60 protein-coding genes and 5 pseudogenes (2 of these 65 cut by a window edge) are annotated in these 57671 nt (G+C 37.5%); 29 read left to right on the plus strand and 36 right to left on the minus strand.

The window, feature by feature from the left end:
- The 4 genes and pseudogenes from L0B53_RS18515 to L0B53_RS18530 form a co-directional block, all read right to left on the minus strand.
- Positions 1-156, minus strand: partial view of an IS30 family transposase gene (locus L0B53_RS18515; protein WP_235062433.1) — the beginning only. It extends 534 nt beyond the left edge of the window; the window shows 156 of its 690 coding nt (coding positions 1-156); it begins with the start codon at positions 154-156; its stop codon lies off the left edge, out of view.
- A gap of 103 nt (positions 157-259) precedes the next feature.
- Positions 260-585: pseudogene (locus L0B53_RS18520) on the minus strand (IS1 family transposase); the annotation flags it as partial.
- Positions 586-865: 280 nt separating this feature from the next.
- Positions 866-1075, minus strand: a complete 210-nt coding sequence (locus L0B53_RS18525) for a hypothetical protein (RefSeq protein ID WP_235062434.1) — start codon at positions 1073-1075, stop codon at positions 866-868.
- A 54-nt stretch (positions 1076-1129) separates the two neighbouring features.
- A complete protein-coding gene (locus L0B53_RS18530) occupies positions 1130-1459 on the minus strand; it encodes a hypothetical protein (protein WP_235062435.1) in 330 nt (109 codons plus the stop codon).
- 194 nt (positions 1460-1653) lie between these two features.
- On the opposite strand from L0B53_RS18530, the gene L0B53_RS19490 reads away from it, so the two are divergent.
- Entirely contained in the window at positions 1654-1779 is a 126-nt protein-coding gene (locus tag L0B53_RS19490) for a hypothetical protein (RefSeq protein ID WP_260115601.1), read from the plus strand.
- Positions 1780-1989: 210 nt separating this feature from the next.
- Complete coding sequence (locus L0B53_RS18535; RefSeq protein ID WP_235062436.1) at positions 1990-2316, plus strand: hypothetical protein; 327 nt, start codon at positions 1990-1992, stop codon at positions 2314-2316.
- On the opposite strand, the gene L0B53_RS18540 is transcribed toward L0B53_RS18535, so the two are convergent.
- Positions 2303-2566: a hypothetical protein gene (locus L0B53_RS18540; RefSeq protein WP_235062437.1), complete on the minus strand. Its 264-nt coding sequence runs from the start codon at positions 2564-2566 to the stop codon at positions 2303-2305. The two genes, L0B53_RS18535 and L0B53_RS18540, sit on opposite strands and share 14 nt — an antisense overlap.
- Positions 2567-2786: 220 nt before the next feature.
- Here L0B53_RS18540 and L0B53_RS18545 point away from each other — a divergent pair, with 220 nt between their 5' ends.
- Both L0B53_RS18545 and L0B53_RS18550 read left to right on the plus strand, forming a co-directional pair.
- The gene (locus L0B53_RS18545) at positions 2787-3074 is read left to right on the plus strand and encodes a hypothetical protein (RefSeq protein ID WP_235062438.1); all 288 of its coding nucleotides are present in this window, start codon (positions 2787-2789) and stop codon (positions 3072-3074) included.
- A gap of 315 nt (positions 3075-3389) precedes the next feature.
- On the plus strand, positions 3390-4136 hold the full coding sequence (locus L0B53_RS18550) for a site-specific integrase (protein WP_235062439.1): 747 nt from the start codon (positions 3390-3392) through the stop codon (positions 4134-4136).
- Between the two features lie 45 nt (positions 4137-4181).
- Here the strand turns inward: L0B53_RS18550 and L0B53_RS18555 are convergent, their stop codons facing one another.
- The gene (locus L0B53_RS18555; RefSeq protein WP_235062440.1) at positions 4182-4361 is read right to left on the minus strand and encodes a hypothetical protein; all 180 of its coding nucleotides are present in this window, start codon (positions 4359-4361) and stop codon (positions 4182-4184) included.
- Between the two features lie 600 nt (positions 4362-4961).
- Here L0B53_RS18555 and L0B53_RS18560 point away from each other — a divergent pair.
- A complete protein-coding gene (locus tag L0B53_RS18560; RefSeq protein WP_235062441.1) occupies positions 4962-5900 on the plus strand; it encodes a membrane lipoprotein lipid attachment site-containing protein in 939 nt (312 codons plus the stop codon).
- A 40-nt stretch (positions 5901-5940) separates the two neighbouring features.
- Here L0B53_RS18560 and traN read toward each other — a convergent pair whose 3' ends face one another.
- On the minus strand, positions 5941-9066 hold the full coding sequence (traN, locus tag L0B53_RS18565; protein ID WP_235062442.1) for a conjugal transfer protein TraN: 3126 nt from the start codon (positions 9064-9066) through the stop codon (positions 5941-5943).
- A gap of 158 nt (positions 9067-9224) precedes the next feature.
- Here traN and L0B53_RS18570 point away from each other — a divergent pair, with 158 nt between their 5' ends.
- The 3 genes from L0B53_RS18570 to L0B53_RS18580 are packed head-to-tail and all read left to right on the plus strand — an operon-like array spanning position 9225 to position 10982.
- Positions 9225-9929, plus strand: a complete 705-nt coding sequence (locus L0B53_RS18570; RefSeq protein WP_235062443.1) for a hypothetical protein — start codon at positions 9225-9227, stop codon at positions 9927-9929.
- A 2-nt stretch (positions 9930-9931) separates the two neighbouring features.
- Positions 9932-10408 (plus strand): lytic transglycosylase domain-containing protein, encoded by a 477-nt coding sequence (locus L0B53_RS18575; RefSeq protein WP_235062444.1) that lies wholly within the window; start codon positions 9932-9934, stop codon positions 10406-10408.
- A gap of 31 nt (positions 10409-10439) precedes the next feature.
- Positions 10440-10982 carry a hypothetical protein gene (locus L0B53_RS18580; protein ID WP_235062445.1) on the plus strand — a complete coding sequence of 181 codons (543 nt, stop codon included), beginning with the start codon at positions 10440-10442 and terminating at the stop codon, positions 10980-10982.
- Positions 10983-10985: 3 nt separating this feature from the next.
- Here L0B53_RS18580 and L0B53_RS18585 read toward each other — a convergent pair whose 3' ends face one another.
- From L0B53_RS18585 to L0B53_RS18595, 3 genes and pseudogenes are all read right to left on the minus strand, one after another.
- The gene (locus L0B53_RS18585) at positions 10986-11429 is read right to left on the minus strand and encodes an RES family NAD+ phosphorylase (RefSeq protein WP_235062446.1); all 444 of its coding nucleotides are present in this window, start codon (positions 11427-11429) and stop codon (positions 10986-10988) included.
- A 1-nt stretch (position 11430) separates the two neighbouring features.
- Positions 11431-11856: an antitoxin Xre/MbcA/ParS toxin-binding domain-containing protein gene (locus L0B53_RS18590; RefSeq protein ID WP_235062447.1), complete on the minus strand. Its 426-nt coding sequence runs from the start codon at positions 11854-11856 to the stop codon at positions 11431-11433.
- A 351-nt stretch (positions 11857-12207) separates the two neighbouring features.
- Positions 12208-12324 (minus strand): annotated as a pseudogene (locus L0B53_RS18595) (IS5/IS1182 family transposase); the annotation flags it as partial.
- 358 nt (positions 12325-12682) lie between these two features.
- On the opposite strand from L0B53_RS18595, the pseudogene L0B53_RS18600 reads away from it, so the two are divergent.
- A pseudogene (locus L0B53_RS18600) lies at positions 12683-14037 on the plus strand (type II toxin-antitoxin system HipA family toxin).
- Positions 14030-14503 (plus strand): helix-turn-helix transcriptional regulator, encoded by a 474-nt coding sequence (locus L0B53_RS18605; RefSeq protein WP_235062448.1) that lies wholly within the window; start codon positions 14030-14032, stop codon positions 14501-14503. Before L0B53_RS18600 ends, L0B53_RS18605 begins: the two are co-directional and overlap by 8 nt.
- Before the next feature lie 98 nt (positions 14504-14601).
- Here L0B53_RS18605 and L0B53_RS18610 read toward each other — a convergent pair whose 3' ends face one another.
- From L0B53_RS18610 to L0B53_RS18635, 6 genes are all read right to left on the minus strand, one after another.
- Positions 14602-15057: a hypothetical protein gene (locus tag L0B53_RS18610; protein ID WP_235062449.1), complete on the minus strand. Its 456-nt coding sequence runs from the start codon at positions 15055-15057 to the stop codon at positions 14602-14604.
- 17 nt (positions 15058-15074) lie between these two features.
- Positions 15075-15470, minus strand: a complete 396-nt coding sequence (locus tag L0B53_RS18615; protein WP_235062450.1) for a hypothetical protein — start codon at positions 15468-15470, stop codon at positions 15075-15077.
- Positions 15471-15495: 25 nt separating this feature from the next.
- Positions 15496-18204 (minus strand): TraC family protein, encoded by a 2709-nt coding sequence (locus L0B53_RS18620; protein ID WP_235062451.1) that lies wholly within the window; start codon positions 18202-18204, stop codon positions 15496-15498.
- A gap of 11 nt (positions 18205-18215) precedes the next feature.
- Positions 18216-18917, minus strand: a complete 702-nt coding sequence (locus L0B53_RS18625; RefSeq protein ID WP_235062452.1) for a TraV family lipoprotein — start codon at positions 18915-18917, stop codon at positions 18216-18218.
- Between the two features lie 3 nt (positions 18918-18920).
- Positions 18921-19682, minus strand: coding sequence for a thioredoxin fold domain-containing protein (locus L0B53_RS18630; protein WP_235062453.1), 762 nt, complete (start codon positions 19680-19682; stop codon positions 18921-18923).
- Positions 19683-19788: 106 nt separating this feature from the next.
- Positions 19789-20457, minus strand: coding sequence for a hypothetical protein (locus tag L0B53_RS18635; RefSeq protein WP_235062454.1), 669 nt, complete (start codon positions 20455-20457; stop codon positions 19789-19791).
- Between the two features lie 204 nt (positions 20458-20661).
- Here L0B53_RS18635 and L0B53_RS18640 point away from each other — a divergent pair, with 204 nt between their 5' ends.
- The 7 genes from L0B53_RS18640 to L0B53_RS18665 all read left to right on the plus strand — a co-directional run bounded on the left by L0B53_RS18640 (position 20662) and on the right by L0B53_RS18665 (position 25963).
- On the plus strand, positions 20662-21219 hold the full coding sequence (locus L0B53_RS18640; RefSeq protein ID WP_235062455.1) for a hypothetical protein: 558 nt from the start codon (positions 20662-20664) through the stop codon (positions 21217-21219).
- A gap of 258 nt (positions 21220-21477) precedes the next feature.
- Positions 21478-22047, plus strand: coding sequence for a hypothetical protein (locus tag L0B53_RS18645; protein WP_235062456.1), 570 nt, complete (start codon positions 21478-21480; stop codon positions 22045-22047).
- 122 nt (positions 22048-22169) lie between these two features.
- The gene (locus L0B53_RS18650) at positions 22170-23192 is read left to right on the plus strand and encodes a PD-(D/E)XK nuclease-like domain-containing protein (RefSeq protein ID WP_235062457.1); all 1023 of its coding nucleotides are present in this window, start codon (positions 22170-22172) and stop codon (positions 23190-23192) included.
- A gap of 26 nt (positions 23193-23218) precedes the next feature.
- On the plus strand, positions 23219-24295 hold the full coding sequence (locus L0B53_RS18655) for a recombinase RecT (RefSeq protein ID WP_235062458.1): 1077 nt from the start codon (positions 23219-23221) through the stop codon (positions 24293-24295).
- A gap of 7 nt (positions 24296-24302) precedes the next feature.
- Positions 24303-24437: a hypothetical protein gene (locus tag L0B53_RS19495; protein ID WP_260115603.1), complete on the plus strand. Its 135-nt coding sequence runs from the start codon at positions 24303-24305 to the stop codon at positions 24435-24437.
- A gap of 2 nt (positions 24438-24439) precedes the next feature.
- Positions 24440-24853 (plus strand): hypothetical protein, encoded by a 414-nt coding sequence (locus tag L0B53_RS18660; RefSeq protein ID WP_235062459.1) that lies wholly within the window; start codon positions 24440-24442, stop codon positions 24851-24853.
- 291 nt (positions 24854-25144) lie between these two features.
- A complete protein-coding gene (locus L0B53_RS18665) occupies positions 25145-25963 on the plus strand; it encodes an FTR1 family protein (RefSeq protein WP_095498562.1) in 819 nt (272 codons plus the stop codon).
- 92 nt (positions 25964-26055) lie between these two features.
- Here L0B53_RS18665 and L0B53_RS18670 read toward each other — a convergent pair whose 3' ends face one another.
- The gene (locus L0B53_RS18670; RefSeq protein WP_095498563.1) at positions 26056-26601 is read right to left on the minus strand and encodes a manganese efflux pump MntP family protein; all 546 of its coding nucleotides are present in this window, start codon (positions 26599-26601) and stop codon (positions 26056-26058) included.
- Positions 26602-27075: 474 nt separating this feature from the next.
- On the opposite strand from L0B53_RS18670, the pseudogene L0B53_RS18675 reads away from it, so the two are divergent.
- Positions 27076-27348 (plus strand): annotated as a pseudogene (locus tag L0B53_RS18675) (transposase).
- Positions 27349-27838: 490 nt separating this feature from the next.
- On the opposite strand, the gene L0B53_RS18680 reads toward L0B53_RS18675, so the two are convergent.
- The 7 genes from L0B53_RS18680 to traL are packed head-to-tail and all read right to left on the minus strand — an operon-like array spanning position 27839 to position 35886.
- On the minus strand, positions 27839-30295 hold the full coding sequence (locus L0B53_RS18680; RefSeq protein ID WP_235062460.1) for an Ig-like domain-containing protein: 2457 nt from the start codon (positions 30293-30295) through the stop codon (positions 27839-27841).
- A gap of 7 nt (positions 30296-30302) precedes the next feature.
- Positions 30303-31742: a Calx-beta domain-containing protein gene (locus L0B53_RS18685; RefSeq protein ID WP_235062461.1), complete on the minus strand. Its 1440-nt coding sequence runs from the start codon at positions 31740-31742 to the stop codon at positions 30303-30305.
- 2 nt (positions 31743-31744) lie between these two features.
- Positions 31745-32326, minus strand: coding sequence for a hypothetical protein (locus L0B53_RS18690; protein WP_235062462.1), 582 nt, complete (start codon positions 32324-32326; stop codon positions 31745-31747).
- Positions 32327-32328: 2 nt separating this feature from the next.
- Entirely contained in the window at positions 32329-33681 is a 1353-nt protein-coding gene (locus L0B53_RS18695) for a TraB/VirB10 family protein (RefSeq protein WP_235062463.1), read from the minus strand.
- 12 nt (positions 33682-33693) lie between these two features.
- The gene (locus L0B53_RS18700) at positions 33694-34887 is read right to left on the minus strand and encodes a hypothetical protein (RefSeq protein ID WP_235062464.1); all 1194 of its coding nucleotides are present in this window, start codon (positions 34885-34887) and stop codon (positions 33694-33696) included.
- A 10-nt stretch (positions 34888-34897) separates the two neighbouring features.
- Positions 34898-35542 carry a type IV conjugative transfer system protein TraE gene (locus tag L0B53_RS18705; protein ID WP_235062465.1) on the minus strand — a complete coding sequence of 215 codons (645 nt, stop codon included), beginning with the start codon at positions 35540-35542 and terminating at the stop codon, positions 34898-34900.
- A gap of 14 nt (positions 35543-35556) precedes the next feature.
- A complete protein-coding gene (gene traL, locus L0B53_RS18710) occupies positions 35557-35886 on the minus strand; it encodes a type IV conjugative transfer system protein TraL (RefSeq protein WP_235062466.1) in 330 nt (109 codons plus the stop codon).
- A gap of 321 nt (positions 35887-36207) precedes the next feature.
- On the opposite strand from traL, the gene L0B53_RS18715 reads away from it, so the two are divergent.
- Both L0B53_RS18715 and L0B53_RS18720 read left to right on the plus strand, forming a co-directional pair.
- Complete coding sequence (locus L0B53_RS18715) at positions 36208-36501, plus strand: DUF1778 domain-containing protein (protein ID WP_235062467.1); 294 nt, start codon at positions 36208-36210, stop codon at positions 36499-36501.
- Positions 36482-36994 (plus strand): GNAT family N-acetyltransferase, encoded by a 513-nt coding sequence (locus L0B53_RS18720; RefSeq protein WP_235062468.1) that lies wholly within the window; start codon positions 36482-36484, stop codon positions 36992-36994. The genes L0B53_RS18715 and L0B53_RS18720 overlap by 20 nt, the downstream gene beginning before the upstream one ends.
- Positions 36995-37095: 101 nt before the next feature.
- Here the strand turns inward: L0B53_RS18720 and L0B53_RS18725 are convergent, their stop codons facing one another.
- The gene (locus tag L0B53_RS18725) at positions 37096-37410 is read right to left on the minus strand and encodes a hypothetical protein (RefSeq protein ID WP_235062469.1); all 315 of its coding nucleotides are present in this window, start codon (positions 37408-37410) and stop codon (positions 37096-37098) included.
- A 353-nt stretch (positions 37411-37763) separates the two neighbouring features.
- Here L0B53_RS18725 and L0B53_RS18730 point away from each other — a divergent pair, with 353 nt between their 5' ends.
- Together L0B53_RS18730 and L0B53_RS18735 are read left to right on the plus strand one after the other, a co-directional pair.
- The gene (locus L0B53_RS18730) at positions 37764-37958 is read left to right on the plus strand and encodes a hypothetical protein (protein WP_235062470.1); all 195 of its coding nucleotides are present in this window, start codon (positions 37764-37766) and stop codon (positions 37956-37958) included.
- Positions 37916-38221, plus strand: coding sequence for a hypothetical protein (locus L0B53_RS18735; RefSeq protein WP_235062471.1), 306 nt, complete (start codon positions 37916-37918; stop codon positions 38219-38221). Before L0B53_RS18730 ends, L0B53_RS18735 begins: the two co-directional genes overlap by 43 nt.
- 392 nt (positions 38222-38613) lie before the next feature.
- Here the strand turns inward: L0B53_RS18735 and L0B53_RS18740 are convergent, their stop codons facing one another.
- Positions 38614-38856, minus strand: coding sequence for a hypothetical protein (locus L0B53_RS18740; RefSeq protein WP_235062472.1), 243 nt, complete (start codon positions 38854-38856; stop codon positions 38614-38616).
- Between the two features lie 161 nt (positions 38857-39017).
- Between L0B53_RS18740 and L0B53_RS18745 the strand changes: the two genes are divergently transcribed.
- Together L0B53_RS18745 and L0B53_RS18750 are read left to right on the plus strand one after the other, a co-directional pair.
- Entirely contained in the window at positions 39018-39761 is a 744-nt protein-coding gene (locus L0B53_RS18745; RefSeq protein WP_409202847.1) for a response regulator, read from the plus strand.
- A gap of 10 nt (positions 39762-39771) precedes the next feature.
- Entirely contained in the window at positions 39772-41214 is a 1443-nt protein-coding gene (locus tag L0B53_RS18750) for a cell wall metabolism sensor histidine kinase WalK (protein ID WP_235062474.1), read from the plus strand.
- Positions 41215-41262: 48 nt separating this feature from the next.
- Here the strand turns inward: L0B53_RS18750 and L0B53_RS18755 are convergent, their stop codons facing one another.
- From L0B53_RS18755 to L0B53_RS18790, 8 genes are all read right to left on the minus strand, one after another.
- A complete protein-coding gene (locus tag L0B53_RS18755; RefSeq protein WP_235062475.1) occupies positions 41263-41595 on the minus strand; it encodes a hypothetical protein in 333 nt (110 codons plus the stop codon).
- Positions 41596-41612: 17 nt separating this feature from the next.
- Positions 41613-44510 carry a heavy metal translocating P-type ATPase gene (locus L0B53_RS18760; RefSeq protein WP_235062476.1) on the minus strand — a complete coding sequence of 966 codons (2898 nt, stop codon included), beginning with the start codon at positions 44508-44510 and terminating at the stop codon, positions 41613-41615.
- Between the two features lie 215 nt (positions 44511-44725).
- The gene (locus L0B53_RS18765; protein ID WP_235062477.1) at positions 44726-45166 is read right to left on the minus strand and encodes a DUF411 domain-containing protein; all 441 of its coding nucleotides are present in this window, start codon (positions 45164-45166) and stop codon (positions 44726-44728) included.
- A 1-nt stretch (position 45167) separates the two neighbouring features.
- The gene (locus L0B53_RS18770; RefSeq protein ID WP_311197333.1) at positions 45168-48314 is read right to left on the minus strand and encodes an efflux RND transporter permease subunit; all 3147 of its coding nucleotides are present in this window, start codon (positions 48312-48314) and stop codon (positions 45168-45170) included.
- Between the two features lie 12 nt (positions 48315-48326).
- The gene (locus L0B53_RS18775) at positions 48327-48686 is read right to left on the minus strand and encodes a copper-binding protein (protein WP_235062478.1); all 360 of its coding nucleotides are present in this window, start codon (positions 48684-48686) and stop codon (positions 48327-48329) included.
- 3 nt (positions 48687-48689) lie between these two features.
- Entirely contained in the window at positions 48690-50396 is a 1707-nt protein-coding gene (locus tag L0B53_RS18780) for an efflux RND transporter periplasmic adaptor subunit (RefSeq protein WP_235062479.1), read from the minus strand.
- Complete coding sequence (locus tag L0B53_RS18785) at positions 50393-51667, minus strand: TolC family protein (RefSeq protein ID WP_235062480.1); 1275 nt, start codon at positions 51665-51667, stop codon at positions 50393-50395. Before L0B53_RS18785 ends, L0B53_RS18780 begins: the two co-directional genes overlap by 4 nt.
- 68 nt (positions 51668-51735) lie before the next feature.
- A complete protein-coding gene (locus tag L0B53_RS18790; protein ID WP_235062302.1) occupies positions 51736-52122 on the minus strand; it encodes a hypothetical protein in 387 nt (128 codons plus the stop codon).
- A gap of 235 nt (positions 52123-52357) precedes the next feature.
- Between L0B53_RS18790 and L0B53_RS18795 the strand changes: the two are divergent.
- Positions 52358-53228 (plus strand): annotated as a pseudogene (locus tag L0B53_RS18795) (IS30 family transposase).
- A gap of 105 nt (positions 53229-53333) precedes the next feature.
- Here L0B53_RS18795 and L0B53_RS18800 read toward each other — a convergent pair.
- Positions 53334-53585, minus strand: a complete 252-nt coding sequence (locus tag L0B53_RS18800) for a hypothetical protein (RefSeq protein WP_235062303.1) — start codon at positions 53583-53585, stop codon at positions 53334-53336.
- A 326-nt stretch (positions 53586-53911) separates the two neighbouring features.
- Between L0B53_RS18800 and L0B53_RS18805 the strand changes: the two genes are divergently transcribed.
- The 4 genes from L0B53_RS18805 (at position 53912) to L0B53_RS18820 (ending at position 56862) form a co-directional block, all read left to right on the plus strand.
- The gene (locus tag L0B53_RS18805) at positions 53912-54289 is read left to right on the plus strand and encodes a DUF3316 domain-containing protein (protein WP_235062304.1); all 378 of its coding nucleotides are present in this window, start codon (positions 53912-53914) and stop codon (positions 54287-54289) included.
- A gap of 45 nt (positions 54290-54334) precedes the next feature.
- Complete coding sequence (locus L0B53_RS18810) at positions 54335-55018, plus strand: heavy metal response regulator transcription factor (RefSeq protein ID WP_235062305.1); 684 nt, start codon at positions 54335-54337, stop codon at positions 55016-55018.
- On the plus strand, positions 55015-56325 hold the full coding sequence (locus L0B53_RS18815) for a heavy metal sensor histidine kinase (protein WP_235062306.1): 1311 nt from the start codon (positions 55015-55017) through the stop codon (positions 56323-56325). The genes L0B53_RS18810 and L0B53_RS18815 overlap by 4 nt, the downstream gene beginning before the upstream one ends.
- A gap of 78 nt (positions 56326-56403) precedes the next feature.
- Positions 56404-56862, plus strand: coding sequence for a copper-binding protein (locus L0B53_RS18820; protein WP_235062307.1), 459 nt, complete (start codon positions 56404-56406; stop codon positions 56860-56862).
- A 114-nt stretch (positions 56863-56976) separates the two neighbouring features.
- Here L0B53_RS18820 and cueO read toward each other — a convergent pair whose 3' ends face one another.
- Positions 56977-57671, minus strand: the end of a protein-coding gene (gene cueO, locus L0B53_RS18825; RefSeq protein WP_235062308.1) for a multicopper oxidase CueO. 862 nt of this gene lie beyond the right edge of the window; only the last 695 of its 1557 coding nucleotides appear in the window; the start codon falls outside the window, past its right edge — the gene reads right to left on this strand; its stop codon occupies positions 56977-56979.

Consider the following 57671-nt stretch of genomic DNA (forward strand, 5'->3'; position numbering starts at 1 on the left):
GTTATATACTTGATTAACACTGTTCCTTTTAATCTCTCGATAAATCGTTGAACGATTCACTTCAAGCTTAATCGCAATTTTATTTTGGGAGTAACCCTCTGCAATGAGGAAAGAAATCTGGTATCTTTGTTTCTGGGTCAACTGTTGATAACTCATAGTAGTACTTGTTTTGATTTTGGCGATGAGAAGCATACTACAATCAGCAGTTGACCTTCTCACCTTTACTATGAGTGTTGCACTTATTATATGAATTCAGGAAGTATGGTGAGTATACGTTGAAGTTATCAGTACAATAACACTTGATTAAGTAAGGTGTTAATAACCTTTGTAAGTCTTCGAATGCTTCATGGTTGCGCTTGCCAAAGGCATGCGCAATAATTCGTTTATAACGAGGCTCCCAAGCATACCATAACCACCGCTGATTTCTTTTGTTTTGGACAAAAGACCACTGCTCATCAACTTCACAGATAAGCTCAATATTAGCAATATCAAAAGGGATGGTTGTTACTTGTCTCGGCGAGAGTTTTTTAAAGTGTTAAGTATAGTATTATAAGCAATACCTAATACTCTACCTGTATCTCTTAGCCTACGACCACATAAAAGCGCTCATATACAGTTTCCTACTCAACGTCTATTTGATCTCGTTTCAGCATTGTCCATATTTGATTGCCATGAAGTGAGGCTTTTGCACCTACCATTGACTTTCAGCTTAACGTCTGCCGAGTTTTCTTTTTACCCACCGATGGCTTTGTTCCACAATATTATTGAGATATTTAATATTTGATATCTAAATCAATGACAACAAATATCTCGATAGCCATAGCAGAATATTCATTTCACCAATCGCAGCATAATTGAATTGACTTTAAATAGATGTATTTAAATAAATTGACTTCTTAGTTTGCATTGACTCAGAACAGCCATGAATGGCAATGCGCCTATCAATGATGAGTTTAACAATAGCAGTATCTGAAAACTTTTCTCTATCAAGGTATTTCAAAAGGTCAAGTTCAGCTTCAGTAATGTTTGTCACATTATACTTGTTAAGCACTTGATTATAATTAAATTCAGCCATATCTATTCCAATTTTCAAATCATATATCAAAGATAGTAAACAAAAAGATATAAATCAAATTAAAGAATCTCTATTTTTAATCTTATCAATAATTAAATATATTAATATTAAAAAAAAGACAGACATTAATGCAAGGTTATAAGGGTTATTATTTAAGTTGAACTTAAACAATAAGTGTAATTCATAAGCAAGTTTTAATGTTAATGAGGCAATAGAGATTATAACAAGCTTGATCCTATTAGTAATGATGATAAATGTCATTAAGACCAATATAGCTAATATTTCAATGGTGAAATAAACTGGTTCTAACCGAATATCTCCAAAGTTACTCAATCCCCAAACAGCTACATTTATAGCTATTAATACTTTGCTATCCTTTTCCATGCTCACTCATTATTTATTAATCACTTTTTGACAATTATATGGCAAATGATAACTAATTGTATATGAAAAGATTCAGTTTTGAGACTTAGTTACTATAGTTACGTTGTGTTTTTGAGTATTCCGTCTATTCTTAAAGAAGAAGGAAAAAGGAGGATAGGAAATAACCGAATATGAATTAAATAATGTGAGTATATATGAAAAATATATTTCGAAAGTTACAAGGTTTATTTGGTCCGACATTAGCTCAAAAGAAGCGCAATGCCTTGTTAAATAAAATGCAATTTGCTATGACACAACAACAAGAGGAGTTTTATGAGTAAGCATATTTATGTAGAGCTTTTATTAGCCATTATAGCTTGGGTCGGTATTTTATATTGGCTAAATACATATCTGGAGCTGACTTAATTACTTTTACTCAATATGGTAGCTAGCCATCAATTAGTACTAATCAATGCAGAGGGAGCCTGCTATGAGTGAGCCCGCTCCATAAGATGTTCACTCAACATTTAACCAATATGAGATATTGAAAATTGATAAATTTAACTGAATTAAAAAAATATTTCTCTGATGAAGCAATACAAGAATTATTTCAAATCTATTTAGATAGTTATGGAGATATAGGAAAAGATTTTATTTATCTTTATGATGAAGGTGATGTCATTAAACTATCACAACTTTCTCATAAACTATATGGTGCATTAGTACAATTAGAAGAAGTTGATATTATTGATACACTAAAAGCATTATCAACATTTGATGTTGATTTGGAAACGAAATCCCTTTCTTATATGGAAGGTATTGATAAGCACTTAACTAGCATAAATGGTCAAATGAGTAGTTTTATTAACAAGAAATAACATCGTAAACGTCACGACATTCTTTTTCTAATATACTGACTCCTTCATTGAAGTTTGTTGTATTTAAAGAAATATTGATTGAAACACCAGAAACAATAATATTGGTGTACATATGTAAAAAATCATTAACACCATCAACGGTTAGATTAACAGCATCTAATTGAGGATAGTTCTTTATCTCCGTTTTAATTTTATTTAATAGAAGAATGTTCTCATATGTTAATGGATAATTCTTTATTTCTACATTCATTTGTTAACCCTTGTGGAAATGTTCAACTATTATTTTCATACTACTCTATAACAAATGAGTCTTTATTTCCTTAATGAAATAGCATTATTTTTGGATTCTAATATTACTACTTAATATAATTGGAAAAGTATATTCCGATTATAATCTTTAGAAACTCTTTTCAAAATAATATCAATCTTCTATTGTTGTGATTAGAAAACAAATACAATAGAGGTAATTCATGTTTAATATTCACTCTACAGATATTGAGTTTAGCCCTTCGCTTGAAAGGTTTATATATCGTCAATATGAACAGATATCAAAAAATAAAATAATAAATAATGCTTCAGCGTTAGATATATCCATTATTAAAGATAAATTTAAATATAAAGTAACACTGAAACTTTCTTTAGCCTCAAGTTGTTATTATTTCACTGAACTTTCTTCGAGTTTGAAGTTATCTATCGCAGATGTTTTTGATGAGTTATCAACCACCCTCAACTTATCATCAACAAGACAGCCAGCCTAATCAATCTTTACATCCCTCTGTCATATAAAAGATATGTGACAGGGTCACTTGATTTTTATTAAATACAAATTGAATAGAGGTTACGATGACAAACTTTAACGGTACCCTTTTCACACAACGATAAAGTGACATTGTCACATGATAATTATCGTGATATATCCCCTTGCATTTCTATTATAATTTTTTTAAAAATTGATAATTATACAAATCAATTTTCAATGAGTTGTGCTATAATAATAAAATCAATCACTTACGAGGTCATTAGTTAGTAATGGGTTGGGGTATACCTAATTGTTAATAAAATGTTAAACCAAGATGAGCTACATTAAAGTAAAAAATCCGGTACAACCGATAAAGACAGAATCTAAAGCACCCGATCGTATTGAGGATACATTGGTCATTCTTGATTGTGTCCGTAAACTCGACCCCTATGCAGCTGTTATGCTAGAAATGCAGTATGTAACTGGATTACGCTTTTCTGATGTTCGTACTTTAACGTTTAATGATTTTGAAGATAGGTTTGGTCCGAAGTCGTCATTTACTGTTATTCAGAACAAAATTTTTAATTCATCGATGACCCGCTTAAATACGGCTAATAAACGTCGAAGTGCGTCAGGGGAACCTGTTCTCTCAGAGAAGGCAATGGAAGCAAGAGCGGCTCGTAAAGCCAAGGTGGAAATAATTATTACACCTTACATGCGTGACATTGTAACGTATTGTGATAAATATCAGGGACTCAATCAGTATAGTGATGGTGTCTTACTGTTTGCTTCACCACATAAGCGTAGTCGTGGCGCGCCTTACCGCACAGAGTATGTGAATAAATTGCTCAAAAGTCCCGAACTTACCGAGTTATTGCGTAAAGCCAGTCCAAATCTGACAAACCGTAATCTTGGCACGCATAGTTTTCGCCGCGCTTTTGGTACTGAGCTTCTGCATAAAGGAGCGAATGTGAAGCTGATCATGGAGTTGCTTGGCCAATCATCGCTGGAATCAACAGCTAAATATCTGCAGAACAGCCAAGAGCAGAAGACGCACTTCTTAGAGCAAATTGGTCATTAATAGCGTGACATTTTATGGTGTTTTTTTCTAATACACCATAAAATGTCACTGCTTAACAAATGCTGATTCAGGCTTGAGTTGTATCTTATAGAACGGCTTCTTACTGTTATCATTTAGTTTGATTAATACAGAATATTCATCAATTTCTTCTAAAAATTGACCTATTTTTCTTCCACCAATAAATACCGCTTCGTTCTCTTTAAATGTATGAAAATCAATCATCATTAGCTCCTTTGTCTATATTGGTCACTATATATCGCTGCTCGCTATCCGTCACAGATAACCAAGCAAAAGTATTCTGACAAAACAATCGCTCTATTTTCATCTCCTCGCTTCGACAATATTGCAATAGAGTCAAAATGAAATGAGAACTTGGAATTACCCCATCTTGGCCTTTCTCAACTATATAAACCTCGATTATGAATATGTCCTCTTTTTTCAGGCTATTTTTATAATAACCTGGTTATAAGATGAAATTATAAATTTAAAAAATCAGAACGTTTTAGTCCTATTAGAATGCATTTGGGTATCATTTATTTGTCATAATTACTGTATTCATCCGTGAAATGACTCGCTCGGCCTTGCCGAAGGTCAATCTTCACAAACTGTTGTGGCTGCAGCTAACTGTCATCGAGACTAAATATCTCGCCATCCGTCGCACTGCGACACAAATTAGTGCTTTTGGCTCTAACTAACCGAACTCTACATGCTGGCTTCTCGCTGGTATTTAACGTTTTCTTTTTTAAAACCCAAAAACTCCTGCATTTTTAAAATATGCTTAATGGTATGTGTTTAAATTGTGGTCAGTTCAATGAGGATGCGATCATGAAAAAATCAATTTTTGTAATTTCACTAACACTGTTACTAACGGCTTGCTCTAGCACCAGTGACAAAAACACCATCACTGGTGATGAATCAATGGCAATGAAAGTCGCTAAGTCTGCGTTTGCTGCACATTGTTTCCAAGATGCTTCTGCACCTAAATCCACTGTTAACGATATCGGTGGTCTTGGTTATACCGCGAATATCGCATCAGGTGTCGCGTTCCTTAACAATGGTTGGCTACTTGGGCTTAATAATGCGCTATCGGCTGATGATAAGTGTGGAACGAAAACAGGTCTTCATGTGGCTTACCTAGATGCTGATGTATGGGCAGATAAGCCAAATGATGAAATTTCTCAATACCTATTTGATACGATGGTGGCATTAAATCCAGTTACGGATGAAATGAAGCAGCGTGCGAATAAAGAATTGGGTTATGAGTTTGTCTCTGATGAACTGAAATTTGTTGGTAATAAGAAGTGGGGATTAATTGAAGGGTATGAGGTTGTTGTACCTAAAAGTAATCCATTAAGGAATAAACGTGTCCCTGATATTTCATATTACAATGGAAAGACTTATTTTGTATATGATATGTTAATCTCTGCGACAGTAAAGAAACAATTAATTGTAAACACTGAGCTTAACTCTTTATTACAAATTAAGAATATTCTTCCAGTGCGTTTTCACTTTTCTTATAGTCTCTCTGGTACAAATACTAAAGAAAGACACCTTGATTTAAATTACCCCAAAAATATAGCTTATATAATGCCGTATCAATTTGCGTCCTTTAACGCATCGAGAGAGTACAAGTTATATTACCCAAAGGTTTCTTCTGTGCGCTTTATGGATGAGATCTATTTCTTTGTCAAACCCATTGACGGCAAAGAAGTAAAAGTACCGTATGATTCGCCTGAATTAGATAGGTATTACAAACCTAAATAAACCCCAAAAAAAGAGGCTTTTAAAAGCCTCTTTTTTTCACCTAATCTTCTATTAATCTCAATGGCGAACCACATATTGCAGGTCGCGGTACAACCGAGCAGTCTAAGTTATCCTCACGTTGTAGATGATTTTGACGATCATTAATGTGCGTTGGAATGTCTGCTTCTTGAAACCTTTCCTCTTGCAATTCGACTGGGTTAAGTGCCTCATCATTATTTGACATCCAAGGTTGATGTGAGAGTGTATCAAGATCTAAATCACTATGTTCAACGGCAAGACCACTGGCCATAATCATCTCCTCCCACTCACTGAAATCAATCTGTGACCAATCCAGTTCGGCTACATCTTCTATTGTCATACCATAACACTGACCGTTTTCAGGGTCGAGTTGATGTCCAAGAAGCTGTGCTGCTTGTTCCATCACAATCCTTCCAAGTGGTGATGGATAACAACAAAAATATTTTCTTTCCACCAAGCAACCAAACGGCGTGTCGATATGGCAAGACTTGGAATAATAGGTACATTTACCTTCATCAATGGTCATGCCCATACTCATTTCTTCATCTTCACAGGCTGAAATCATGGTTATCGCTAACTGTACAATTTGGTATGCAGCATAGATTGCGGCAATGACTTGGAACGCAGCCGTAATTGCGGGATTCAGTTGAATCACTTGGTTTCCTGCTTCATCAGTTATTAGGCGTCCGGCCTCATCTGTTGCATTTGTAAATAACTGTCCACCGATCCCATCAGGCCCACCGAGGAGTTGTTGAGCCCCTCGCATCATTTCCTGTTTAAAGCCATTAATCATGGATGAAATACCATCCATAAAGCTTTCTTCTGCGATTTCTGTTCCCGCGCCACCTGCAGCACCTCCCGTGCCACCAACTACTCCTGGTGTCATGGGTGTGCCAGTGCCAATTCCGCCTGCAATTGAAGCGTTGCCTGCTCCACCTGCAGCACCTCCACCGCCACCAAATGCATCCACAATCGAATCAGCAACTTTGGATACATTTCTGGCCACATAATCAACACCATCACTGAATTGTGTCGAAACATAGCTCACACCATCTGAAATTGGCGTTGGTACTTGTGATGCCCACCCTCCCCATGACATACCTGTATCACCGAGGGTTTCCATCGATTGCTCAAGTGTGTAGACACTATATGTCATCTTTAAATAGTCCAACACGGACGTTTGACCTGCTGATAATGTGCAACAGTTAAAGCCCATACCGGTTTTTTCAACGCCGCAATAGCGTGCTTCACCTTCAAAAATTCGGCAAGTGGTGACATCATTGAGGTCGGTACAGGTCATGTTTTGTTTGATGTCTTCCATCATTTTGAACATCGCCATCGCTTGTCCAAAATCGTCATTAAACTCCTCGTTATGGAAAGCACAGTCACCACCTACGCAGTGCATATCTCCAGTACATAGGTTCTCCTCCATCGTATAGGCATAGTTGGCATTTGAGTAAACGTTACATGAATATACCGATTCATTGATATAGACTTTGCCTGTTACGGGATCAACAAAGGTAGGTTCAGTGCTTACCAGTGAACAATCTGGATTTTCACGATATTGCGCACAGGTATCGGGTGCTGTCTGATTAAGGTTGGTATAGTCTGTGCAGACTGGATTGGTATCATCTGGCGCGTTAGGGTAGCTACATACTTGCATCCCGGGCACTGGATTACACAAATAACCAGAGGCGTTAATCTTTGTGCAGTGTTTTTCATCTTGCGTCACGCCAGAACTGATATCAGGAAAGCTGGAAACTAAGTCATAATAAGTATGCTCTGGAACATCTTCATCGGTACACTCCCAATGGTCAAAACTGCACACTTGACCAACTTGGCCATCACCGAAAGTTTGATCGTTGCCACATTGCGGATTGATATAGTCAGGATGACCAGGATATTTATATTCGTCACATGTGGACTGAGGCTGAACATAGCCTAGTTGTGTCGCACAGCCTGCAGGCACCTGCTCGATATACTCCTTTGGCATTACGTTGTTCTTTGTTTTGATGCGAGCAAAGGCATAGCCCTCCCCTAAATCCGCCACACCTAACTGAATGTAAAATCGAACTATTCCATTGTTCTCATCACGCGCCATGTTGAGTGTATTGGTAATATCTTGGTTAACTGTTTTGACAAAGGAAGTCGAGCGTTCACAGTAAAACTCATTCGAATAACTTGGCATGGCGAACGGGCCATAATCTTGATAAATGAAGGTATCATTAAGCTTTACATCAAATACATCATCGAATGCCACAGAGACAAGTGTTGCTGACTCTATCTCAACATCATCTCTGATTTTGAAATCAACATACCACTGATAAAGAGCGCATTGTGATCCGCCATACCGGTTATCTCTTGCATCACCAAGTGTTAATGTGAAAGTTCTATCTCCTTCAAAGTTCAGCTTCCCTGTACCACCGACTTTTCGGACTGGATAATCGACATAGCGTTTAATTTCACAACTGTCCAAATTGGTCCTATCTGGCTCTTGGCATTGATATTCAGTCGTACCGACGTATTCGCGCTTAACCTGAAACGTATTTTCTTGCGTTGTACATGCTGAGAAAAACTCACTATTTTCATCGGTTAATGAGTTAGCTAGGTCATTAAAAATCTGCTCAGTATCTTCAATCAGTGTATCGTCTGTATCAATGTATTGACGATTACCCATCGACCCTTTCAATGTATTCCATGCGGCAACATCATAATCAGTCTCAGCACCTTCGGTGTTGCTGTCTATCCGCATTCGCAGATTATTTTTATCTTGGTCTAGCTCGTATTCGTCTTGATAACTGTCGCCAGCTTCAAAATGATTATTGCTTTTTGCCTGACCATATCCGTCACCAAGCAACTCTCCTTCACCAAGTTCAATATCTGCAATATTGCCATCTTCATCTTTACCATAGAGTGTAACTCGACCTTGGCTGTCCATTGATGGCAGTGCAAATCCAGTCATCACGCCAGAGGTCACACTTCGAGCATCGGTATTAATATCTTGGTATTGAGCTTGAGTGAGTGCAGCTAACGCTTGCTGCGGCGCGACATAAGAATAAAGAACGAAGAACCACGCGTAATGAAATGTATGTGAAAGCATCGCTACGATAGAGGTGTGCGCTACAAGTTTTGTCCAATTTAGTCGCATGGCAGACTCCAAAATTAATTTCTTACTTTAATTTTGGCAGTTCGTTTTATAGCAAACCTCCGCTAACAGGACCAAATGACACCGATTAGACGAGATTTATATTTTTTTTCTCAATTGAGACTAATTTTGTACTTATTGATGATGGATAGGAGTCAAGAATGTTTATAAAAATGAGATTTCCAATTGATGCTCAAGAACTAAGTTGCTTATTGTACTCATGCCGACACGGTATTATTGATATGGAATTAGCTGAGAAATTAGAATGTGACTTAGCTTTTGGTACTAGACATGAAATCAATAAACGACGAGTTAAATATAAATTGCATCCAATCAGTCATATGAGAGATATGGATATGAGTAGTTTTAATTATTTTGAAGTTGGAGACTCCATTGTTTGCACGCTGCTATTACACCACCAATCAACAGAATCGGTTTCTTCATTTATTCACAGCAGGCGAAAATGTAAAACCCTCGATGTAATGATAACGGGTTATGGCCCAGAAAATAAGAAACTAGAGTTAACAACAACAAATAAAGTACTGAATGAATTACCTTTTGAGAAATCTTCTACTAATTTCAGGCATAAAGATACTCTGATAGAAAAGCTGAAGAAATTTGATAAGAATGTGAGTTATTGTTTTGGCGAACTGTTTAAATTTGTTGGCGGCAGTGTGGCCGCATTAGTGGTTTTTGCTTTCTTTTTTGTTCAGCTTATTGATCACATAGATGGTCAAACCATAGATGTTGCCACTCTTGATACTCCCTCCCAACTTGAGTCCCAAAGCCAAGATTCAAAACCGACAGGTGCTTTAGATGAAATGCTTGAAACAGTGATAAAAACACATGAACTGAAGGTCGAGTAATTATGTTTATCGATGTCCCTATTGAAGATACACCGCTAACGACTGTCGCACTTGGACATAAAGAAAGATGTGACATTGTGGCTCAGGTGGCCAAAGAGAAGTTCGTACCACAAGATTATTTAAACCTTTTGATTATTTCAGAAGGCGGTAAAAAGGGCTCAACAGTAAGAAACAGCAACGGCAGTTACGATCTTGGTGTCGCACAGGTTAATACGATTCATGCTAGTTTTATAGAGAAGAAATACCCTGGCTCAACTTGGCAAGATGTTGCATTGGATCCAAAGCTCAATATCTCAATATCGGCTGACATATTCCGTCGATGCTTAAACCACCCTTTAGTTAAAAACAACGTGTGGGAGGGCGTCGGGTGCTATAACTCCATGACGGTCAACGTTAGAACTCCCTATGTTTACCGGACCATGAAGGTGTGGGACAGGATCAATAAATCAGCAGAGTTGTCATGCCAAAAATATTGGTAGGCTCGATTTAACTTATAGTAATGAGGTTGTTATGAATGTAGTAGATAGAAAAAAGAGTGTTGTTTGTATAGAAACAAACGGAGAGCGACATTATTCGGTACACGCTATCAATGGCCCTCAGTTGATACCGATAGACGCCATCGTTTCACTTGCTGATGACATGAGTTGTGATGCAAACTTGTTAATCATTTCAGGCAGAGTTGCGATGGGTAAAACATCCTTGGTAACCGCATTGGCTATGAAGAATCGTGAAATGGTTCTTATTCCGAGCGACAAAGATGTGTTGAGATATGAGGGTGATTGTAATGCGCTTTGGGAAAGGTTAGATTTTCATTTAGGGATAACGTACATCATCGACGAATACCCATTAATGCCAAATCTGGTTAAACGCAAAGCGCAATCATTTTTAGCGCGTGGTGGAAAGCTAATTGTCGTAGCTCATCAATTAGCTGAAATTGAAAAGGATCTGATTGAAGCAGGTTCAGTTCTAAACTGTCCACAACACCTTAATTTACTTACTCGCCATGAAAGAGATGCAGAAATTATAATCAAATACTTCGGTTGTGGTCTTTAGCTATTATCGAATCAATCTCTTATCAAATGGAAAATTTATAATTTCGACAATTGATAAGAGATCCCTCTGTGGATGAAAGGGGTTCATTAGATAATTTGTTGAATAAGGTAGGATAACACTTGGCACCTCAAGTAATAGTGAACGCTCCTCCTTTAACCAACGGGAGCCAAGGTCTTGAGTTTTATTTTTATTGCTTAACCAATTGGTCGGTAATGCTGCTTTTTCAATTGATGGTTGTTCGCCTACTTTTACTTTCAGCAATTTATAGGTATCGGGAATTTCATCATGATCAAACTCATTATTTGCCATCACCTCTAATAAAGCTAAAGATGGAGAGCTTGATAAGTAGACTATAGGTTGGCCTACATGATGCCATCTCCCGTCAACAAACATGCCGCCTAACCCTTTTAAATCTTCATAGTTAGATATTCGCCATAAATAATCCATATTAGAAATACCCATGATCAATACGATTAAGCAACTGTGATACTATCTGCGCACCAAATTCATCATGTATCGCTTCTTTTGGTGATAAACCATCGAGTTGTTTCTTTGGTTTAGAAAACCAGCGCAGGGCTTTTTCTTCATTACCAAAGACAATCGTAGCCTCAGCCATAATTTTTGCAGTACGGATTACTTTTGAACTTTCATCTCTAGATAATTGTTCCTTCTTTTTTATGCGATGAGTCAACGTTCTTGGTGGAATGATCCACTCAAGCTCTTTCTTTGAAAACCCATGACCAATTAAGAAAGAAATACAATCGGGATTCACACCTTGTTTTGAGATTTTTGAAAAATCTAGGTCATTTTTGACATCCCAATTAAACCATTTTTTCAGTAATTCAAATTGACTTAACTTAATTACACCAGCCATAAAACACCTCGTATCGGCAATATGCCTTAACTATAGGGCATATTGCCAAATGTGGCAAATTTATATCAAAATGAAGTTAGCGTTAGCATCCAATACATATCGAAAAATGTATAAAGTTTTATCTCATCTATACACATTATATTATTGTGTATAAAAAACGAGTAAATTTATACATTGAAAAAATAATGGGGACTATTCATGAGTCACTACTTTATACAAGACTTACCATTTAAAGATATTGCACACATTGAAACAAGAGCTGTTCTAAAAAAGCGATGTCGGCACACAGGGTTTCTTGCAGAACTCAAAGGTATTGTTAAAACAATCTCGCCAAGGGCAGCCAACTCTTTAGCGATATAAAATACCTTCAAAAGTTTTCCTATGTTCTGGTTTGTTATAAACACGGTCTTCAAGCAAAATAGCTTTAAGCTTCGACCACATCTCATCAGTGAGCATTAATCGGGGCATAGTAGTCTCATATGTTACTTTTGGCGAAATAATTATATGAGATTGCGCTTCCTGCGCAAATTATAAACAAAGATCAACAGCCCCTAGTGTGCTAAGTTTATTTTTATGAAGCTCATCTTCGTTTGATTTTTGCACATACTGTGACAACTGAATCTAGATCTTCTATTAATGTGGTGGGTGCCTTTGTGAACTACCACGAAGCTAAAGAATCTTTCTAGTTCTCCTTAGCATATGATCCATATAAGTGACATAAAATTGATTTCTGCCTCTCAATGCTACATATACCACACACTATTTGAAGTTTTTTTATTTTATGAGTATTATATCTCACATTATGTTTTTTGATGTAGGTGCACTGATGGAAGAGGTTATTGTTCAAGCTTTTTTGCATAATGAATGGATTGATATTGCCACTATTACTCTGCCAAATAGCTCAGAAGGTGATTTCACAACCACCACTATTGAGTACACAAGAGACCATGCACTAACCTTTTTTGAGGCTGATAATAATCACGCTGCCTCTATAAATTACCCTGTTAGTTTTTTCTTTGATTATCGTGGGCTTGCGCCTGGCTGGTTAAAATTTTTAGATGATATCGTTCCGGCTGGTGCGAGCCGCCGTTACTGGATTAAGTATTTAGATCTTGCAGGATTAAGCTTTAGCCAACAGACATTTGTTTTACTTAAGCATGGAACAATGTCACCAATTGGTAACCTACGAATTAAAGATTCTCTTCCTCCAGTTAATCAGGTTGCTGAAAAAATGAAGTTTGCCATTTCAGATGTAGTTGAAAGAGATAGTGACTTTTTATCGTACGCTCAGAGTAAAGGTGCGGCAGCTGGCGGTGCAACAGGTGCTGGGGGGAAGCGCCTAAATTACTATTGCGATGCAATGAAAATGAGGAAATTTGGATAGATACATTTCAAGATGATACAGAATGCCGCGATCTACACTACCTTGTGAAGTTTCCGAGAGGCCAGCGTTCAAAAACCGACTGTAATATCTTAAGAGCTGAGTATTATTTCTATCATGAACTAACTGAAATGGGTTTTAGTACAATCCCTATAGATAATATGAGATTAGAAGAAGGTACGCGTTATCCATCCCTATGGTTACCAAGATTTGATATTAAGTTTCTTGAAGGCAACCAGATAAAAAGGTTTGCTATGGAATCTGTTTACTCGATGATGGATGCGGAACCAGGAACTACTCTTTATCATCAAGACTGCTTAGAAAAAATCATATCTATAATTAACAATAGCAATATGGTAGCTAATGGCTTTAGGTTTGATATTGAAGAATTTGTCATTGAATGGGTACGTAGAGACCTTCTGAATATTGTGTTTGGTAATAGCGATAACCATGGTCGAAACACTTCGTTTTTAAGGGATGAAAATGGTATTTGGCTTGCGCCAATTTACGATTTTGCTCCAATGAAAGCAGATGTAGAAGGCATTATAAGAACAACCAAATGGCGTGATTTTGAAGTCGGTGGCGAGTATGATTTTATTGGTATTTCAAGAGCTTTAAATCATCTAGTTCCACAGGAAAAGCTTCTCTCTGCATTATGTCAGACATCAAAACAATTGATTGGCTTAAGGCAAAGGCTCAAAGATAAAGGATTACCGAACCAGATTCTTGATATGCCAGCTATTGGCCTTAATTTTGTTGAAAAAAGGTTGGAAAAATGGGGGATATTAACTCATGAATGATCATTACTCAAAAAAGAGAAATCGTAATACAGATTACGTTGCTGTTGAAGATACCGTTAAAAGGCTGAAGATCTTAAATTTAAAAGATGAGCAGAAATCCATGTGTGTTAGTCAAACTCAACATAGCAATGACAATAAGATAAAGCTTGATACAATTCGGCGAGTTTCAAGTAGGTCTGAAGCACCAGACCGTAAAAACTTCAAAGTAAATATTCTTAGAATTTATGAGTTGTTAACGGATGGAGAAATTAGTCAGGGTCAAGCTCTTAAGCTATTAAGAACACACGTACTTAATATTAAGCAAACAGAGTTTGCTGACTTAGTTAAGGTATCTCGTAAAACCATTTCAGAACTCGAGAATGACAAGGGAAACTATACACCAGAGATAATCAATAAGGCATTTAAACCATTTGGATTAAAAATGGGGCTGGTGCTTGCTTCAAGCATAAATCACAATAAAAATTGAGTATCTGCATCTGCTGCTTTAACCTTATTGTTTAGCTGTCATTTACATGATATTTTTTCTAAATAGCCTGAATAGTTACTGTAAGATAAGACCTATTTCTAATTTGATAACCTTAACGCTTTCAACGCTTCTTTTTGACCATTCAGCGTCAAGAACATACCATCCAGATTATTAATGTTGGTCAGCAACGGTTGGCCATCTAAGAGACTCCACTGTGCTGACCAGACCATTGAGACTTCATCGTTATCGAATAAGGTCTGGAAACTAAAGTCACAAGTTGATTTGGTACAGTGCTTACTAATCATAGTGATTTTTTTGATTCCAGGGCCCTGGTCCAGCTTTGATTGAATACTCTCTAAATTGTCGGATTGCGACGGATGGTAGGCAAACTCCTTGCTTGGCGTAAAGATATTGTAAACATCTTTAATACAATGACTTATGACTTGCCGGTGCTGGTAATGCCCCAAAAAATGATAACCAAATACTAAAACCAGTCCAATCAAGACAATCGACAGGCTTATAAACACTTTATTTTGCGTAAAATTCGTCACCATAATCCCGGGCCTCTTAGTTAGTTCAGCGTCGTACCACCGCGTTGCATCTTGTCGATAGCATCGGCGTAGTCAACGATACCTTGGCTCCACGCAGTTAAATTGGCGCAATTAAGCGTATCTTTTGCATGGTTACTAAGAAGGTATGCTTGCGGGTGACCAACGGCATCAGCTATCGCCATATACTGCAATCCCATCATCTCAACCGAGTTAATGACAATGGAGTTGTAATCTCGCTGACATTTCTGACTGATGGTAGACGACCACTTTTCAATGGTGTTCACGCATTTATCACAAGCATCTTTGTAGCCTTGTAATACCGATTGAGCCTGCTGTACTGGAGTCGTTGGAGCTTGCGCATAAGCTGGCTTGACCAATTGCGACAAACCAACTGCAATTATACTGACAAGAAACACTGCTGCTACGACCATAAATATTGACTTAACCATTTGAAACCTCATCACATTCATAGTTATCAGAATCCATATCCTCGTATTGCTCAAAGATATTCTCTTTGTCTTCTAGACCATCATCTATGGTATAACCACGATCCTCCAAGACGGCGGCTACTGCTTTTTCAATGCTATATCCTTGGCCTGTATAGTAAGCAATATCACTTCTATCCTTTGGATCCGTTGAATACACAAGCAACAGTTCTTTAGGTGCATAGAAGCGTAAAATCTCACATATATCGTCACCCGCTTGGAAAAAGATTTCTGAGAACTTCCCTTTTCTGGTACGTACAGACTTCATTAACTCAAATTGCTGATCGCTTAACGAGAGAAGTTTTTCGTTCTTCACACTCTCTATCGTGTCTGATTTTTGATATAAGTAGAAACGGTATACCGAGTTAGCTGCAATACCGCGTCCAACTTCGGAGTCGGTCAAATCAGAAAGAAGCTGAGTACAAATCCAAGCCGATGCCTCCACTTTTCTAAATCGGCGGTATGCGCTAGATAGGAAGTTTGCCACAGGATTCACACCTTCATGGCTGTCATTGCCTGAAAGGAAACTAAAACACTCATCAACCACTAACATTTTGCGACGACGATTCGTTGGATCATCATCTGATAAGAAGAAATGACGATAGCAAATGTTGATAATTTGCATTAAGACAAGTAACTGTACTTCAGGAAGCGACTTTAACTGCTCCAATTCACACACGATCATCGGGTTATCAAGTGAAGGTGGTGCTTTTCTCGCGGTGAAAATATCGCCGTACATCCCGCCTTCGCAATAAGGTTCGATCATCAATGAAACCATTCTGACTTCTTCTAAGTCATGGCGTGAGCAATATTCTGCAAATATCGTGACAGACGAATCCGTGCCGTGGTCATCCCACATCGCCTGTAATAACGAGGCCATTTGCGTTTCTTGGATACGTGTCAATCGTCCAGCAGGGTCAGCCATCAGCTTAAATAAATCCAGTATCATCCCCGCCTGGCCATCACTTCCTTTCCAGTCAACGATAGAAGGGAAAGGGTTCAGAGAATATTCCATCTGAGAGCCAAACTCTAAATAAGTACCACCGAGCATGGTGCATAGGTTTTTGTAGGAATATCCAACATCTATAATAACGGCCATACCGCCATCACCTGATTTGCCAAACATATCGGGCAACTGATCTGAGAGTTGTTTCAGCTCTCGCTCGTCCATATTGTGCAATTTAGCGAGTAATGAGCGCGTCATTTTCTTGCCTGAACCTAATAAGCAAGTGACGATGTAGTTGATGAGTACCGATTTACCTGATCCCGATTCCGCCACAATGATGCCATTCATGGAACCATCTGTTTCGTAGGGATTAAATCCAAACATGGACATATCGCGTGTCACAAATGGAATGATTGGTGCGTGCGGGGCATTGCCTTTTGATGCTGAAATAATGGGTGTTAAAAATGCCGCAACATGACTTGGTACAAGCATGTAACGGTTGATGAAATTCATGGAAGTGGTATCTGGACCGAAAGGTAAACTATGTAGAAACAATGGTGATGTTAAATATCGGTCTTCTTCAAGTTCAAACCCTGCCGGTGATTTTGCTATTTTTTTAAATCGAGCAATCTCACGGGTCAACTGGTCTTCATTATCACCCCAAACTAGGAACTGCAGGTGTAAATTAACCAGCCTTGAGCCTTTGGATTCCATTGCATTAAACACCTCATTGTAATCACGGAGTTGCCATCTGACCGAATCTGACCAATTAGCCAGTTTGTTGTTTGACTGCAGCTCCATCCCTTTTCTTGTTTTACGAATGCTTTTTGCCTTTTTATCAAAGTCTGGGAAATGGACGTTGAGGATAATCGCAAAATTCGACCATATCGTTGAGTGGCCAAATTTCCAGTCTGAAAATAGATTCAGCATATCACCAAAGCCGACTGCATCGGGAAAGCGACGGACCGATAATGCCGCAATTGGCTTCTCATCAATCTCAATGCGACGGTCAGTAAATTCAATTTTACCGCCAACTTGCTGCACTTGCTCGCGTGCTAAGTACATCTTGTTATTGTTCATCTCACCATTGCGCCAACATGCGTCATCTCGACGATTATGGACTTTCTGCATGTAATGCAGCCATTGCCATTGGTCCATCGGCGTTGGAGATAACCCAATCTTTGCAAACGACTCTTGAATATCAGTACAAATCTCATGGAATTGGCGGAGTTCAGCAGTGGTTGGCTTGCTGTATTTTCCTTTAATTGGCACTTTAACCAGAAAGAAGCAGTCAAAGACTCGCGCTTTACAGTCGCTTTTGTTAAAACCTTTTTTAGAACTGCGCTTATAGTGCTCCATGATTTTTTTACTCATCATGGTCAGTTTTTCATTTGTTGATGGATCTTGTTGTCTATCACCATGAAACTTGGCAAAGTTTTCTTCAAAACGACTTAAATCATCATTTGCCCACAGTATCGTTTGGCAAAATGTATCGATTGGTACATTTAGTTTATAAATATCCTCCATCATCGTCTGCAGTTCTTCATTGACTGCAGGTACAGTATTGATGAAGTACATTTTTCCAATGTAGCCATCTTCAAGCACAAAGAAGCCAAATTCCTTTTCAGTGCCCTTACCTAACTCAACATAGTCAAGCACGGGTAGCAACTCACCATAGGCGTGCTCTCTATTCTTTCTAGCAAAAAAATCACTCAGCATAGTCAGTCACCTTATTGTCCGTTCTGGATGTCAAACATCACTTCGTTTGCATTTTTACGAGCATTTGCTTTGGCTTGCTCAATCGTAATGTCATTCCCACTGCGCTTTGAAACGCCAATTTCACCATTGTCATTGGGAGTATAATCTTGTCGTAGACTGTCTTTTCTCATACCAACACTTTGAAACTGCACAGCATTACCTTTTGCTTCTCTATCGATTATCCAAGTGCGATCAACTGCTTCGACATATGAATAACCAGGCACTTGCGCTCGGTCGTGTGAGTCCACATATGGTCGAGTGAGTACTCGAACAATCTCGGCTGCTTTTCTCATACCTACAGGTTCAACAGCGGGAAGACTTTGGAACTGGGCATTAGCTTGCATCGCATTCATTTGTTGCTGAACAGGCGGTGCCATCGTCGAATTTGGCAGACTATTGCTCGTCATCTGCTTTTCTTTTTCTTCTTCGTTGTGGAATTCAGAATAAGGTATCTTTTTGCCATCTTTGTCCAACACGGTCACGCGAGAGTCACCAGTCTCTTTTACATAGTCATCAGCATTGTTGTAGTAATTGGTGATCTCAAACACCTCTCTTGATGAGGCACAACTAATACCAGAAGTTGACCCCGCACAGTTCTCAGCTTCATGACCAACCGTACTACAGCCTGAAATGACACTTGTTAATGCAGCGATAGCGAATAATGAACTTCTCATGATTTACTCCTTTTCAGCTTTAGCAAACAACTCAGCCACCTTCACTTCTGCATCTGTGATGCCAACGACAACGCCATCATCGTTAGTGAAGGTCGGTACACCCATCGTGCCTTGACTCAGCATTTGCAGAGCTGCAATGGTCTTGTTGACGAGATTGATTTCTTTTTTACAATCGCCAACGACAGGGTAAAGGTCTGCTTTATAGTGATTTTCATAGACTGCTTGCAGTGCGCTTTTTGGATCGGCACTACAGCTTGCGTCGATAGTTTGCTGATAGACTTCTTTTGATAGAATTGGGGCAAATGCGAGGAAGAATCGCTTATCTGGATAATTCTCACGAAGAATATCAGTAAACTTTTTGCAATATGGACAGCGAGGTGAGATGAATAACGTTCCGCCAAACTCTTTAGCATCTGGATTGATGCTGTAACCAAGTAGGTCGGTTTCTGGATCGACATGGAGGTTATTTAGCGTTAATTGCATTGCCGCTTTAAACTCAGCAATTGAGTTAACGACTTGTGCATTAAAAGTGGAGTAGATTGTCGGGTTTTTAATTAAAAATCGCCCATCGGCCGTTGCAAGGTAAGTATCACCATCATCGGTTTCTAGCATCATCAAACCATTTGTTTGATACATAGCCGAGGACTTGATATTGATATTACCAAATACGCTTGGATCAATTTTTTGGCTGGCTTCTGTCAGAAATGGACTGAGAAGAAGTAACCAAAAGCCAAACATTGAATAAATCGTTCCATGTTGTTTCACAGTTTCACCTTTAAATTCTGTTGCTCTACATTAAGTATGAGAGACAATTTTCAGTGAAACCTCTGCTAACAGGACCAAATGACCCCGATTAGACGACATTTTTGGATTATAGAGCCATTTCTAGCGAAATCGACTTCAATTGAACACTATATTTTATCGCTAACCGCTCTATGCGAGTTTCACGTTGACTCTTACGGAAGCCATTCTTGAGGATTATGCAACCATGACAACTAACGAGTGTACTAAAGTCATTGAGAATTTCATTTTCATACTGTGTAGACAAATACACATTAAAGTCATGCTTGAGTTGAATAGGCGCATAGATTGTCGATTTAGCAGGATTCGGCAAGGTGTCACGCACTAACTCATTGATATCAAGGGGGGTATGCTCTCCGATCCTCATATCTATTATCGATAGTTTAAATGTATAGTGGGGATCTAGAGCAGTGTAACAGGGTGGCATGAGTATATTGTTTGGTATATCACGCTCATGAAGCATTTTTAAGTAAAACCCTGTAGGTAAATCCATTTTACTTAAATTAGGCTTAACCATCTGAAATACCTTGTTTTCCCTTGATAAAACCTCAAAGCAAACATCGAGTTGCTTGCCAAACTCCTCCTCTCTCAATCGATGATGATTATCCTTAATACAGAGCTGATACACCTGCCCATTTAACCCCGAACGGCGGTTATAGCCTATGTCTGACAGTGACGGTGGTAGACCAATAGAAAAATAACCATCTTTTGAACGAATAACAGGAACAATGAAACCCATAATAAGTACCTCACTACATATTTAGCTGAACGCCAACCCTATATAACATGCATCTCCTCATTTCTTTTAAATACTATTTCTAACCCAAAATTGGCTCTTTTTTAAAAAAATAAGAATTCAGAACGTTATAGTCCTGTTAGCACCAATATGGGACCAACTGATAAGCGATAATTTAGATGAAGATAAACTTAATGGAGAGACACCATGAAATATTTAATCCTTTTAGACGCCGACCAATACAGCATTCCGGTTAATTTACGTGATTTATGTGGCCGAGAAGATGTGATTCTTATAGCTGCTGCAGCGAGAGATATCGATCCTTCTACCATTGAAATCGATGAGAACTTTAACTGTATCCAAGTGCCATCAAAAAAAGAGGCCGCTGACCTAGCACTCATTCTAGAAGCACAGGCCAAACTCATCAACAATGATGACATTACAGAAATTATTGCGGTAACCAGAGATGAGAAACTGTCACTATTGCTGGAGCGGTTAGCTGAAAGCTTTGGAAAAGACTTTTACGCGTATCGTCGAACGGATTGGCTTATGCATGTAAAGCAACACTACTTGGGAATGAACATCTCTCGTAAAAAGATCACAAAAGCGGCCATCAGGTTCTTGAAAGATAAGCCCCAAGGCGTTGAATTCCACAAGATAGCGAATAAATTATCAGTGGATTACTCAGTCATGAGTGACGTACTACGAAGCAATGCACAGCATTTTGCTCGCTCTGGAAGCAAATATTATCCTATTCGACATTAAGGAGCACTGGCTATATCTATAGCCAGTGCGAGTTATGTTATCGCCCGATGCACATAACACTCATCAATATTAAGCCCAAATAACGAGCACTGACAAGTTAATAAAATTAACAACCCAACTACTTGTTTAATTTCAATTGGTTATCATGACACGCAAACAATATCGCTCATAATATTTCACTTTCTCTCTTTTTTAGACTAAATTACTGTATAAATAAACAGCATTTGAGGTTGTGATATTATGTTCAAAATATTGATTATGGATAATCATCCAATGGTAGCCAATCATATAAAACAGTCATTTGAAGCTCAAGGATGTGAAACCATTACAAGTAATAGTTATGATAAGGTCTCTGATACACTACTAGAATCTATGGATTACCTGATAACTGATTTACAACTAGATTCGGATATTTTTAATACACTGCAACATATTACAAAAATAAAAGAATCCCACCCTAGTCTTAAAATCAGCATTTTTTCCGGCTCAACGGATATTAAACATCTTCCTGCAATTGCTCATATCATTGGTATAGATCACATATTGGATAAGCGTTATGTTGAAGATATCAGTGACATTATTCTAAATCATAAATCTTCACTGCCTGAAGTTTCTAAAAGTGCTTTAACCCAAGGGCATGCATTCATTGATATTCAATCAAAAGAGCAAAATGTTAAACTATTAAAAGGATTATCTAATGAACCAAGTAAAATTGTTGCTCTTGATAATCATATTAGTCCTGCGGGAATATCTAAGTTTAAATCTAGAATACAAGAAAAAATTGGAAATTTAAAAGACTTAACCCCTTGGTTTAGAACCTATAATTGAGTTTTAAATTTTTCCTGTTTTTTTAAAGTTATTTACAATAATTATTCCAATATTTGATTTTTAAAACTACTCAAGTACCACATGATAATGTTCTCTCCAATATTCAATTTGGAGGTGTCGTCATGCTTTCATTCAAAGATTGTCCACATCAAATCACATATGCTTATGATGTAAATGGCCAGCCGACCTTCATGGACGATGAAGGTGATTTGACCCAAGGCATTTATACAGGTATTCCGAATGAGGTTTATCATTCGCTACCTGCTATTAGCTCAAGTCAGATCAAAACTTTTATCAAAAAATCACCGGCGCACTTTTATCGTGACTTTCTAAGTGGACTCGATTTAAAGCGTCGCTCTAAGGTTCAAGAACGAACATTTGACACAGGCACATATGTTCACGAACTCATCTTGGAAGGTGAGCACTTTGAAGACCTGTATTATCGAGGGCTCCTCGCTAAAGAAACTGAAGCACTTGATTCATTAGCCGATCATATTGAAGCTTGTGAGCGTTACAATGTCACTATAACTAAGTCAGCAACAAAGGCGAGCTGTCGCAAAGCATTGGAAAAGGCGGAGACTCCCGTAACTTTTTTTGATGACATGGTTAAGCAACTAGAAAAAGAGAACGCGGATAAAACAATGATCGATCCGCTTGTTTGGGATAATGCAACGCGCTCATATAATACCTTTTTAAAGCATCCCGTTGCGCCCATGCTTGTCCAAGATGGACTGCCAGAGGTTTCTCTTATTGCTCGTTGTCCAGTCACGGGGCTATGGGTCAAGTGTCGGTTCGACTGGCTTCGATACGATAACCTTGCTGTAGATATCAAGACAACAAAATCAACTGAACCAAAAGAGTTCATGAAACAAGCAGGTCAGCTTGGCTATCACTACCAAGAAGCGTTTTACACCTATGTTGCGTCGCTACTCAATATCAATTTATCAGGATTCATTTTTGTTGCAATTGAATATTTGGATGCTGATTTAGTTGAAATTTTTAACTTTGAAAACAAGCAAGCAACGTTCACTAAAATGCTCTCTGCTCTAACCGAAATAGCGCAACGATATAAAGCAGATGATTGGCACTCCAATGTGCGAAGCGATGGCATCGTAACAGCCTCAATTCCTAAATATTTAGTTTAAATTAATCAGTTAGTGGAGAAATCATTATGACTATCGCAAACACTTTAAGTTATGGTGCATTAAAGCTCAATCAGGATGCTAATGAAGCTCTTGAAGCTGCACGCCCCGACTTTCTTGATCTCATGAATTACCACCAAGAACTCAATGCCGAAAAAGAGTGGTTCTGGTTAATTAAGCTAATCAGTGATATCGAGCCAGAGTATCAACAGATGATGGATGCGCAAAGCGTATACTACACAACATTAGCTGTTGCCCAAGTCGGACTGTCATTGAATCCAGTTATGGATAGCGCGACTATCATGCACTTTTTTAACGATGAGACTGGATTAACTGAGTTGATTTACGTGCCGATTTATCATGGCATGATTCGACTATTAATCGAGTCAACTGATGTTGTTGATGTTAGTGCAGGTATCGTCTATCACGGTGACCATTTTTTATATCATGGTCCGACTCACCAAGTCGAGCACTCTAGCACCTTAGAAAATACAGCTCATAGTAACATTGCTCATGCCTATGCAGTGGTAAAAAGCAAAGATGGTTCTGTTTACACTGAGTTACTTGAGTCTGAATACCTACAGGCCACTATCGCTAAGTTTCAACAATCCCCCCTGGCTTCATCTTTATGGAATGATGAGAACTTGCCACAAATGATCAAGAAAACAGTGATTCGCCGCGCTATAGCTCATACCTTGGATACTAATTACAGCATCTCACCTGCATTTAAAGCACGGATGTTGGCCTTAAAGGAGATAGAAAGTCGCTATTGGTCAATGCTCGATACTGAAATGTCACAACATTCAGAACAAGACCGTCAAATTGCAATTAATCGTGCAGTTGAAAACAGTAATGTATCCGATAATTTCAAATCCTATGTTGCACCAAAGGGCGTCAATGTCGTGACCGATAAGTTTGCAGCTTTTTTAAATCGTACATCGCCTCTGTACCATGATAGTGAAGACGCACCCTTGCGATCACAACCTGTTGTTGTACATGAGGAAATGAATACGCCTCCGCCAACACCTATAGTTGAACAACAAGTACCTGCAGCCGAGCAGCCTCTAACTAACAATGATGCTTTCACTTGGTCGAACGAGTGGTGAGGAGTTGATGATGAACAAGCAAATGACACTAGAAGAAGCGTTGCTTGCTTTAAAACAAAAGCGGCAACATGTTGATAGTGACGAAATTAAAGTCAGTAATATCGTGCGCTATATTGAGCGAAATCTGAAAAAAAGGAGCTAATTATGGGTATGCATTGGGGAAATAATTGGTACGTGTTAAGACACAGAACTCAACCAGAGCTTACTGGCTGGACGATGACCAGTAATATGCCATCAGCGTCGGGCCGATATCACAAAGGTAAAGAAGTTGTTGATGATATTGCAAGTAAGCAAGCAATACCAAACTTTATAGAATATGAGTTTATTAAGTGTGATTCAGAGCGTGATGCAAAAAGACAATCACGTATAGTGCTAATAAAAGATCTGAAAAAAACGGTCATAGAGAAAGAAACACTAATATGTGCATTAAGAGTTAAAGTATTAGAAAATCAAATACAATCATTATCAAACCGGGAAATAAAAGATCAAATTGATATTCTAAATGACGAAGTAAAAAAACTTTGGTATTTGATGAGGACAATTAGACCGTATATATGATAGAAATCCCGCTTCACTATAAAGTCTAATCGTTATTTATTCGCATAAAGCTGATATAAGGACCATAAAGCCGTAAAGATTGATCAATTCTAACACGTTTTTGGACATTAATGAGTTAGGTTATATCTCAATTCAAAATAAATTAACTGCTAATAAGTAAGCTTTTGTTTGAATAGCTTTAATAATATAAAAACCAATAGTGAAATCAAAGTTTGAAAAATAGTAGCTTTAATAAAAATCATTATCATGCGTAAATAGTAACAGTTATCATTTATATTAAGGGTGTTGAGTATGTATTCCAGTATGGCGATTGTTTTCAGGGAAGGGTTTGAGATGGTTCTTATCATTACCTTATTGTTAGCTGCTTCTCGACAAATTGCTCATTCTAAAACTTGGATTATTTCTGGTGGTATTACAGGGGTTTTTGCCTCATGCCTTCTTGCCTACGCAGCGTTATCAAGTGAAACTATTCACCAACTGATTGAGGCTAAAGTAACAGGCGCTGTTATTTTGATTTTTGCAAGTGGCCTAATTGCATGGACAGTAATTTGGATGCGCGCACAAGGCAAACAGCTCAGCAGCAAACTTAAAGAGAGTGCTCAGAGTGAAACTCCGCTAAAAACCTTAACCATCGTTGCATTTTTAACCGTAATTCGAGAAGGCGGTGAAATTGTACTTTTCCTACTCGGTCTTGCATCACAAAATGATACCTCTACTCATTCAATCTTTCTTGGTAGTCTAGTGGGGGCAGCTGGTGCGATTGTTGTTGGTATTTTGATGTATTTTGGCCTAATTCGCGTCAATATCAGTAAGGTATTCAACTTCTTTTCTGTTGTCATGACATTTCTCTCGGCAGGTATGATGGCGTCGGCCGTTTCAAAGTTAATTACAGCAGGTAAATTACCAGCAATTATTCCTCAGCTTTGGGATACAAGCCCTTATTTTGACCATCATAGTAACTGGTTCGCTTTAGTCCTTCATGTGATATTTGGTTACACAGAAAAGCCGAGCTTACTCCAACTAGCCACCTATATCATAATGCTAGTCGCTATAACGCTATGGGCCAAGCGTGTTAACTTCAAAATGAACACCAAATTAACTGCACAATAACAATATAATATAAAAAACCGACACTTTCTGAATAGAAGGCGTCGGTTTATCAGTAGTAACTAGAGAGTTGAACTAAAGCAAGGCGGGTATTTTTAAATAAACAACATCTTGAAAGCCAAAAGGATCAAAACAACACCACCTAATATTTCAGCTTTACTTTCAATCCATTGGCTGCTCTTATTGCCAATATAGACGCCAATATAACTAAAAATAAATGTTGTTACACCAATAATCACGCATGAAAGCAATGGTTGGAAATCTAACAGGTTTAATGTAAACCCTGCTGCCATCGCATCAATACTGGTTGCAATAGCCAGAGTAAATAGCGCTTTATTGGTGATTTTTTCTAAAGCGTCATCATCGTCGTCATCATGAGAGAAAGCTTCGTATAACATCTTACCGCCAATAATTAACAATAGGATAAAGGCGACAAAATTAGCATAGTACTCAATCCAACCTAAAACTGAGCTTCCACCAAGGTATCCAATTAACGGCATTGCCCCTTGGAAAAACCCAAAAAAGAGTGCCACTTTAAACGCAATTTTCGCTCGGGATTTATGATTTTTGCTACCAATACCAACGGCAACTGCAAACGCATCCATACTTAATGCAATGGCAAGAGTTAAAACTTCTAACATCAATAACACTCAAATGAAAAAATAATGGCGTATTATAATCACTCATTTCAGAAAAAGCTTGATTATTGTTTAACTATTTAATTCACATTATCAAATTGTCCCAATCAGTGATCAATTACATATATAGCCAATCTCTAGATATGTTATCACCATATTATTTCAAGTGAACTTTGGTAAAAAATATAGTTCTTATTTTCTATACGTAAAATAGAATTAACTATCTCATTGAGGGTATTATGTTTATTGATGTTATGATACATACACCAAGGTAAAGTAATAGTTATCATTTAATGTGAAAATATTAGAAAAGCTAAGGAAATTTGAATAAATTCTACATTAAACAATATGATTTTTTATTAACTACTAAAAACCACCGCCTATGGCGGTGGTGATTGTTCCTTCAGGCAACAGCCTAAAGGTGCGCCCATGCTAAAAAGACTCTCTTATTCACCACAAGTAAGAAGGAATTAAAGCATGGACGACTATAGAAGTTCATCACATGTATATTGGCGTTGTAAATACCATATTGTATGGGCACCAAAATATCTATTTCAACTTTACTCGGTGTATTGAAGAGTAGAGGTGCAATCAGACTTTTCAATAAATACCCTAAAATCACTTCTGGGCTCGAGGATATTTTGTCGACACTGTTGGTATTCATGAAGAAACGATCAGAAGATACGTTAAACATCAGGATTAAGAGATATTGAATATGAGCAGCAGCTACAATTGTTAAAACCACATTAGTATGAATGCCCCCTTTTAGGGGGCTTATCCCAAAAACTACCTTCTAAGAAGGTGGATTCTTTTTCGAATATTTTCAAAGGCAATATATTGTATAGTTACTCCTCACAAGAAATGGAGACTAAGGTGGTTTAGGTAACCTAGACAGCTTTATCCTTAGTTGCTAACTCAGAATGGGGCATAAATGAGTTAGCCACGTGATAAAATTATCAGATTATAAATCAAGCTATTTATTAGCCAGCATAAGAGTAAAGATAAACATAACGTTATTATTCTTATTTAACATACTATCTATTAATACTGGAAAGGAATTTACAATTTATAATTATCTCTCATTACACCACAAATAATAAATAACTGATACATAACACAATTTTTTGGTTGTCGTTAAATTTATTGTTCACTTCTTATATATTGTTTCTCAAGTTTATTCATGTTCAACTGAGAACTATCCAGTTGCTCTTTCAAATCATTAATTTTTTGCAAGTCACTGTCAGGGTTTACTTACCAACTGCGGAATAAACAACAGATAATCCGATTGACCCAATTTGCCTTCAGCGGGCCAGATCTCAAAACTAATTGCTCCTCCAGTTGAGCTTAAAGTGAAATTGAAACCTTTTAGCTCGCCTGGTTCAACACGTATTGGTTGGCTGCTCTGGTTAACTCGAAAATAAATGGCAAATGACGCATCTGGTTTTAGTTGAATTTCAGCGTACTGCTCACCTGTCGCAACCTGACCATTTGCAGTGACGAGGTGACCATCACTATAAATTCGCGCAAGATAATCACCTGCCGAAAGATAGATAGGCCTATCTGCTGTGAAATATGGCTGTGCTTCCGTGATAAAAATATTGCTCGGAAGATATCTGATTGATTTTGAAATTTCACCTTCATTGCCAAAAGCATCGATGGCACCAAGCTCTAGCGTATATCGTTCAGTTTCATCTAGATTCGGGAATACTTTAGGAAGTTCTGCAGCAAATATAGATGTGTTGCCGGTTTTACTTATTAGACTAAAGCCAAGTTGGACATCAACGCCAAGTCCATGCAAACGGATGTAAGGTGTGATCTCACTGTTATCTGTGACCTCTAGCGTCACTTGTCTAAGATCGCTGACGACATCTGGATACTGTTCAGCATTGTCGTATTTGGTCACCAATGATGGGGATGTTTGGTCGTTATAAAAATCCAGCACTTTTTGATGGAGCACTAGACCATGCATTTCCTCTGCACGAATAAAAATTTGGTGCTGGCCAGCGGGAATATCATCGAGCAAGAACTGGTATTCGTATATCGTCTTACCAATTCGATTGCCTGAAATTAACTTTGCATTAAGATTGGTTTGATTTTCATCTGCAATGAACACGGAACGAAGTCTTAAATTGTCAAACCAAGCCCCACCTCCCGGTTGTAAAAGTGCAAAGGTTAATATTCGCGTTTCATCATCAAATGACCATGACGTTAAACTTGGGGCGTGTTCATCATTCCACGACACATCAGCCCAATTTGATGAGTTTGAAAATCTATTATCGCTTGCGTTTAGATAACCAACATCGTGCAGATAGCCACTTGTACCTGAGTTTAAAGCAATATCTGGAATATCAATTGTACAACTTGTTCCATTTGCTGGAATGATGCAGTTATGACCTCTATGTGTGAATTTTTGCTCATATGGTCGTGGTTGTACTTGCTGACGAACGTGCGTAATGGTTATTGGTAACTGGCTAGTTTGAATGTGCCATCGATTGAAAGAACGCCAGCCTACGTCACTATAATAATATTCAGTAGAAGCACTACGAACAGGTGATGCACCGACACTCGAATCAAGAACTAAATTTGGACCAATACCACCATCTGACCAACGTAATCGACTTGTTGTACGCCAATAATTGCCATTGTAGTTTCCATGAGTTAAGCGGTAAAATCCGTACGCATAATCGCCATGAATCTGTACATCATAGTTACCAACAAATCCCGTACCGCCAGTGATTTCGGTAATGTATTCAGACTTAGGGATGCGATAGATGATAGTGAATGGATTTTGATAAATAGTCTTACTTGACTCATAGCGTTCATATTTATCAAAGAGGCCATCCAAGGTTCCTGTCGCATTTGGATTATAAACAGCATAAGGTTCTGCAGTAACCGTTTTACTGTCAAAGTAAAGTGTCTGCAAGTTCGACTCACCTTCATTGCCTGCGACATCAATAGCAACAAACTTCACAGCTAATAACTCCGTACCATGCGTCCCTTTTGGAAAAATTTGGTCCTGCTCAGTCGTTCGTGAACCATCATGAGGAAGCTCTGCAATTTTGGATTCTGCATCATATGATAGCTTCGCTGTGGCATATTCAATATACTGACTGCCATTGTAGCGATAAGATTTTGCAAATACTTCGACTACCCCATTATTATCCACAATATCATTAGCAAGTGTCCGATTTGGAATATGGCTTAAACCACTTTGTCCATGAAACCAATGGCCATTTACGTCAGCCACCATCGAGTAACCCGTTTTATAAAGGTTGCCGAGTGTTGGCGCGATTGTGTCTCTAATAAAATTAAACTGATGATTTGCAACTTCATTTCCGTTGATATCAATCGTTTTCAACGTTACGGTGTATTGACCATCGACGTTAACATTATTTAATACAAGCGACTCACCATAGAACAACTCACCTAGCACTGTAAAATCATCATCAACGCCAATCAGCTCTGTTGTATGCTGATAAGTCAGCGCACCACCACGACGAACCTCGACTTCAACAAAGCGATCAAGCCCAACTTTGGTAACAATAGTAATATCGCTCGCGTTATTAAAATAGGGTGTGACATCGACTTCTGGATAGTAAGTCTTACCGTCATATCCGACTTCAACGACGGTTGCTTGCACTGTAGTTGTTGATAAAGTAAATAAAAATGCAATTGACATGATGAGTCGTCTAATCATAAATGCCTCAATCATCGTTAAGGATGGTGAGTGAGTTTGAGTGAGACTGGATAACCAGACCACTTTCTTCAAACAAATTGATATTAAAGGCTTCGTTATCTTCTATGTCCGTATCGGGCAAAATGCGGACAGAAAATGACTTTGAGACTTCACCCTCTGTGAAAATCAGCTCACCTGCAACGGCTTCGTAATCTGGTTGAATATTAGTAAAGCTCGACACATTGATATTGCCCTCAGAACCACCCGCAGGAACAGTGGTAAGTCCATTCCAGGTTGGATGATCACCATAGTTGCTTTTTAAGTAATTCACATTGACATTAGAGCGATTAACATTGCCGTAAAATTGCACACCAAATCCTTCTAAAATATGGTTAACAGAGCCTTGAAATACATCGTGATCGGTTATAAAAATCAGACCGCCGCCTAGATTAGAGTATGTCTTGAACGCTTCTGGCGTGTCATCATGAAATGAGGTACAAGAACAAGATCGACTACCCATCACAACAACTAATTGATAATCTTTAATGTCGTCATAAGTGATTAATGCATTACCCGTACCGCCAAAATCAGCAGTATCTTTTGTCGTCAAACTTAGACCTGTTTCAGATGCTATTTCAGCAAAAGTGGGTGCAAAACTATTAGATTTACCCGTTTTAACGGGATAGTTGGTTTCGTGGTATTGCGCATCGCCAAGAAGTAAAACTTTTGGAGCGCGTGAACTATCTTTCACCCAGTTAAAAACGTTAACCATCAGCTTTTGCGCATCATTCAACGCTGTACCTGTCGTGTGAACTTGATAATACTTCGGAAATCCACCATCTAAATAAATTCGTCCCTTTCCAGTTTCAACCACGCTGATAAATGGATTACCAAAACTGTCGTAAGCTATATTTTTTGCATCACCAGCCACGCTGATTGCTGAGTCATCAATCGTTGTATATTTCACCGATGTTGTATGACCAATCGGGACATCTAACGTTGCCGTCACATTAACCAGGTAGCTCGCACTGTCTCGTTCAATGTTATTAACGTTATAATCAAGGGTAAGAGTGGGTATAACATCTAAATCTGAACGGATTTGAGGAATTGAAATCGAAAAAGGGATATTTTCACCACTATTCTCGATTGAAAATGGCATTTCAACAACAGAGGTATTTGTGAAGTTATAATTGAAGGTTCTTATGCTCCCAGGACTAAATAGATAACCTGCAAGTTCAATGTCACTTGTCGCGCTCGAACTGATGGTAACTTGGAGTGTTTGATCTCCTACTAATCTATTTCCTTGAACTGTTAATATATTATTCTCGTAACGCAATGTTTGATATCGATTATTTGCCCCATCGCTTAATTCATCTTTCGTTAAAACGGTGAGAGTGCCCATATTGACTGACTCTGCCAAAACAAAATTAGATGTTAACAGTAAAGTGGTAGCAAATAATCGTCGCATAATCACTCCTTATTGATGCTCGTTGCCAACGCATTCATTTCATCAACGGTCAGCACAGGTGCTTTCCAATTTAGCGGCACATCACCATCAATTGCGCCACCACTGAGCACCACTTTTCCCTGAGTATTTAAAATTCGGATCATGTTTCTGTTGTATGTCTCGATTTGACTAAAACTAAACCCTTTTTTCATTAAGTCGTCGGCAATTTCGCTGTAGGGATACACCACAATCGACGATAACGCTTTGTCGATGGTTGGCGGTACAGTGATTGCTTCCAACTTTTTGTACATATGTATCTGTAAAAAAGAAACAACACCTAACCACACCACCATTAATATATGGATCGGATTCATTTTGGTACGCATTTTCCGGGTCCCCGCGTTATTAATAACCTTCTCTTTATCTTCATTGACGGATTTGGACGAAGAAGAAGATAAGTGAGCCAGTTTCTCGCGCCGTTCATGCTGGTTTATTTCTTCCACCTGCTCCTCAAAAGGCTTGGTTCGAGCAATCGTTAGCAAATCATCTGGTAACTCCGTCACCACTTCTGGCTTATCATTCTCTGGCTTATCATTATTACTCATGACTAGTTAACCTCTTGAAATGTAAGTTTAAGTGGAGCTTGCAGGAAGAAAGTCACCTCCTGCATAGCATCAACATTGATTGTTGGCCAAATTTCTTCAAGCATCTTCACGTAGTAATCAGCAACTCTGTCCAATGCAGACGAGGCACCTGAAAGTCCCGCTGCTGCGCCTATACTTCCCATATCGGGGGTATTGAAGCCTGATCCCTCATCGTTAACCTGAACACCGACGACGCGCTGTGGTGCTAAACCTTCAGCTAACCCACTAAAAAATCCAGCCCACATAGAACCAGCTAACATTTTGCCGTTGCGAGCGACAAGTTGACCGGGAATACCTGCTTTTCCATCGGCCCCAGTGCCATAGCCTTTTGCACTTGCTTCTGCTATCAGTCCGTTTTCGTCAATGCAGACAACGGACTCTAATCGCATGTATGCACGATTATCAGAAAGTGAACCTACAGCACTCACTAATGCCTGACAGTCCCTTAGATCAACACGGTAATTATTTGGCAGCAGTGCATCGAGCTTAATTCGTACAGCTGCAGGTAATGGTTCACGTTTGCTCCCTACAGAGGTTGGTGCTTCCATGCCTGATAACAAAATACCTGTGATTAGTGATGTGGTTGGAAGGTGAACAGAATACGTTGGATCGGTTTCTTGCACATCCAATGCGGCAATCGCATCAGAGAGTTCTTTCTCTTTTTGATCGCGCCACGCTTTCATCTCCTCTTTAGTTTTAGCTTCATCTTCTGTTAAGACTGTATTCGCCTCAACCAATGTCTTTACCTTGCCATTCTGCAGTAAAATCATATCACTACTAGCATCAACACTGCGGATACCTGAGACTTTGGGTGCTAACTGAGGTTGTTGCTTATTATTAGCGGGAACGGAAGCGTCAACCGACGGCGATGCGATGGAGACTGGATTGCCATGTTTATCAACAGTCATATTGCGACTAGGTGTAAGCTGGTTATTGTTGTACGCAGTTCTCTCCAATTTTTTCTGGCCAGTTTTATATAAATGCAGTTCACTCTCCACTTTTTCATATTTAGCCGATAAGCGGTCAAGTTCAGAATAAACCGCATCGAGATCGTGAGCGTTATTCTTTGTCGAAGCCTGACGCTCCTGACGAGATATCTTCTTTAACTCATCTTGAACTAACTGCAGTTCTTGTTTTTCTAGAACAACACCTGTATCGCGTGGCGCATAAATATGCTCAATTTCTTTCTTCTCTTCTTTAACACTAGTCATATCTGGTTTGATATAAAAAGAGACAACTAAGGCTAAACTTGCAACCACCGCGCCGACAACGATCATTCTCGTTTTTGGCTCTTGCCATTTTTCTTTTAGATCCATGATAGTCACCTTTTAATCTAACAATGAAGGACGCTCATTGCGCTCTTTGATTCGGTTTTGATAGAGTCGGTCACGTACCACATAAACTTCTGTGGCTTCACCTGGAGAAAGTGTTGCTTTGTTAAGAATGCCAGTGGCGATAACATCTGGTGTATTCCAACACTGCTCCTCTCGGATAATTACACTGATGTCTCGAATATTCTTAACTAGAACAATATCAACGATGCGGCGTGACGAAATGAGTCGCTGCTTGGCTTCTGATGGGACAGTAAATCGACATGGGTATTTAAGCTCGCTTGGTATTTTGGTACTAAAATCAAACCCTTTCGGACGCTTTTTAGCAGCAACAACCGATAGAAGATCATTGATTGAATCAACATAAGGGTTGCTCATAAATTTAGGGTCACTTTTAAGGACTAACTCAGACTCCATATCACGGATACGGGCTTCTTGAGCACTCGCCTCATTTTGTTGGTCTTGCTTAATCTTAGCAACTTTACTTGCTAACTTTTTATCATACTTAACCGTCACTTGAACCATCGCTGGCATCACGTTTAATGGCACAACAGTCACGTTTACTTGGGTTTCAGGTACGCCTTTCTCATACATAATTAAGCCAAATGGTGAGTCGTATTCCGTCGTAAAATAGAGATAACTTCCTTCAACTTTGAGCACCACGTTTGGATCTGATGAGCGAACTTCAACTTCATCAAAGGAAGTACGAATACTGTTTAGAATATATTTGGCGGCAGGAATAGTAATGTTATCCCCTGTACGCAACTTATATGACTGCACTGGCTTAAACTTCTTGGCCATATCGCGCTGCATCATCTGAAAGGCCGTCAACTGTGGTTTTTCAGGCTCATGATAAATAGGCTTAGTTTCAGCAACGCTTGTTGTTTTTGATGCATTCTCTTGAATTTCTTCTTCGGTTGGCACTATTGGACGACCAAAATCGTCAGTTTGTGGTTTGGGTTCATCTTTTTGCAACATCGGTTTTAGTTGATTACGTTGCTCCGTTGGCAGGTTTGTTACAACTGTATTGAGCATCTGATGCACAGCTTCAGGTGTATCTTGCTGCACCAATGTTTTTGGCTGTTCAATAGCGACAATATCCATTGCTTCTTGCGTACCACTACTATTTTCAGCAAAAGTTGGTGCGGTTAGCGTCACAGCGGTCAGAATACTGATTAATTTAGTCTTCATGGCCAAATCCTTAGTCTTTTGCTAAACGAGTGCGGTCAATTTGAGGCGTACCCTCATATTGATTAATATAAGTAAGCTCTGGTGAACCATTGGCGTTTTTCACTTTCACTTCATAAGTCCACCGAATCGGTCTTAGCTCGGCATTCTTATCAGAGATACGACGCTTATCTGTCAATTCTCGCTCACCGTAGATAATGACTTTATCTGTTTTGGCATCATAGTAAGTGTCCAACACTTCAAAACGCTGCTCTTGGTTTCGGATACTCAGTGCTTTTACATGCGCTTGTAACTGATCAGCCATTCGCTCGTAATCGGCACTATTCATCATCGGTTTCAAGGTTTCTAACGTAACATCAACAGAGCGGTTATTTGCATTACCAAGAAGCTCGGCAATCATCACAGACCACATTTTCTTCCAGTTCATGTCGGCTTTATTGCCATTTAATTCAAAGGCTTTGTCAAAATTGGGTGGCGTAATAATGGTAATGCGATCTTGTGTGATAACGCGGAACGTCAATGCCAAATTAATAATGACTAACGCAATAACCACATAAGTCATCTTTTGAGAATGGTTAACTGCAGCCGTCCAGCTCGCCGTCGGGCGATTAGAAAACTGCTGATTGTCAGTATCGGACTGACGAGTGAAGAAATTCATCGTTCATCTCCTTGTTACTTATAAAAAGTACGGCGGTAAGCGTTAGGTCGAGAGCGTGTCGGCTGTGGTGAGTAAATACCAAACCACCATGCTAAATGAATGAACAACCCTCGCGGATACCTATCTTTTAACTTTGCATAGCCATAAGACAGGCAAATGCCCAAAAACAGCATCGGCACCAGATTCTTAGAAAGATGGCCAAGACACATACACAACATCAAAATACCAAGTGTGTCAGTCTCCATCCCAAGAAAGCTCAATCGATTATTTACCCGCGTTGGGATATAAGAGTGATGATTCGGCAGTTCTGGTCGGTTGTCATTGTTAATATCAAGTTTGCTCATAACGCTTACTCCTTTTTCTTGCTTATATAAAGTATGAGTGATGGTTTCGAGCTAAACCTCGTCTAACAGGACCAAATGACCCCGATTAGACGATATTTTTAAAAACTACGGTGCTTCCTTAGACAAAGGGGAAATGAAAACCTAAATACAAATGACACCAGAATGACGCCAAATTTGACAATTGTTAATAAACATGAGAGTATAAAGATGAAGTTAAACTTCGCATTTCACCTTTATACGTACCATTAACCCAACCTAGCTATATGGGCATGGGTATTACAGTGAATTAATAATCGCATTTTATGCGATAGGAGAAGCCTTATGGGCATTGCAAAACAAGAAAGAATTACCACTCGGGTAAATTTAGAAACCAAAGAGTTACTAGAAAGGGCGTTGATTTTGTCGGGTTATTCTAGTTTAAATAGCTTTATAGCAAATGCAGCTGTCACAGAAGCTAAAAGACTGATAGAACAAGATATGGTGATTAACTTATGCCAAGAAGATGCATTGGCATTTGTAGAAGCATTGGATAAACCAGTTAAAACAAATCAACGTTTCCTTAAAGCGGCTCAACGATATAAGGAAACAATACAACATGAAAATTCAACAGCTTGATAAAAAAATACACAATAAAAACTCGTTTGACTGTGGTGACGCTTACTTAAATAATTATTTGAAAAAAACGGCGGGTCAACATGGTAAAAAAGATCTTTCACGCACATTTGTACTGACAAGTGATAATAACCCCTCAACGATTAAAGGCTTTTACTCTTTAGCCTTATGCAAAGTATCACTTAGCGAATTGCCTTCTGAAATAGGTAAAAAATACCCCAATGATGTCTATTGCACACTCATAGGGAGATTAGCAATACATAAAACATATCAAGGTCAGGGATTTGGGGAAATACTACTTATTGACGCCATATTAAAAGCCATTCAATCCTCAGAATTAGTGCCAAAGCCAATGATTATTGTTGATGCTAAAAATGAGGGTGCCAAAATATTCTACGAGAAGTTAGGCTTTACTTCATTTCCTAATCAACCTAATAAGCTATATATGACTCAAAGAAATGCCAAAGCTATGTTAGAAAAAGCTGGCGTTTTGTAATCTAACTATCCTATTTAATGGATAATTTTTATGTCGAATTATACAAAAAAGCTAGGTCTAATTTTAATTAAGACCTAGCTTTTATATTTTGTTCATGTTCATTAAATTGGTAATCCAGCCGTCAACATTGATGTAATGATGGTGTTAAGCTGTGCAAGTACAACCATGATGAGAATTGATGCACCTAAACCAATCAGATTTGGTCGAACAACAGAGAACATTAACACACCAGCCACCGTCATGAAGGCGATGATTTGTCCCGGCACGCCATCAGCAAATGCGGCTAAATCATCAAACACACCCTGAAAAGCGTCACCACCCGATCCCGCAATGACTGTCGAACTTAGGACTGCGAAGAAAGATAAGAAAGAGAAACGCTTTAGGTTTTTAACATTGAATAAAGTTGAAATAGTCATAATCAAATTTCCTTGTTTTGTTGTTTACAACTAAATTATGACCCAGTTCGACAGAGCAAAACCTCGCTAACAGGACGCAAACGTTCATTTTTTTTCTTAGATAAATAAACCCACGCAAAACAAAGAGTTAAAATTAATTTTTTTTAAATTATTTTCATTTTAATACATAAGCCATTGATAACATTAACTTAAATAAAGTCAGATAATTTATGTTCTTTAAAGTAATTTTTTGTACTATTTAGAGTTTTAAATTTTTGCCTATTTTTTAGAAAAAAAGTCTATTTTTTCTATTTAAAAGTTTCAGTCACCTCTCATTTATGATTAAGCCACTTATATAAAGCGAGGTGCTTAACATGAAATTACCTATTAATGAGTCAAATCTCATCTCTCAACTTAACCTAATGTTTTCTAATAGCTTTAAGGTTATTAACGAGCTTATTCAGAACGCCAATCGAGCTGGCGCATCAAGAGTCGATATTACATTCACTGAAAGTGATGATGGCAAATGCAACTTAATGTTCAAATCAGCAGCAATTATTTGCCATTAATGAGCTTTGAAAAAGGTTCTAAGGTTATTGAAACAGTAATTGATAACGGTTTAGTTATAGAGTTAGCTGGCGATTCTCCTAGCGCGAAAAAAGTCTACGCATGCAGTTATAAGAAGCGTACCAATAAGCCAATTAAGACAGTAATGGAAATTTCCTCTAAATCCAAACTTTCCAATATCGACCATAATTGTGAGAAAGTTCATGTTGTATTTACTATGAGTAAAATATATTTGAACTGGTTAACGCTTTATACAAGCGGTTGATTAAACTGCACAATCATACTTTTAATGCTGCTTATATCTTGTTGATACAACCACTTGATATTTATAGTTTTAGAATATTGATTTGGAATTTTACGTTGTAACTAAATTACATGATTTTGACTATGCTATAATAAACACTGAGGTTTTATAAGTTATTCAATATCTCTTTCAGTTCATTTAATGTTATTTCTCCTTTTGCATACCTAGCTTTTGCTATGTTTTTGGCTTCATTATTATTTGATTTTTTGGAAAAGAATAAAACAATTAGACCAATTAAGAATAGCCAAAATATAATATTCATTGGAAATATTGAAAAGTGATGTGCCATAGATGATTTAATCTCTGTAAAAGAATTCACCACCTTAACTCAAGGTAGGGTGGTGAATATAAAATTATTTATTATTTTGGTTTACTGAAATTTGATCCGTGTTCATGTGTCCACAATAGTGTTGATTACTCTCCATTCCTTTATGTATATTCATCATCTGTTTATTTGAGCTCATCATGGTCTGGTGAGATTCCGCTGTCATCATTTGTTGATTATTCACTGAAGAGGTCGTTGTATTATTATGCATATTGTGTGCAAAGCTTAATGTAGGAACGAGAATTAGAGTAGCAATGATTAATTTATTCATAGTAGTCACCTTGATAGTTATTAGTAAATATTTTTTGTTGGTCCTATTTAACCTCTTTTTTATGGCTAAAGTTTGTCAATTATGAAAAAAAGCTGTCACATTTTGACACAATTAGTCGCTCAAATTTTGATATAATTTATTACTGTTTTGGTATTACCTTCTTGGATTGTGGAATGTATAAAGTTTTAATTGTTGATGATCATGAAGAAATTAGAGAATTATTAGAACGCTTTTTAATTCAATATGATTTTAGTGTTGTCACAGCAAAAGATGGCGATGAGATGCTTTCATTACTAAAGCACACAGAGTTCAGTTTGATTGTACTTGATGTAATGATGCCAGGAAAAGATGGATTAACTTTGTGTCGAGAGTTAAGAAGTTGCTCTAATATTCCTATCATACTATTAACAGCAAATAGTGAAGATGTAGATAAAATAATTGGTTTAGAGATGGGAGCTGATGATTACTTAACAAAACCATTTAACCCAAGAGAATTGTTAGCGAGAATTAAAGCGCTTATTAGGCGAAGTGAGTATCCTTATGTATCAAAAGAAAATAATAACTCTATATCAATGCCAAGTGATGAATGTTATACATTTGATAAATGGACTATGAATATTACACAACAACAGTTATTTGATGACCAAAAGGTAGAAACAATATTAACAAATACTGAATTTCATTTATTGAAAGTATTGGTCGAAAACCCACAAAGAGTTTTAAGTCGAGAACAGATACTAGGTCGTTTAAAAGGAAATGATAGTGATATCTTCGATCGCGCTATTGATACAGGCATTAGTCGATTAAGAAAAAAATTAGAAGTTGATGCTAAAAGACCTAAAATCATAAAAACAATCTGGGGAGGAGGATATCAATTTATGGCTAGTGTGGTTAAGTGTGGTTAAGTGTGGTTAAGTGTGGTTAAGTGTGGTTAAAATATCGCTTCCTAGAACATTATTAGGGCAACTTAATACTGTATTTATTACTGGTTTATTATTATCAGTACTATTAGTCATTACTTTAATTTCTTCTCAATTTGGAAATCTATTGAACCAAGTTAATGAAAAAAATACTATTGAGAGAGTAGAAGCGGTCGTTGATGCACTGGATAATAGTTCTAGCTTAATCCAAGTTCATATACTAGAAGCTGCAAATGGTGGTGGTCTAAGCTTTACTCTTGATAAAGAACCTATAATAAAAAAAACAGATAAAAATAATTGTAATCATAAATTAAGTACACTAGAAAAAATTTTTCCAAATCGAAGGGTTTACTTTACTGAAGATAATATTGCGATACCATTAAACTCTGCACCGTCACATCATATGTCAATGATGCATTCATCATATAATCAAGGTATGCATATGATGAGTTCAAAGCTAAAAGAGCAATCCTACTATGTTGGGGCAATTCAACTCAAGAACAAAGATTGGTTAAATTTTAGCTCGGTAATAAATAATAATACTAAAATATGGTCATATTGGACTCTTGCTGGTTTGATTCTTATTTTAGGCTTAATGTTATATGGGATGTACTTGATCATTAAAAAAGCGCTGAAACCAATCTATGAACTAGGACGGTCTGCAACAAAAATAGGGATTGAACAACAGTTTATACAGATTGAAGAGCAAGGACCTAAAGAGCTACATGACACCATCCATGCTTTTAATTTAATGCAGAAAAGATTAGATGATTATGTTTCAGATAGGACTAGAATGGTTGGTGCTATTTCTCATGATCTTCGTACACCACTCACGAGTATGCGGCTACGATTAGAGTTCATTGAAGAGAGTAACGACAAGAGAAAATTACTTTCTACGTTGACAAATATGGAAGAAATGTTGAATGCTACCTTATTATTTTCTCAACAAAGTAACAAAAAAGAGCCATTAAAAGTTACTGATTTATCATGTTATATTAATACGATCATTGATGAATTCCCCATTGAAAAAAATAAGATTTCATTTTCTGATATTAGAAAGTTTGACTGCTCACTTCCTCCTGTGAGTTTAAGGCGTGTAATCGAGAATTTATTAAATAATGCTTGTTTATATGGAAAAAGTGAAGATGGTAAGGCTTATATTAGTATTCAATCAGATGTTGATTATAGTTTGAATATATTTAAAGTTATTATTAGAGATAAAGGAAAAGGCATACCAGCATCTCAACTTGATAGTGTATTTAAACCTTTTTACAGAATTAACAAAGAACGGAATACTGAAAACTCTAATGTTGGCCTTGGATTATCAACATCACGTTCAATTATATTATCTTATGGTGGTAGCCTTATTTTAAAGAACCATCCTGATGGTCTATCTGCTATTATTGAATTACCACTATTAAGTACTAATAGTGGTTAATTTTAGAGAGTAACTGGTAAAGAGCTATCAGTTACTCTCTAATTTATATTAATGGCAACACCATGGTTTATGACGTGAATTATTATAAATATTTGCATCTGCAAACTTATAATTTTCAATCCTTCTTTTTATCCACCATGTTGCTTTGATTTCAACTTCATATTCATCAAGAACTTGTTCTAAATAGTCGTATTGGATCATTGAAGCATCATAAGAAATAATAAGATTTTTCTTTATATCATCATAATGAGCATCATTGATTGCTTTATGTAGATTCAATTGATTAATTAAATCTGCTTGATAGGGAATATGTATAATTGGTAATTTTCTTTCTACTAAATAGACTTCATGAATACCTAGTTTTATTATCTTTTGTTTCATTTTGATTACCTATTATTTTATTGAGCTTGCTTTTTTAATCTAAGTCTATTTGCATTTAAGACGACCGTTATAGACGATAATGCCATTGCGATACTACCAAAGACTGGATTCAGTAGAATACCAAAACCAGGGTATAAAATACCGGCAGCAATCGGAATCATCATTGCATTATAGATAAATGCCCAAAATAAGTTTTCTTTAATATTCTTCATGGTCGCTTTTGATAATGCAATCATATCCACTACTGAGAGTGGTGAAGAGTTAAGTAGTGTCATCTGTGCATTTTCTATCGCAACATCGGAACCGCTTCCCATTGCAATACCTATATCGGCTTGTGCTAATGCAGGTGCGTCATTTATACCATCTCCAACCATGGCAATAGTTGCACCTTGTTCTTGAAGTTTTTTCACATGAAATGCTTTCTCATCAGGTAATACTTGAGCAATCACGTCATCAACTCCAACCTTCTGACCGATAATGTTTGCAACAGCTTGATTATCGCCAGTTAACATCACCACACGAATTCCTTGCTGACGAATATGTGCAACAGCTTTTTTCGCATCCTCTTTAATTGGATCAGAAACACCAATTAAACCTGCAAGCTGATTATTGACTGCAATAGTAATTGGTGTCCAAGCATTCGAAGTGTACTCATTTAATACGGAGTCAAGCGCTTGACAATCAATACCTTGTTCACGAATAAATTGTACTGAGCCTACCGAAAGTGATTTACCCCCTTGTTTTGCTGTTACTCCTTTACCGCGAATCGCTGTAAAGTTCTCCATATCACTTGCTGTAATATTTTGTTCTTCAGCATAAACGCAAATAGCCTTAGCAAGTGGGTGCTCAGACAGTTTCTCAACGCCATAGAGTGCTGAGAGAAGTTGTGACTCAGAAAGCTCATTATTAAATAACGTCACTTTTTGAACTGTTGGCTTTCCTGCTGTTAATGTGCCTGTTTTATCAAAAACTATGGTGTCGATTTTACTCGCATTTTGTAAGACATCCGCATCACGTATTAAAATACCCAATTGTGCAGCATTGCCTATACCGGCAGTTATTGAAAGTGGCGTCGCCAAACCCAGCGCACAAGGACAAGCAATAATTAAGATTGATGTCACCACAACCAATACATAACTCGACGCCGGATGAGGGCCAAATAGATACCAAATAATTCCAGCTAAAATCGCAATGCCAATTACAATCGGAACAAAGACAGAGGAGATCTTATCTGCCAATTTTGCAATTGCAGGTTTGCTGCTTTGTGCTTCACGTACCAGTTTAATGATCTTTGAGAGCATGGTGTCACTACCGATACTTGTTGCTTCAATAACTAGACTGCCATCCCCATTGATTGTTCCTGCTGATACTGGCTTACCTTGTTGCTTTGAAACAGCTAACGGTTCACCCGTTAACATCGATTCATCAACATATGAGTAACCACTCACTACTTTACCGTCAACAGGAATTTGCTCTCCAGGCTTCACGCGTAGCTGCATACCTTTGGTAATTGACTCGATTGATATGGATACTTCCTCACCACTCTCTAATACATGCAGTGCAGACTTGGGTTGAAGTTTCACTAACGCCTGTAGCGATTGGGTCATCTTTGCTTTTGAGCGTGTTTCAATATAGTGCCCAAGTGAGATCAAACCGATGATCATCACACTGGCTTCAAAATAGACATGGCGACTTTGAGCTGGAAATAGGTCAGGAAATAACACCAAAACCGCAGAGTAGAGCCAAGCAGTGCCTGTTCCTAAAGCAATTAAGGTATCCATGGTTGCGTGTGCATGTTTAAACGCTTTCCAAGCATTGGTGTAGAAGTGCCTGCCAACCGTTGTCATAATCGCAAGGCAAACTAATCCTAACCCGCCCCAGACCAGTTGATCACTACCACTTTGAATCATCATGCTACCGCCGAGTAGACCCCATAGCATCAAGAGGGCACCAACGAGAATCCCCCAAATTGCTGCACGTTTATGGTGAGCAAGCTCTTTTTCTAATTCGGCTTTCTGCTGTTGCTGCTGGGTATGAAGATCTTCAGTCAGCTTTGCACTATAACCAATTCCATTCACAGCGTCTTCAATTTGCTTCGCTACTGACTTTGATTGGTTCTCAAGAATAACAGACGCTGTTCTTTCTGCTAGATTTACCTGTGCACGACTAACACCATTGACTGACATGATAGCTTTTTCAACCGTAGCAACACAACTCGCACATGTCATTCCGCTAATTGTAAAGTAGATAGCTTCTTTAGGAAGGTCAGCCTGTGGTTGTTGTTCAGGCTCTATTTGTTTCTTTGGAATATTTTTCTTTATTTTTTGACTTTCAGCTAATTGAGATGTTGAAAAGTAAGCCTGATAACCTAAAGCTTCAATACGAGAGATAATTTCTTGGTGAGATAATTGAGACAGAATTATAATATTTTCTTTATCAATAGAAACTATCTTATTTTCTGAGCTAGTAGAGAATGTCTTTGTTATTTTTTCAATACACTTTCCACAACTTACTCCTTGCAATGTGAAGTGTGCTTTTTCATTACCAATAAATCCAGCTTCAATGATAATATTTAGGATTTCTTTGTTTTGACATGATGTCCATACTTTCAATTCAGACGTAGATATAAATTTTATATCAGTATTTTTTAGCTTGCCTAGAGCTGCAGTTAATTTTTCTACACACTTTTGACAATTTAACCCATTTAAAGAAAAGGTTAACTCTTGGCCAGCACTATAGCCTATTGAAGTAATACCATTCTGAATCTTCTCAATACTGACGTTGCTCTCAATAAGAACTCTTTCTGTAGATATTTCTATTATGTTGCTATCATCTAGAGATTCAATAAAAGTCTGTACTTTTTTTATACACTTACCACAAGACAGGCCTTTTAGTAATAATTCTATATATTTCATTCTTCCCCCAATAAATAAAAAATTCCATATATAAGATATATCCTTGATATGCCTTTCACTATTTATAGGTAATGAAAGGCATATATAATTAACTACCCAAAGAAAAATGCTAAAGCAAATATTGCAACAAACAGTATCGCAATACATTTAAGCATAAATCCTAAGTTATTTGAGCCGCCTTTTGGCGCTTGATTACAACACCCCATTTCTGATACCTATTTTTTCTCAGGATAAAATTGAAAAGGCGATGTACTACCATCTTGATGAATTAGATAGACAGTATAAGCTTGTTGATAGCTCCCTTGCTCCATCCCCGGAGAGCCAATTGGCATACCGGGTACAGTTAAACCTTTACTATTTTTCGGTGGGTTTGCCATAAAACGTTGAACATCAGCAATAGGAACATGCCCTTCAAATACATAGTCATTAATGATTGCGGTATGGCATGACGCAAGTTGAGGAGCAATTTGGTATTTTTGCTTTACTACATTCATATTTTCTTGATTGTGAATCTCAACAGTAAAGCCTGCATCACTCATCTGCTCAGCCCACTTATCGCAGCAACCACAGTATGGTGATTTATAGGTCGCTACCGTGGTTGCAAATACAGATGAAGTAAATAACATCATTGGTATTAATAATAAACGCTTTTTCATCTTATTCTCCTTGAGAGGATGTTTTAGATTCAATGGAATCAATATGTTTAATTTTCTGCTTCTGCCACAAGAAATAAAGTGCAGGTAGCAATAGTAAGGTTAAAAATAATGCTGTCCCCATTCCGCCTATCATAGGTACAGCAATACGACGCATGGTTTCAGCGCCTGCACCCGTTCCAGACATCACGGTAAATAGACCAACAACCACGGTTGCCACTGTCATAATGATTGGGCGAACACGTTTTGAAGCCCCTTCAATAATCGCCAACTTCAACTCATCAACCGTAAGTTTATCCATTTGTTTAAGATGATCTTTTTTGGCATTTTCAAGATAAGTCAGCATTAAAACACCAATCTCAACCACCAAGCCTGCGGTGGCAATAAACCCAACAGCCACTGCGACCGAGTAGTTGTAATTGGCAACATAGAGATACCAAACACCACCAACCAGAGCAAATGGAAGGCTTAACATGACTAAGGCAACTTCACCAATGGAACGGAAGTTTAAATAGAGCAGGATAAAGATCACAGCAATCGTTACAGGAATGACTACTTTGAGTCGTTCAGCCGATTTCTGCATATATTCATATTGACCAGACCAGTTTAATGAATACCCTGCTGGAAGTTTGAGCTGTTCATTAACCACGGCTTGCGCTTTCTGAACATATGAACCTACATCAACGCCTTGATCAAGAGAAACAAAAACCCAGCCATTAGGAATCGCATTTTCTGTTTTTATCGCTGGCGGTCCATCTTGAATTGAAACATCAGCGATATCAGATAATGTAATGTGCTGACCTAATGGCGTGACGATCGGCAAGAGTTTCAGTTTATCATCTGAATCACGATAGCTCTGTGAATAACGAATATTAACAGGATAACGTTCAATGCCTTCAACCGTTGTTGTCACATTCATGCCACCAACCGCTGTTTGGATGATTTGTTGAACATCGGCAATATTTAGACCATACCTTGCCGCCTGACTACGATTTATATCGATATTCACGTATCGTCCACCCGCTGCACGCTCAGCATAAGCAGAGGCCGTACCCGGTACGGTTGGCAGAATTTTTTCTAACTCCTGCCCCACTTTTTCGATCACCGCGAGGTCAGTGCCTGCAATTTTAATTCCAACTGGCGTTTTAATCCCCGTCGATAACATATCGATTCGAGTTTTTATCGGTTCAACCCAAGCATTGGATAACCCTGGTATTTTAACCAAACGATTAAGCTCTTGTTTCAGCTTCTCTTTGGTCATTCCTTCTCGCCATTCACTTTTGGGTTTAAATTGAATGGTTGTCTCTATCATGGTTAAAGGTGCAGGGTCCGTTGCTGTTTCTGCACGCCCTACCTTACCAAATACCGATTTCACTTCAGGTACAGTTTTAATTAATCGATCTGTTTGTTGAACAATTTCTCGTGCTTTACCCACAGATATTCCAGCATAGGTACTCGGCATGTACATTAAATCTCCCTCATCCATTGGTGGCATAAATTCGCTACCAATACGTTGCAAAGGATACCAAGCGGATGCAGTGACACTGACCGCGATAAGAATCATCACAAACGGGTGTTTAAGAGAAGCCTTTAGTAGTGGTCGATAGCTCGCAATCAGAAGACGGTTCAGCGGATTTTTCTCTTCCGAAATAATTTTCCCACGAACAAAGAAGCCCAGTAAAACAGGTACTAAGGTTACAGCTAACCCTGCTGATGCTGCCATTGCATACGATTTTGTAAACGCAAGAGGGTGAAATAATTTCCCAGATTGCCCTTGAAGCGCAAAGACAGGAATAAAGCTTACCGTGATGATCAACAAAGAGAAAAAGAGTGGTGAAGCAACCTCTTTACAGGAATCCCCCACTTTTTGCCAATGAGTACGATCATCTTTCATCTCCATATGCTTATGGAGGTTTTCAACCATAACAATGGCCCCATCCACCATGGCACCGATTGCAATCCCAATCCCACCTAAGCTCATAATATTGGCGTTTACGCCTTGATAATACATCACAATATATGCGGTGAGAATTCCAACAGGTAGGGTTAAAATAACCACAAGTGTTGAACGTAAGTGCCACAGGAACAGCCCGCAGATCACCGCCACAACAACGATCTCTTCAATGAGTTTTTTCACTAACTCATCTTGAGCTTCTTTGATAAGGCTAGATCTGTCATAAGTAGTTACAACCTTCACTCCATCTGGTAAGCCTTTTTCAAGCTGAGTTAACTTCTCCTTAACCGCATCAATGGTTTTTTGTGCATTCTCACCAGAGCGCATCACCACAATGCCACCCACAACTTCACCTTGACCATCTAAATCCGCAACACCACGACGCATTTGCGGCCCTAAACGAACATCAGCTACATCCCCAATGGTAATAGGCACACCTTTTTTATTGGTGAGCAATGGAATATGTTTAATGTCCTTTATGCTTGAAATATAACCATCAGTTCGCACCATATATTCTGCTTCAGCCATTTCGATGACTGAAGCTCCAGCTTCTAAGTTGCCACTTTTTACCGCATTAGATAGTTGCTTTAAACTGATGCCATAAGCACGCAATTTATTGGGATCTACATCCACTTGGTACTGCTTAACCATACCCCCAACCGTTGCAATTTCAGAGACACCTGAAACAGACTGTAACTGATACTTCAAATAGAAGTCTTGCAGAGAGCGGAGGTCTGCAAGGTTATGCTTGCCTGATTCATCCACTAAAGCATATTCATAGATCCAGCCGACACCGGTTGCATCAGGCCCCAATTGCGGGGTAGCCGATGCAGGGAGTTTACTCGCAACTTGTGAAAGGTATTCAAGTACACGAGAGCGCGCCCAATACATATCTGTTCCTTCATCAAAGATGATATAAACATATGAATCACCGAAGAAAGAGAAACCTCTCACCGTTTTTGCTTTCGGTACTGAGAGCATTGCGGTAGTTAAAGGGTACGTTACTTGATCTTCTACAACCTGAGGGGCTTGCCCAGGGTAGCTTGTCTTCACAATGACCTGAACTTCTGACAGATCAGGAATAGCATCTACCGCAATATTTCTTACAGAAAAATAGCCAGCAGCTAGCAAAAACAGCGTTGCTAAACAGACAAGAAAACGATTTGAAATAGCCCAGTCAATCACTTTATTCATTATCCAACGTCCTGCTTAGTGCATGATACCCGTTACAGTGACCATGCCATCTTTGTCTTTTTCTAGCATCATCATGTAGCTCTTGCCTTTCTCTAGCTTAGTAAGATCAATCGATGGTTCAACATTGAATGTCATCACCATCATAGGCCAACCCCAAGCTTTAATCTCTTGATGTTTTACTTTGATTTTATGTTTGCTAGCACTGATTGCTTTTACTTCAACCTGCGCATGAACCATAGCATCACCACTTTGTGACATGTCATGATTCATATGTTGGCTGTGATCCATATTTTGATGATTCATCTCATCAGCATTTGCATTTGTTACTGCTAAAGCCAGTAGTAGTGAGCTCGCAAGCGTAATTAATTTTTTCATGGATTACTCCTTAGTTTTTATAGCGGTAATAACGAGATTCATCTCTTTATCTCGACGTATTGCAAAAGTGATTGACTGTCCTATTGCAAAATCTTTGATATTTAAATTTGGGCCTAATTCAAAGTCCATCGTCATTGCAGGCCATTGCCATGCAGCAACCGGCTGATGAACAATTGTTAAACTATTAAAATCGGTATCGATACCTTTAATCTCACCCGATGCAACTGCATAATCCATACCAGCTTGCTTATACTGGGTAATTAAAAGGTTCTCACTACTATCTCTTTTAATAGTAAAATCAATGTCTTGATTGACTTTTACCGCATTAATCATCAATGGAGGGGCTAATTCAAAGTCCATCGTCATGGTTGGCCATTTCCACTGTGGAATTGGATCATGCTTAATGGTTAAGCTATTAAAGTCGGTATCTACTGCAGAGAGGAAACCATGGGTAGAAGCTGTTTTAGCACCATTCTCGCTAGTGTTATCGTGCTTCATCGCCATTGACATTCCTTCCATTCTTAAACGAGAGGCATCAATATTGGATTCAGAGTCAATAAGGAACTGACCTGATGTCACGACTTTTTCACCTTTATTTAAACCATCAAGAATCAGTACATGTGAGTCATCCCCAATGCCTGACTTCACTGCCATGCTTTGGAAGTGTTCATCATCTGTTTGAACAATGACATGATTTTGATTTTGACGTTTAATTAACGCTTCTCTAGGGATTAATAGACCTTTTTCACTCTCACCAGCATCAATAGTAATATTGGCAAACATGCCGGGTTTAAATTGATTATTCGTGTTGTCTAAAATAACTCGTACTGCAACTGTACGTGATTTTGGGTCAAGAAACGGATCGACAAAATCAACTGTTCCTGTAAATTGCTGTCCCGGGTTACTATCAAAAGTAATCTCTACCTCTTGACCTTTTTTAACCCAAAGAGCCTGTTTTTCAAAAAGTTGACCTTCTAACCAAATCGACGATAATCCTGCAATCGTCATCACGTCCATTCCCGGATTAATGTACATACCTTCACGGACATTTAACTCAGAAACGATACCATCAACATCCGAATAGACAGGGATATTGTCACTTGCCTCTTTTGTCTTTGTTAGTCGAGAAAACTCACTCTCAGAAATACCCATCAATGTTAGGCGTTGCTTAGCTGCTGAAATCACTTTACGTTGGCCACTACGAAGTGCAGTGAGGTAATCTTGCTCTGCCGCTAATAAGTCAGGTGAGTAAAAAGTAAAAAGTCGATCGCCTTTTTTTATTTCCATTCCTAGACTATTTGCTTCTAAGTTCTGAATCCAACCAGCAACTCTAGGGTGAATATGACTGATTAAATCATCATTAAATTCCACATTCGCTACTGTATTCACTGTTTTGACAATTGCTCCTTCTGTCACAACGGCTGTCTGAATCGCAAAGTTAGATTGTAGCGTGCTGTTGACTTTTACATCACCAAGCTGACTATTACTGCCTGATTCTTCATATACCGGGACTAAATCCATCCCCATTGGCGATTTCCCCGGTTTATCACGTTTAAAATTAGGATCCATCGGAGCAACCCAATAGAGCGGTTTTTTACTCTTTTCAGCCATTGCACCATGGTCAGTATGCTGAGATAGATAGATATTACTGCCATAGCTAAGCAGTGCACCAAACGCGACAAGTAATGTAGAAGTAATTATTTTTTTCATAATGAGTACTCTTTAGCAGAAAAATAGTTAAGTTGTACTAATGATTGGCAGTAATTTGATTTAGCTTTAATCTGCTGTAGTTCTGTTTTTAGAAGCTGTTGCTGAGATAGAATTAATTGATTAAAACTTGCTGTTGCGGCGTAATAGTTATCAACGCTTAATGACACCATTTTTTTTGCATTCGGCACGAGTACCTCTTGATATTGCATCAGTATTTTTTGATTAATCTTTGCTTGATGATATGCAGACTGATATCGCCCGACTAAGCTACGAATTGTATCTTGATATCGGTATTCTTGCGCTTTATAGGCACTGTTCGCTGCATTCAAACCTTGATCTTGGTTTGTTGCCATATGAATAGGCACACTGACCGTTACTCCAACCGATAAAAAATCACTGCGATCCATACCATCCGGTGAATCTGCACGGTACCCATAACCTGCTTTAATACCCCATTTAGGCATATACTCTTCTTTCGCTGTTTGAATATCAAATTGACGACTATTGATTAATTCAGCTTGAATTTTAGCTTCTGGGTGAGATTTAAAATATTCGCTATAACTCTTCCAATCACCTGAGATTGCCTTTGGTAATTGCCAATCAGGAAAAGAAAGATTTAACGGCTCAAAAGCAAATTGACCAATCCAACGTGATAGTTGTCCAAGTAAAGTTTTATATTCACTTTGTAATGACAGCAGTTGATTGTTAGTTAAGCTAATATTATTTTCCACTGTAAGAAGAGTTGATTGATTTGTTTTACCACTTTGATAATCAGCCAGCACAGATTGATGGCTTTTTTTAAGTGTTTGAATTAACTCTTTAGTCTTTTTTTGACTAGCTTTATTAGCTGATAACTTTATCCAAAGTTGCTCAACAGCTAATTTACGTTGTTCCGCACGTAATATATATTGTCCATCAATACTTTGAGCTCTAGCTTGGATTGAGTCTTTTTTATATTTTAGGCTGCTACCAGGGGCGAAATTTTGAGTAAGGCCGACTTGGAGTTGCGTCATATTTTCCTGATTAAAATCAAAACTATCTGTAGGCATATTATTCAGCCCTAGCGAGATAGATGGGTCAGGCAGCGTCCCGGCTTTAATGGCAGATGAACGCATTTCATCTGCTTGATTTGTAATAGCCTGAGCTTGTAAATCCTGCTCTTTAGCAATATTTAGAGCTTGAGAGAGGTTGATTTCCTGAGCTGCAAATGTTGGAAATGAGAGCAGTAGCAAACAGCTTACCGCTATATCTCTTAAAGATATGGTGTTCATTCAACTATTTCTCTTAAAAATAGGTTATTAATAGGGCGTTGGTGCCCTCTCAAAAAATTTGGATAGATCTATGCTGTGATAAGAGAAATAGGTGGCTTTATTGAAGGGTATATAGCTTTTAGAGGTGAAGACTTAATTGCTACAAACTGAATTCGAGTCACTGTTTGCTGGAAGAAATTAAGCGAAAGGAGAGGAAGAACTTTCGTTAATTGAAGGCAATCATTATGGCAGTTATCACCACTGAATTGATCACAACACTCCATTTTGTGATTAGATTGATCCTGATAATCCATATTTAACATCTCCATTTCCATATTCATCATTTCATGGCAGTGTGAAGTAGGTGCGCATTGAGCTGGAGATGGTATTGTGAAGATATCAGAAGACGCCCAAGCTTGTGAAAAGAAGCTTAGGAGAAAAGTTAAACATAAAATAAGTGCTGTTTTTCTTTTCATCGCCTAGATAGAAGTATTTTTATCAGTAAAAACATTCTATACTAAAATAGTTCTTTTAGTCAAATATTATAAGTAGGAAATAAGATATTAATTAGCAATTTTTAATAAGTAGCATGACTTATTTTTAAATAAAACCTTAATTCATATAATAAGTGCAACACTCATAGTAAAGGTGATAAGGTCAACTGCTGATTATAGTATGCTTCTCATCGCCAGAATCAAAACAAGTACTACTATAAGTTATCAACAGTTGCCCCAGAAACAAAGATACCAGATTTCTTTCCTAATTGCAGAGGGTTACTCCCAAAATAAAATTGTGATTAAGCTTGAAGTGAATCGTTCTACGATTCATCGAGAGATTAAAAGGAACATTGTTAATCAAGTATATAACCCAAATGTTGCTATCTCATTAACTCGTCAGCGACGAGTTAATGCCTATAAATATCAGATACCTAAAGAAATTATCTGGTTTGTTGATATGGCACTATCGTTATGTTTTAAAAAATAAAATCAAGAGTGGAATTCTTTATAAACACTTAAGGCAAGGACGCAGAAAGTATCGTAAAGGCAAACAATCAATTAGAGGAAAGCTACGTAATTGCGTAACTATTGATGAACGCCCCGATTATATTAATGACAAGAGTCGCCTCGGTGATTGGGAGGCTGATTTAGTACTAGGTAAACAAGATTTGGGAGCAATCGTCACTTTAGCGGAGAGAAAAAGCCAACTCTATCTCATTAAAAAAGTCCCCAATAAGGGATCCGAGACAGTGAAAACTGCGATTATAGATACACTTAAACCTTATAAAGAACATGTCAAATCAATTACTTTTGATAATGGGCTAGAGTTTTCAGAGCATTTAGAAATAGCAAAAGAGTTAGATACCAAAACATACTTTGCACACCCATATTCATCATGGGAACGAGGGCTAAATGAAAACTTTAATGGCTTACTTAGGCAATATGTTCCTAAAGGAACAAATCTAAAGCAAGTTGAAGATGAATATCTTCAACTTGTACAAGAGCGAATAAATAAACGACCAAGAAAGTGTTTAGGTTATAAACAGCCTCTGTTTATATTTAATCAATTAAAAGACGCCGAGTAACGAGTGTTGCACTTCAGCATTACAAAAGGAATTTACGCAATATTAATATAGATAGAGCAATAATAAGCGGTAACTATCGATAGATTTGATTGCTATAAATATTTCTTAAAACCACTTTGTTTTAAAGCCTAGTTCTTTAGCATCATTAATTATTTTTTTGATACCAACAGTATGCATGAAGTCTGATATGTCAGGGTCATTTCCACGACGGTGTTTATTGGAGTACGCTTGTGCTTCTGTCCTGCTTTTTCCTTTTTTAATCATGAACATGAAGCAAGCTGCTTGATATCTGTCTTTACTCCAAGCTCGATATAAGTAGTAGCCACCAAGCGCAATTATCAATAAATCATCCAGCATTGCTTGCTCTCCAAAGGAAATAGAAAAATTTGTCTATATAGTTAACCTTAATTAAGCAATAGTCAACATCATAAACAATGATGTAGCTTACTCAGAAAATATTATATATATAATTATGAATAAAATAACTAACGTATGAGACTACTTAAACCTATGAATATGAAAGGTTAAAAAATAGATATCGTCAACACTCATCTATTTAAATTCAGGAATAATAAGAAGCTTCATTTATGATAAATTTGTCATAATAAAAACTGATAAATATCAGAGTTAATTAGTTAAAGTAGCGACATCGAGTTTACACTGATATTTCTAAGGTATATAAAATGAAAAAATTACATAAAACACTTTTAACTGGTTTACTTTTACTTTCTAGTGCAGCAGCTGTTGCTCATCCTCTCTCGTCAACTGGGGGGTATGTAAGCAAAATAGACAGTGAGGTTGTAACTACACAATATGTATCAACAAAAGAAGAGGCTGTAAAACTAGCTATAACCAAAATTAAATCTATAAAACAGTTGCCTCAACGGGAGCTTGAACACCAATTTAACATTCTTGGTATTGGTACTTATATCTCTGGGACTCATGTTGAAGATGGTGCTTATATTACAATTGAAGAAGTATTTCAGCCTGATGGCTCATCGTCTTACGTAGGTAGTGCTCACTTCGATTTACATTATCAAGAATTAAGAGATAATAATTAATCTATACTTAGTGTGTGACTAGTACTTAAGAGGTTCTTGTTAAGAATGAAGATATTAGTAGTCGAAGATGAAGAAAAAGCTGGAGCCTATCTTAAAAAAGGCTTGATTGAATCAGGCTATAATGTAGATCTTTCGCCTAATGGTGTTGATGGGCTATATTTAGCAACGACATTTAAATATGATCTAATCATCTTAGATATAATGTTACCAACATTAAATGGATGGCAAGTATTAAAAACACTTCGTACCAGTAATATAATGACACCTGTCATTATATTATCTGCGAAGGATCAGGTTGATGATCGTGTAAAAGGCTTAGAGCTAGGGGCAAATGACTACCTTGTTAAGCCTTTTGCATTTATTGAGTTGCTTGCTAGGATCAAAAACTGTATGCGCCATCAAGCAATAGGTATTCAGCAAGAATCAAGGCTGTATATTGCTGATTTGACTGTTGATCTTATTTCGAGAAAAGTTACTCGAGGGGAGGATATAATAAAACTTACAGCTAAAGAGTTCATGTTATTAGAGTATTTGTTAACAAAGAAAGGACAAGTGGTAACTCGAACTCAGATAGCTTCAGCAGTATGGGATATGAACTTTGATAGTGATACAAATATTATTGATGCGGTTATTAAAAGATTAAGATCAAAAATTGATAGACCATATGAACATAAGTTAATCCTAACGATTCGTGGTATGGGTTATAAGCTTGATGATTCTAATAAATGAAAAAAATTAATAATTCACTCGCATTTAAACTAGTCGCTATGTATATAATAGCCTCAAGTACTATTTTAGTTATTTTTTCAATGATAGTTCATAGTGCAATAGAATCACATTTTTCTCAACAAGACTATTTACACTTGAAAGAAAAAATACAATCACTATCATCCAATAATGAAATTGAATTAGATGAACTTAATTTGTTAAATATACCTGCTTGGGTTGTAGAAAATAATCAAGTTTTAAAGTCAAATGAAATTGCGAACAAGTTACCAAAAAAAATGCTATCAAGTTCTTTTTTTGAATGGAGTATAGATGGACGCTTTTATAAAGCTTATAAATTTGAGGTAAAGAAACATCAATTTATTGTATTACAAATTGAGACTACACATCATAAGATTTTTTTAACAAAACTTAATTCTATTCTTACTTGGTCCCTTATATTGAGCTTGGTATTATCTGTTCTTTATGCTTTATTTATTGTTCGAGTAACATTAATACCGTTAAACTCATTGACTAAGTATATAGAGAAGGTAAATATTAGTAATTTACATTTGCGAATACCTGAAGACCTACTTCCAATTGAGTTTCAAAAGCTAATATCATCTCAAAACAATATGCTAGAAAGGTTACAATCTAGATTTTTACGACTAAGCGAATTCTCATCAGATATTGCGCATGAGTTAAGAACACCATTAACTAATATTATGATGCAAACTCAAGTTGCAATTAATAAAGATAGAACAGCTGATGAGTATTATAATGTGTTAGTTTCCAATATTGAAGAAATAGAACGGATTAATAAAGTTATTTCTGATACTTTATATTTAGCTAAGTCAGAAAATAATCTTTTACATAAAACTAAATTTAAATTACGCTTTAAAGATATCTTATTACCATTGGTAGATTATTATGAAGTATTGGCAGAAGATAAAAATGTGATAATAACAGTTAATGGTGATGCTAATATATTAGCTGATAAAGAAATGCTTCAACGAGCTTTTGGTAATGTACTATCTAATGCTTTAAGGCATTGTTATTCAGAAACAGAAATAACTATTGATATTTCAGAATATCAAGAGCAGAAAATGGTAAAAATTAGTAATTATGGGGAGCCAATTCCTAAAGACTCATTACCATTTATTTTTGAACGCTTTTATCGTTCCGATAAGTCTAGAGTTCATTCTAGTAGCGTAGGTGCAGGGTTAGGTTTACCTATAGCCAAGGCTATTATGAATGAGCATAATGGAGACCTAACAGTTAATTCAAATGGTAATATAACTGAATTTTTGTTTTCTTTTAAAATATTGTGATATGTGTTTATTGAAGAATTGATTGCTAGTTATTAAAGCATTCTAATCCTTCATTATAATTATTAAGATAGGAGTCTTATGATGAATAAATTCGTAGTAACTACATTATTACTTACATTCTCAAACTATGTGGTTGCCGATACAGCAATATCTCATGAAGAAGCTACAATGACTAAACATATAGATTCAACATTAATTCCAACTAAATTTATTACAGTTACATTAACGGATGAAATGAGAATAGAGTTTAAATCGAATGAGATAATCAGTTCTAATGATGTTGTTAAGTTTGTTATTACGAATATAGGGAAAATTAATCATGAATTTACCATTGGAACTGAACAGGAACAGCTTTCACATCGAGAAATGATGAAGCAGATGCCTCATCATATGCATGATTCTGAAAAAGCAGTAACACTAAAGCCTGGACAAACAAAGGTGCTAGTTTGGAGTTTTGTTGGTAGTGGTGATATTGAGTTTGCATGTAATATACCAGGACACTCTGAAAGTGGTATGTTTAAAAAGATAACTTATTAAGGAATACCGAAGTCACATCTATTATTAACTATATTTATTGTTTCGTTAATAATAGATATGACTTTATCTGAAGATATTTATTCTTTCAAGCATCTTTTGGATTGTATGTTCTACTTATCTAACACAAAACTGTGTCATCATTCCAGTATCCTCATGTTCTAGAATATGACAATGGGCCATATAGGGTGCATTTTTATCAGCTAACTCAGAAAACTTAACTAGAATTTGAGTCTTTCCTTTTACGACAACAGTATCTTTCCAACCAGTTAGGTAAGGAGGAATACTTTCATTATTCAATGAAATAACTCGAAATTGGCAACCATGGGCATGAAAAGGGTGTAACATCGTATCTTTACCTGTTGAGATTGTCCACAGTTCATAATCCCCTTTTTTAGCAGTAAACTCAATATGATCCATTGTAAAAGACCTACCATTTATACTATTTGCAACTTTTAATTCTTCTTGAGTTAGCCATTGTGTATTACTCATAATACTTTTTTTATGCATAGTATTCTCAGAAGGGCTATCAGCTATTTTCATACCTTTCATTGGTTCCATTTTCTTATTCATTAACATCATTGCTTGTGAGTCTAAACGCTCATCCATTCCTAGAGTTAGCATCCGATTTTTCTTTACACTATTAATATTTATTGGAGGAATTGAGTTTAAAGTTTGGGGTAACTTTCCAGGTGCTTTATTACTATTTACAATGAAGCTCATTATTGAATAAGGCTTATTAAATGGTGCCATAGTCATCCCCATTTGGTTAAACGGCAATGACATTAAATCAAACGATTTTTTATCTTTTG

Source organism: Vibrio sp. SS-MA-C1-2, assembly GCF_021513135.1.
GTDB lineage: Bacteria > Pseudomonadota > Gammaproteobacteria > Enterobacterales > Vibrionaceae.

Bases quoted from the DNA above. Each gene is read 5' to 3' on its own strand.
- L0B53_RS18525 (WP_235062434.1), bottom strand. From the start codon at position 1,075: ATGGCTGAATTTAATTATAATCAAGTGCTTAACAAGTATAATGTGACA.
- L0B53_RS18530 (WP_235062435.1), bottom strand. From the start codon at position 1,459: ATGGAAAAGGATAGCAAAGTATTAATAGCTATAAATGTAGCTGTTTGG.
- L0B53_RS19490 (WP_260115601.1), top strand. From the start codon at position 1,654: ATGAAAAATATATTTCGAAAGTTACAAGGTTTATTTGGTCCGACATTA.
- L0B53_RS18540 (WP_235062437.1), bottom strand. From the start codon at position 2,566: ATGAATGTAGAAATAAAGAATTATCCATTAACATATGAGAACATTCTT.
- L0B53_RS18545 (WP_235062438.1), top strand. From the start codon at position 2,787: ATGTTTAATATTCACTCTACAGATATTGAGTTTAGCCCTTCGCTTGAA.
- L0B53_RS18550 (WP_235062439.1), top strand. From the start codon at position 3,390: ATGAGCTACATTAAAGTAAAAAATCCGGTACAACCGATAAAGACAGAA.
- L0B53_RS18555 (WP_235062440.1), bottom strand. From the start codon at position 4,361: ATGATGATTGATTTTCATACATTTAAAGAGAACGAAGCGGTATTTATT.
- L0B53_RS18560 (WP_235062441.1), top strand. From the start codon at position 4,962: ATGAAAAAATCAATTTTTGTAATTTCACTAACACTGTTACTAACGGCT.
- traN (WP_235062442.1), bottom strand. From the start codon at position 9,066: ATGCGACTAAATTGGACAAAACTTGTAGCGCACACCTCTATCGTAGCG.
- L0B53_RS18570 (WP_235062443.1), top strand. From the start codon at position 9,225: ATGTTTATAAAAATGAGATTTCCAATTGATGCTCAAGAACTAAGTTGC.
- L0B53_RS18575 (WP_235062444.1), top strand. From the start codon at position 9,932: ATGTTTATCGATGTCCCTATTGAAGATACACCGCTAACGACTGTCGCA.
- L0B53_RS18580 (WP_235062445.1), top strand. From the start codon at position 10,440: ATGAATGTAGTAGATAGAAAAAAGAGTGTTGTTTGTATAGAAACAAAC.
- L0B53_RS18585 (WP_235062446.1), bottom strand. From the start codon at position 11,429: ATGGATTATTTATGGCGAATATCTAACTATGAAGATTTAAAAGGGTTA.
- L0B53_RS18590 (WP_235062447.1), bottom strand. From the start codon at position 11,856: ATGGCTGGTGTAATTAAGTTAAGTCAATTTGAATTACTGAAAAAATGG.
- L0B53_RS18605 (WP_235062448.1), top strand. From the start codon at position 14,030: ATGAATGATCATTACTCAAAAAAGAGAAATCGTAATACAGATTACGTT.
- L0B53_RS18610 (WP_235062449.1), bottom strand. From the start codon at position 15,057: ATGGTGACGAATTTTACGCAAAATAAAGTGTTTATAAGCCTGTCGATT.
- L0B53_RS18620 (WP_235062451.1), bottom strand. From the start codon at position 18,204: ATGCTGAGTGATTTTTTTGCTAGAAAGAATAGAGAGCACGCCTATGGT.
- L0B53_RS18625 (WP_235062452.1), bottom strand. From the start codon at position 18,917: ATGAGAAGTTCATTATTCGCTATCGCTGCATTAACAAGTGTCATTTCA.
- L0B53_RS18635 (WP_235062454.1), bottom strand. From the start codon at position 20,457: ATGGGTTTCATTGTTCCTGTTATTCGTTCAAAAGATGGTTATTTTTCT.
- L0B53_RS18640 (WP_235062455.1), top strand. From the start codon at position 20,662: ATGAAATATTTAATCCTTTTAGACGCCGACCAATACAGCATTCCGGTT.
- L0B53_RS18645 (WP_235062456.1), top strand. From the start codon at position 21,478: ATGGATAATCATCCAATGGTAGCCAATCATATAAAACAGTCATTTGAA.
- L0B53_RS18650 (WP_235062457.1), top strand. From the start codon at position 22,170: ATGCTTTCATTCAAAGATTGTCCACATCAAATCACATATGCTTATGAT.
- L0B53_RS18655 (WP_235062458.1), top strand. From the start codon at position 23,219: ATGACTATCGCAAACACTTTAAGTTATGGTGCATTAAAGCTCAATCAG.
- L0B53_RS19495 (WP_260115603.1), top strand. From the start codon at position 24,303: ATGATGAACAAGCAAATGACACTAGAAGAAGCGTTGCTTGCTTTAAAA.
- L0B53_RS18660 (WP_235062459.1), top strand. From the start codon at position 24,440: ATGGGTATGCATTGGGGAAATAATTGGTACGTGTTAAGACACAGAACT.
- L0B53_RS18665 (WP_095498562.1), top strand. From the start codon at position 25,145: ATGTATTCCAGTATGGCGATTGTTTTCAGGGAAGGGTTTGAGATGGTT.
- L0B53_RS18670 (WP_095498563.1), bottom strand. From the start codon at position 26,601: ATGTTAGAAGTTTTAACTCTTGCCATTGCATTAAGTATGGATGCGTTT.
- L0B53_RS18680 (WP_235062460.1), bottom strand. From the start codon at position 30,295: ATGATTAGACGACTCATCATGTCAATTGCATTTTTATTTACTTTATCA.
- L0B53_RS18685 (WP_235062461.1), bottom strand. From the start codon at position 31,742: ATGCGACGATTATTTGCTACCACTTTACTGTTAACATCTAATTTTGTT.
- L0B53_RS18690 (WP_235062462.1), bottom strand. From the start codon at position 32,326: ATGAGTAATAATGATAAGCCAGAGAATGATAAGCCAGAAGTGGTGACG.
- L0B53_RS18695 (WP_235062463.1), bottom strand. From the start codon at position 33,681: ATGGATCTAAAAGAAAAATGGCAAGAGCCAAAAACGAGAATGATCGTT.
- L0B53_RS18700 (WP_235062464.1), bottom strand. From the start codon at position 34,887: ATGAAGACTAAATTAATCAGTATTCTGACCGCTGTGACGCTAACCGCA.
- L0B53_RS18705 (WP_235062465.1), bottom strand. From the start codon at position 35,542: ATGAATTTCTTCACTCGTCAGTCCGATACTGACAATCAGCAGTTTTCT.
- traL (WP_235062466.1), bottom strand. From the start codon at position 35,886: ATGAGCAAACTTGATATTAACAATGACAACCGACCAGAACTGCCGAAT.
- L0B53_RS18715 (WP_235062467.1), top strand. From the start codon at position 36,208: ATGGGCATTGCAAAACAAGAAAGAATTACCACTCGGGTAAATTTAGAA.
- L0B53_RS18720 (WP_235062468.1), top strand. From the start codon at position 36,482: ATGAAAATTCAACAGCTTGATAAAAAAATACACAATAAAAACTCGTTT.
- L0B53_RS18725 (WP_235062469.1), bottom strand. From the start codon at position 37,410: ATGACTATTTCAACTTTATTCAATGTTAAAAACCTAAAGCGTTTCTCT.
- L0B53_RS18730 (WP_235062470.1), top strand. From the start codon at position 37,764: ATGAAATTACCTATTAATGAGTCAAATCTCATCTCTCAACTTAACCTA.
- L0B53_RS18735 (WP_235062471.1), top strand. From the start codon at position 37,916: ATGCAACTTAATGTTCAAATCAGCAGCAATTATTTGCCATTAATGAGC.
- L0B53_RS18740 (WP_235062472.1), bottom strand. From the start codon at position 38,856: ATGAATAAATTAATCATTGCTACTCTAATTCTCGTTCCTACATTAAGC.
- L0B53_RS18755 (WP_235062475.1), bottom strand. From the start codon at position 41,595: ATGAAACAAAAGATAATAAAACTAGGTATTCATGAAGTCTATTTAGTA.
- L0B53_RS18760 (WP_235062476.1), bottom strand. From the start codon at position 44,510: ATGAAATATATAGAATTATTACTAAAAGGCCTGTCTTGTGGTAAGTGT.
- L0B53_RS18765 (WP_235062477.1), bottom strand. From the start codon at position 45,166: ATGAAAAAGCGTTTATTATTAATACCAATGATGTTATTTACTTCATCT.
- L0B53_RS18775 (WP_235062478.1), bottom strand. From the start codon at position 48,686: ATGAAAAAATTAATTACGCTTGCGAGCTCACTACTACTGGCTTTAGCA.
- L0B53_RS18780 (WP_235062479.1), bottom strand. From the start codon at position 50,396: ATGAAAAAAATAATTACTTCTACATTACTTGTCGCGTTTGGTGCACTG.
- L0B53_RS18785 (WP_235062480.1), bottom strand. From the start codon at position 51,667: ATGAACACCATATCTTTAAGAGATATAGCGGTAAGCTGTTTGCTACTG.
- L0B53_RS18790 (WP_235062302.1), bottom strand. From the start codon at position 52,122: ATGAAAAGAAAAACAGCACTTATTTTATGTTTAACTTTTCTCCTAAGC.
- L0B53_RS18800 (WP_235062303.1), bottom strand. From the start codon at position 53,585: ATGCTGGATGATTTATTGATAATTGCGCTTGGTGGCTACTACTTATAT.
- L0B53_RS18805 (WP_235062304.1), top strand. From the start codon at position 53,912: ATGAAAAAATTACATAAAACACTTTTAACTGGTTTACTTTTACTTTCT.
- L0B53_RS18810 (WP_235062305.1), top strand. From the start codon at position 54,335: ATGAAGATATTAGTAGTCGAAGATGAAGAAAAAGCTGGAGCCTATCTT.
- L0B53_RS18815 (WP_235062306.1), top strand. From the start codon at position 55,015: ATGAAAAAAATTAATAATTCACTCGCATTTAAACTAGTCGCTATGTAT.
- L0B53_RS18820 (WP_235062307.1), top strand. From the start codon at position 56,404: ATGATGAATAAATTCGTAGTAACTACATTATTACTTACATTCTCAAAC.